The 57671-nt window shown below is 70.5% G+C and carries 49 protein-coding genes and 2 pseudogenes (2 of these 51 running past the window's edge); 15 read left to right on the forward strand and 36 right to left on the reverse strand.

Annotation, left to right across the window (positions count from 1 at the left end):
- The 8 genes in view from hisF to hisD are tightly spaced (at most 4 nt apart) and all read right to left on the reverse strand, a layout consistent with a single transcriptional unit that may run on beyond the window.
- Positions 1 to 70 carry the 5' end (the start) of an imidazole glycerol phosphate synthase subunit HisF gene (gene hisF / locus StrepF001_RS07100; protein ID WP_129797380.1) on the reverse strand. Its footprint begins 686 nt before the window's first position, so only the first 70 of its 756 coding nucleotides appear in the window; it begins with the start codon at positions 68 to 70; its stop codon lies off the left edge, out of view.
- Complete coding sequence (locus tag StrepF001_RS07105; protein ID WP_129797381.1) at positions 67 to 471, reverse strand: RidA family protein; 405 nt, start codon at positions 469 to 471, stop codon at positions 67 to 69. The genes hisF and StrepF001_RS07105 overlap by 4 nt, the downstream gene beginning before the upstream one ends.
- Complete coding sequence (gene priA, locus StrepF001_RS07110; protein ID WP_129797382.1) at positions 468 to 1193, reverse strand: bifunctional 1-(5-phosphoribosyl)-5-((5-phosphoribosylamino)methylideneamino)imidazole-4-carboxamide isomerase/phosphoribosylanthranilate isomerase PriA; 726 nt, start codon at positions 1191 to 1193, stop codon at positions 468 to 470. Before priA ends, StrepF001_RS07105 begins: the two co-directional genes overlap by 4 nt.
- Before the next feature lie 4 nt (positions 1194 to 1197).
- Positions 1198 to 1845 carry an imidazole glycerol phosphate synthase subunit HisH gene (gene hisH / locus StrepF001_RS07115; RefSeq protein WP_206306775.1) on the reverse strand — a complete coding sequence of 216 codons (648 nt, stop codon included), beginning with the start codon at positions 1843 to 1845 and terminating at the stop codon, positions 1198 to 1200.
- Positions 1842 to 2006: a hypothetical protein gene (locus StrepF001_RS45445; RefSeq protein ID WP_165396167.1), complete on the reverse strand. Its 165-nt coding sequence runs from the start codon at positions 2004 to 2006 to the stop codon at positions 1842 to 1844. The genes hisH and StrepF001_RS45445 overlap by 4 nt, the downstream gene beginning before the upstream one ends.
- The gene (gene hisB / locus StrepF001_RS07120; protein ID WP_030932889.1) at positions 2003 to 2596 is read right to left on the reverse strand and encodes an imidazoleglycerol-phosphate dehydratase HisB; all 594 of its coding nucleotides are present in this window, start codon (positions 2594 to 2596) and stop codon (positions 2003 to 2005) included. Before hisB ends, StrepF001_RS45445 begins: the two co-directional genes overlap by 4 nt.
- A complete protein-coding gene (locus StrepF001_RS07125) occupies positions 2593 to 3729 on the reverse strand; it encodes a histidinol-phosphate transaminase (protein ID WP_129797384.1) in 1137 nt (378 codons plus the stop codon). Before StrepF001_RS07125 ends, hisB begins: the two co-directional genes overlap by 4 nt.
- Positions 3726 to 5051, reverse strand: coding sequence for a histidinol dehydrogenase (gene hisD, locus StrepF001_RS07130; RefSeq protein ID WP_129797385.1), 1326 nt, complete (start codon positions 5049 to 5051; stop codon positions 3726 to 3728). The genes StrepF001_RS07125 and hisD overlap by 4 nt, the downstream gene beginning before the upstream one ends.
- Positions 5052 to 5208: 157 nt before the next feature.
- On the opposite strand from hisD, the gene StrepF001_RS07135 reads away from it, so the two are divergent.
- The 3 genes from StrepF001_RS07135 (at position 5209) to ybaK (ending at position 8199) form a co-directional block, all read left to right on the forward strand.
- The gene (locus StrepF001_RS07135) at positions 5209 to 6789 is read left to right on the forward strand and encodes an oxidoreductase (RefSeq protein ID WP_129797386.1); all 1581 of its coding nucleotides are present in this window, start codon (positions 5209 to 5211) and stop codon (positions 6787 to 6789) included.
- Positions 6790 to 6859: 70 nt separating this feature from the next.
- Positions 6860 to 7600, forward strand: a complete 741-nt coding sequence (locus StrepF001_RS07140) for an LON peptidase substrate-binding domain-containing protein (RefSeq protein ID WP_129797387.1) — start codon at positions 6860 to 6862, stop codon at positions 7598 to 7600.
- Positions 7601 to 7686: 86 nt separating this feature from the next.
- Complete coding sequence (gene ybaK / locus StrepF001_RS07145) at positions 7687 to 8199, forward strand: Cys-tRNA(Pro) deacylase (protein ID WP_240797318.1); 513 nt, start codon at positions 7687 to 7689, stop codon at positions 8197 to 8199.
- Positions 8200 to 8460: 261 nt separating this feature from the next.
- On the opposite strand, the pseudogene StrepF001_RS07150 reads toward ybaK, so the two are convergent.
- From StrepF001_RS07150 to StrepF001_RS07165, 4 genes and pseudogenes are all read right to left on the reverse strand, one after another.
- Positions 8461 to 9139 (reverse strand): annotated as a pseudogene (locus StrepF001_RS07150) (AAA family ATPase).
- A gap of 34 nt (positions 9140 to 9173) precedes the next feature.
- Positions 9174 to 9995 carry an ABC transporter permease gene (locus StrepF001_RS07155; RefSeq protein WP_129797389.1) on the reverse strand — a complete coding sequence of 274 codons (822 nt, stop codon included), beginning with the start codon at positions 9993 to 9995 and terminating at the stop codon, positions 9174 to 9176.
- Positions 9996 to 10098: 103 nt separating this feature from the next.
- Positions 10099 to 11073: an ABC transporter ATP-binding protein gene (locus StrepF001_RS07160; protein ID WP_129797540.1), complete on the reverse strand. Its 975-nt coding sequence runs from the start codon at positions 11071 to 11073 to the stop codon at positions 10099 to 10101.
- A gap of 176 nt (positions 11074 to 11249) precedes the next feature.
- Positions 11250 to 12467, reverse strand: a complete 1218-nt coding sequence (locus tag StrepF001_RS07165; RefSeq protein ID WP_129797390.1) for an NYN domain-containing protein — start codon at positions 12465 to 12467, stop codon at positions 11250 to 11252.
- 221 nt (positions 12468 to 12688) lie between these two features.
- Here StrepF001_RS07165 and StrepF001_RS45450 point away from each other — a divergent pair, with 221 nt between their 5' ends.
- Positions 12689 to 12853 (forward strand): hypothetical protein, encoded by a 165-nt coding sequence (locus tag StrepF001_RS45450; protein WP_165396168.1) that lies wholly within the window; start codon positions 12689 to 12691, stop codon positions 12851 to 12853.
- Positions 12854 to 12952: 99 nt separating this feature from the next.
- Here StrepF001_RS45450 and dnaE read toward each other — a convergent pair whose 3' ends face one another.
- Entirely contained in the window at positions 12953 to 16492 is a 3540-nt protein-coding gene (gene dnaE, locus StrepF001_RS07170) for a DNA polymerase III subunit alpha (RefSeq protein WP_129797391.1), read from the reverse strand.
- Between the two features lie 216 nt (positions 16493 to 16708).
- On the opposite strand from dnaE, the gene StrepF001_RS07175 reads away from it, so the two are divergent.
- The 4 genes and pseudogenes from StrepF001_RS07175 to StrepF001_RS07190 all read left to right on the forward strand — a co-directional run bounded on the left by StrepF001_RS07175 (position 16709) and on the right by StrepF001_RS07190 (position 21472).
- Positions 16709 to 18037 carry a DUF2252 domain-containing protein gene (locus tag StrepF001_RS07175; protein ID WP_129797392.1) on the forward strand — a complete coding sequence of 443 codons (1329 nt, stop codon included), beginning with the start codon at positions 16709 to 16711 and terminating at the stop codon, positions 18035 to 18037.
- 79 nt (positions 18038 to 18116) lie between these two features.
- Positions 18117 to 18804 (forward strand): annotated as a pseudogene (locus tag StrepF001_RS07180) (hypothetical protein).
- Positions 18805 to 18883: 79 nt separating this feature from the next.
- On the forward strand, positions 18884 to 19684 hold the full coding sequence (locus StrepF001_RS07185; protein ID WP_129797393.1) for a DsbA family protein: 801 nt from the start codon (positions 18884 to 18886) through the stop codon (positions 19682 to 19684).
- Between the two features lie 126 nt (positions 19685 to 19810).
- Positions 19811 to 21472: an alkaline phosphatase D family protein gene (locus StrepF001_RS07190; RefSeq protein WP_129797394.1), complete on the forward strand. Its 1662-nt coding sequence runs from the start codon at positions 19811 to 19813 to the stop codon at positions 21470 to 21472.
- 7 nt (positions 21473 to 21479) lie between these two features.
- Here the strand turns inward: StrepF001_RS07190 and StrepF001_RS07195 are convergent, their stop codons facing one another.
- A complete protein-coding gene (locus tag StrepF001_RS07195) occupies positions 21480 to 22049 on the reverse strand; it encodes a dienelactone hydrolase family protein (protein WP_129797395.1) in 570 nt (189 codons plus the stop codon).
- A gap of 106 nt (positions 22050 to 22155) precedes the next feature.
- Between StrepF001_RS07195 and StrepF001_RS07200 the strand changes: the two genes are divergently transcribed.
- A complete protein-coding gene (locus tag StrepF001_RS07200) occupies positions 22156 to 23277 on the forward strand; it encodes a mechanosensitive ion channel domain-containing protein (RefSeq protein ID WP_129797396.1) in 1122 nt (373 codons plus the stop codon).
- Positions 23278 to 23331: 54 nt separating this feature from the next.
- On the opposite strand, the gene StrepF001_RS07205 is transcribed toward StrepF001_RS07200, so the two are convergent.
- The 3 genes from StrepF001_RS07205 to StrepF001_RS07215 form a co-directional block, all read right to left on the reverse strand.
- Positions 23332 to 24276 (reverse strand): RluA family pseudouridine synthase, encoded by a 945-nt coding sequence (locus StrepF001_RS07205; RefSeq protein WP_129797397.1) that lies wholly within the window; start codon positions 24274 to 24276, stop codon positions 23332 to 23334.
- A 64-nt stretch (positions 24277 to 24340) separates the two neighbouring features.
- Complete coding sequence (lspA, locus tag StrepF001_RS07210; RefSeq protein WP_129797398.1) at positions 24341 to 25003, reverse strand: signal peptidase II; 663 nt, start codon at positions 25001 to 25003, stop codon at positions 24341 to 24343.
- Between the two features lie 100 nt (positions 25004 to 25103).
- Entirely contained in the window at positions 25104 to 26321 is a 1218-nt protein-coding gene (locus StrepF001_RS07215) for a TraR/DksA C4-type zinc finger protein (protein WP_129797399.1), read from the reverse strand.
- Positions 26322 to 27666: 1345 nt separating this feature from the next.
- Here StrepF001_RS07215 and ileS point away from each other — a divergent pair.
- Positions 27667 to 30810 carry an isoleucine--tRNA ligase gene (ileS, locus tag StrepF001_RS07225; RefSeq protein WP_129797400.1) on the forward strand — a complete coding sequence of 1048 codons (3144 nt, stop codon included), beginning with the start codon at positions 27667 to 27669 and terminating at the stop codon, positions 30808 to 30810.
- 325 nt (positions 30811 to 31135) lie between these two features.
- On the opposite strand, the gene StrepF001_RS07230 is transcribed toward ileS, so the two are convergent.
- From StrepF001_RS07230 to rsmH, 16 genes are all read right to left on the reverse strand, one after another.
- Positions 31136 to 32314, reverse strand: a complete 1179-nt coding sequence (locus StrepF001_RS07230; RefSeq protein WP_129797401.1) for a DivIVA domain-containing protein — start codon at positions 32312 to 32314, stop codon at positions 31136 to 31138.
- Positions 32315 to 32369: 55 nt separating this feature from the next.
- Entirely contained in the window at positions 32370 to 32657 is a 288-nt protein-coding gene (locus StrepF001_RS07235; protein ID WP_129797402.1) for a YggT family protein, read from the reverse strand.
- Positions 32658 to 32708: 51 nt separating this feature from the next.
- Positions 32709 to 33350 carry a cell division protein SepF gene (sepF, locus tag StrepF001_RS07240; RefSeq protein WP_129797403.1) on the reverse strand — a complete coding sequence of 214 codons (642 nt, stop codon included), beginning with the start codon at positions 33348 to 33350 and terminating at the stop codon, positions 32709 to 32711.
- 128 nt (positions 33351 to 33478) lie between these two features.
- Positions 33479 to 34198: a YggS family pyridoxal phosphate-dependent enzyme gene (locus StrepF001_RS07245; protein ID WP_129797404.1), complete on the reverse strand. Its 720-nt coding sequence runs from the start codon at positions 34196 to 34198 to the stop codon at positions 33479 to 33481.
- Between the two features lie 6 nt (positions 34199 to 34204).
- Positions 34205 to 34936: a peptidoglycan editing factor PgeF gene (gene pgeF, locus StrepF001_RS07250; protein WP_129797405.1), complete on the reverse strand. Its 732-nt coding sequence runs from the start codon at positions 34934 to 34936 to the stop codon at positions 34205 to 34207.
- Positions 34933 to 36123, reverse strand: a complete 1191-nt coding sequence (gene ftsZ / locus StrepF001_RS07255) for a cell division protein FtsZ (RefSeq protein WP_129797406.1) — start codon at positions 36121 to 36123, stop codon at positions 34933 to 34935. The genes pgeF and ftsZ overlap by 4 nt, the downstream gene beginning before the upstream one ends.
- Positions 36124 to 36402: 279 nt before the next feature.
- On the reverse strand, positions 36403 to 37197 hold the full coding sequence (locus tag StrepF001_RS07260; protein WP_129797407.1) for an FtsQ-type POTRA domain-containing protein: 795 nt from the start codon (positions 37195 to 37197) through the stop codon (positions 36403 to 36405).
- 143 nt (positions 37198 to 37340) lie between these two features.
- Positions 37341 to 38438, reverse strand: coding sequence for an undecaprenyldiphospho-muramoylpentapeptide beta-N-acetylglucosaminyltransferase (gene murG, locus StrepF001_RS07270; RefSeq protein ID WP_129797408.1), 1098 nt, complete (start codon positions 38436 to 38438; stop codon positions 37341 to 37343).
- A 6-nt stretch (positions 38439 to 38444) separates the two neighbouring features.
- Entirely contained in the window at positions 38445 to 39797 is a 1353-nt protein-coding gene (ftsW, locus tag StrepF001_RS07275) for a putative lipid II flippase FtsW (RefSeq protein ID WP_129797409.1), read from the reverse strand.
- Between the two features lie 104 nt (positions 39798 to 39901).
- Positions 39902 to 41326, reverse strand: coding sequence for a UDP-N-acetylmuramoyl-L-alanine--D-glutamate ligase (gene murD, locus StrepF001_RS07280; protein ID WP_129797410.1), 1425 nt, complete (start codon positions 41324 to 41326; stop codon positions 39902 to 39904).
- Complete coding sequence (gene mraY, locus StrepF001_RS07285; RefSeq protein ID WP_129797541.1) at positions 41308 to 42399, reverse strand: phospho-N-acetylmuramoyl-pentapeptide-transferase; 1092 nt, start codon at positions 42397 to 42399, stop codon at positions 41308 to 41310. Before mraY ends, murD begins: the two co-directional genes overlap by 19 nt.
- Positions 42399 to 43805: a UDP-N-acetylmuramoyl-tripeptide--D-alanyl-D-alanine ligase gene (gene murF, locus StrepF001_RS07290; protein WP_129797411.1), complete on the reverse strand. Its 1407-nt coding sequence runs from the start codon at positions 43803 to 43805 to the stop codon at positions 42399 to 42401. The genes mraY and murF overlap by 1 nt, the downstream gene beginning before the upstream one ends.
- Positions 43806 to 43809: 4 nt before the next feature.
- Positions 43810 to 45468: a UDP-N-acetylmuramoyl-L-alanyl-D-glutamate--2,6-diaminopimelate ligase gene (locus StrepF001_RS07295; RefSeq protein WP_206306776.1), complete on the reverse strand. Its 1659-nt coding sequence runs from the start codon at positions 45466 to 45468 to the stop codon at positions 43810 to 43812.
- A 55-nt stretch (positions 45469 to 45523) separates the two neighbouring features.
- Complete coding sequence (locus tag StrepF001_RS07300; protein WP_240797296.1) at positions 45524 to 47311, reverse strand: penicillin-binding protein 2; 1788 nt, start codon at positions 47309 to 47311, stop codon at positions 45524 to 45526.
- Positions 47293 to 48033 (reverse strand): hypothetical protein, encoded by a 741-nt coding sequence (locus tag StrepF001_RS47320; protein WP_240797319.1) that lies wholly within the window; start codon positions 48031 to 48033, stop codon positions 47293 to 47295. The genes StrepF001_RS07300 and StrepF001_RS47320 overlap by 19 nt, the downstream gene beginning before the upstream one ends.
- An 84-nt stretch (positions 48034 to 48117) precedes the next feature.
- Positions 48118 to 49074: a 16S rRNA (cytosine(1402)-N(4))-methyltransferase RsmH gene (gene rsmH / locus StrepF001_RS07310; protein WP_129797414.1), complete on the reverse strand. Its 957-nt coding sequence runs from the start codon at positions 49072 to 49074 to the stop codon at positions 48118 to 48120.
- Between the two features lie 358 nt (positions 49075 to 49432).
- On the opposite strand from rsmH, the gene StrepF001_RS07315 reads away from it, so the two are divergent.
- The 4 genes from StrepF001_RS07315 (at position 49433) to StrepF001_RS07330 (ending at position 55188) form a co-directional block, all read left to right on the forward strand.
- Positions 49433 to 50044, forward strand: coding sequence for a carbonic anhydrase (locus tag StrepF001_RS07315; protein ID WP_129797542.1), 612 nt, complete (start codon positions 49433 to 49435; stop codon positions 50042 to 50044).
- A gap of 241 nt (positions 50045 to 50285) precedes the next feature.
- Complete coding sequence (locus tag StrepF001_RS07320) at positions 50286 to 51320, forward strand: MoxR family ATPase (RefSeq protein WP_129797415.1); 1035 nt, start codon at positions 50286 to 50288, stop codon at positions 51318 to 51320.
- On the forward strand, positions 51320 to 52693 hold the full coding sequence (locus tag StrepF001_RS07325; RefSeq protein ID WP_129797416.1) for a DUF58 domain-containing protein: 1374 nt from the start codon (positions 51320 to 51322) through the stop codon (positions 52691 to 52693). The genes StrepF001_RS07320 and StrepF001_RS07325 overlap by 1 nt, the downstream gene beginning before the upstream one ends.
- Positions 52693 to 55188: a DUF3488 and transglutaminase-like domain-containing protein gene (locus StrepF001_RS07330; RefSeq protein ID WP_165396169.1), complete on the forward strand. Its 2496-nt coding sequence runs from the start codon at positions 52693 to 52695 to the stop codon at positions 55186 to 55188. Before StrepF001_RS07325 ends, StrepF001_RS07330 begins: the two co-directional genes overlap by 1 nt.
- A gap of 108 nt (positions 55189 to 55296) precedes the next feature.
- Here StrepF001_RS07330 and StrepF001_RS07335 read toward each other — a convergent pair whose 3' ends face one another.
- The 3 genes from StrepF001_RS07335 to StrepF001_RS07345 form a co-directional block, all read right to left on the reverse strand.
- A complete protein-coding gene (locus tag StrepF001_RS07335; protein WP_129797418.1) occupies positions 55297 to 55689 on the reverse strand; it encodes a DUF3040 domain-containing protein in 393 nt (130 codons plus the stop codon).
- Between the two features lie 276 nt (positions 55690 to 55965).
- A complete protein-coding gene (locus StrepF001_RS07340; protein ID WP_165396170.1) occupies positions 55966 to 56793 on the reverse strand; it encodes a methyltransferase in 828 nt (275 codons plus the stop codon).
- 85 nt (positions 56794 to 56878) lie between these two features.
- Entirely contained in the window at positions 56879 to 57493 is a 615-nt protein-coding gene (locus StrepF001_RS07345) for an SAV_6107 family HEPN domain-containing protein (protein WP_240797297.1), read from the reverse strand.
- 169 nt (positions 57494 to 57662) lie between these two features.
- On the opposite strand from StrepF001_RS07345, the gene StrepF001_RS07350 reads away from it, so the two are divergent.
- Positions 57663 to 57671 carry the start of an ATP-binding cassette domain-containing protein gene (locus StrepF001_RS07350; protein WP_129797419.1) on the forward strand. 804 nt of this gene lie beyond the right edge of the window, so 9 of the gene's 813 nt are visible here — the first part of the coding sequence; its start codon is at positions 57663 to 57665; its stop codon lies beyond the right edge, outside the window.

Here is a 57671-nt window from a genome sequence, read left to right on the forward strand (position 1 = left end):
AATTGACACCCTTGACGACCCGGCCGTTGTCTACGTCCAGGCAGGGGATGACTCGGACCGCCAGGGTCATGAGTTCACGGCTCCTCTGAATGCTTCCAGTTCCACTGAGACCAGGACTCGCGGGTCGACGAAGCCCTCCACGACCAGCAGGGTCGTGACGGGCCGTACGGAGTCGAAGAGCTCCTTGTGGGCCCGTCCCGCCTCGTCGATGTCGCGCAGATGCGCCAGATGCATCCGCGTCCTGATCACGGACTCGACGCCGAGCCCGAACTCGCCGATCGCCTCGATCGCGCTGGTGAACGCCACCTTCGCCTGCTCGTACGGGTCTCCCTCCCCGTACAGCACGCTGCCCTTGAAGGACGTCGTGCCCGCCACCAGGACGCGGTCGCCCGCCGCGACGGCACGCGCGAAACCGAAGGACTCCTCCCAGGGGCTTCCGCTCTGTATGCGCCGCACGGCATCCGACGTCATGGCGACACAGCCTCCAGGGCCTCTTCCAGGGTGAACGCCTTCGCGTACAGGGCCTTCCCGACGATGGCGCCCTCGACACCGAGGGGGACGAGGTCCGCGAGGGCGCGCAGGTCGTCCAGCGAGGACACACCGCCGGAGGCCACGACGGGCCGGTCGGTCGCCGCGCAGACGTTCTTCAGGAGCTGAAGGTTCGGGCCCTGGAGCGTGCCGTCCTTGGCGATGTCGGTGACGACGTAGCGGGCGCAGCCCTCCTTGTCGAGGCGCTCCAGCGTCTCGTAGAGGTCACCGCCGTCGCGGGTCCAGCCGCGGCCGCGCAGAGTCGTGCCGCGTACGTCGAGACCGACCGCGATCTTGTCACCGTGCTCGGCGATGACCCTGGCGACCCACTCGGGGGTCTCCAGGGCGGCCGTACCGAGGTTCACGCGCGTGCAGCCGGTCGCGAGGGCGGCCGCGAGGGAGGCGTCGTCGCGGATGCCGCCGGACAGCTCCACCTTGATGTCCATCGCCTTCGCGACCTCGGCGATCAGCTCCCGGTTGTCGCCGGTGCCGAAGGCGGCGTCCAGGTCGACCAGGTGCAGCCACTCGGCGCCCGCCCGCTGCCAGGCGAGGGCGGCCTCCAGGGGGGAGCCGTACGAGGTCTCCGTGCCGGACTCGCCGTGCACCAGGCGGACGGCCTGACCGTCACGGACGTCGACGGCGGGGAGGAGTTCGAGCTTGGCCATGTCTCTACAGGGTTCCGATCCAGTTGGTGAGCAGCTGCGCTCCGGCGTCGCCGGACTTCTCGGGGTGGAACTGCGTGGCCCACAGGGCGCCGTTCTCGACGGCGGCCACGAACGGCTTGCCGTGCGTCGACCAGGTCACCTTGGGGGCGGTCAGCGTCGGGTTGTACGTCTCCAGGGTCCAGTCGTGGACGGCGTAGGAGTGCACGAAGTAGAAGCGCGCGTCCGCGTCCAGGCCGGCGAACAGCTCGGAGTCGGCCGGCGCCTCGACGGTGTTCCAGCCCATGTGCGGCACGATGTCGGCCTGGAGCGGCTCGACCGCGCCGGGCCACTCGTCGAGGCCCTCGGTCTCCACGCCGTGCTCGATGCCGCGCGCGAAGAGGATCTGCATACCGACGCAGATGCCCATCACGGGGCGCCCGCCGGCCAGCCGCCGGTCGACGATCCAGTCGCCGCGTGCCTCCTTCAGGCCCGTCATGCAGGCGGCGAAGGCACCGACGCCGGGCACCAGGAGGCCGTCCGCGTTCATGGCCCTGTCGAAGTCGCGGGTTATCTCGACATCGGCTCCCACGCGCGCGAGGGCGCGTTCGGCGGACCTCACATTGCCGAAGCCGTAGTCGAACACAACGACGTTCTTGGCGTTCTTGGTGCTCAATTCCACACCTCCAGCCGCAGGACGCCCGCGACCAGACACATCGCGGCGCCGATGGAGAGCAGCACGATCAGCCCCTTCGGCATCTGCTGCTTCACGAAGGAGACGATGCCGCCGACGAGGAAGAGGCCGACGACGATCAGGACGGTCGAGGTGCCGTTCACAGCGCGCCCTTCGTGGAAGGCAGGATGCCGGCCGCGCGCGGGTCACGCTCGCTGGCGTACCGCAGCGCCCGCGCCAGCGCCTTGAACTGGCACTCCACGATGTGGTGTGCGTTGCGCCCGTACGGCACGTGCACGTGCAGCGCGATCTGCGCCTGCGCGACGAAGGACTCCAGGATGTGCCGGGTCATCGTGGTGTCGTACTCGCCGATCATCGGCGCCATGTTCTCGGGCTCGGTGTGCACGAGGTACGGGCGGCCGGAGAGGTCGACGGTGACCTGGGCGAGGGACTCGTCCAGCGGGACCGTGCAGTTGCCGAAGCGGTAGATCCCCACCTTGTCGCCGAGCGCCTGCTTGAAGGCGGCGCCCAGCGCGAGGGCGGTGTCCTCGATGGTGTGGTGCGAGTCGATGTGCAGGTCGCCCTCGGTCTTCACGGTCAGGTCGAACAGACCGTGCCGGCCGAGCTGGTCGAGCATGTGGTCGTAGAAGCCGACTCCTGTCGACACATCGACCTTCCCGGACCCGTCGAGGTCGATCTCGACGAGGACCGAGGTCTCCTTCGTGACTCGTTCCACGCGTCCTACGCGGCTCATGCGTTCTGCTCCTTCGGGGGTGTGGGGGTGTCCCCCACAAAGCTCACCAGTTCACGGACCGCGTCGAGGAACGCGTCGTTCTCTTCGGGGGTTCCGGCGGTGACCCGCAGCCACCCCGGTACGCCGTTGTCCCGGACCAGGACGCCCCGGTCGAGGATCTTCCGCCAGGCCTCCTGGGCGTCCGGGAACCGCCCGAACTGCACGAAGTTGGCGTCGGACTCCGTCACCTCGTAGCCGATCGCGCGCAGTTCTGCGACCAGCCGGTCCCGCTCGGACTTGAGCTGCTCGACATAGCCGAGCAGGGTGTCGGTGTGCTCCAGCGCGGCCAGCGCGGTCGCCTGGGTGACGGCCGACAGGTGGTACGGCAGCCGTACGAGCTGCACCGCGTCCACGACGGCCGGGTGCGCGGCGAGATAGCCGAGGCGCAGACCGGCCGCCCCGAACGCCTTCGACATGGTCCGCGAGATGACGAGGTGCGGACGGCCCTGAAGCAGCGGCAGCAGCGAGGCGCCGTGGCTGAACTCGATGTACGCCTCGTCGACCACCACCATCGACGGCTTCGCCGCCTGCGCGGCCTCGTACAGCGCGAGGACCGTCTCGGGCGGAACCGCGTTGCCCGTGGGGTTGTTGGGGGTGGTGATGAAGACGACGTCGGGCTGGTTCTCGACGATGGCCTTCTCGGCCGCCGCGAGGTCGATGGTGAAGTCGTCGTTCCGGGGGCCGGAGATCCAGCCGGTGCCCGTGCCGCGCGCGATCAGGCCGTGCATCGAGTACGACGGTTCGAAGCCGATCGCCGTGCGGCCCGGCCCGCCGAAGGTCTGCAGCAGCTGCTGGATGACCTCGTTGGAGCCGTTGGCGGCCCAGACGTTCGCCGGGCCGATCTCGTAGCCGGACGTGTTCGTCAGGTACTCGGCGAGCTTCGTGCGCAGCTCGACCGCGTCCCGGTCCGGGTAGCGGTTGAGATTCCGGGCCGCCTCGCGCACCCGCTCGGCGATCCGTTCGACCAGCGGCTCGGGCAGCGGGTAGGGGTTCTCGTTGGTGTTGAGCCGTACGGGGACGTCCAACTGGGGCGCGCCGTAGGGGGACTTGCCGCGCAGCTCGTCCCGTACGGGGAGATCGTCGATGCCTGTCACTTGCCTTCGGGTACCTTCCAACCGAACCTCGCCTTGATCGCCGCGCCGTGCGCCGGCAGGTCCTCCGCCTCCGCCAGCGTCACCACGTGGTGCGCGACCTCGGCCAGTGCGTCCCGCGTGTAGTCGACGATGTGGATGCCACGCAGGAAGGACTGCACCGACAGGCCCGAGGAGTGGCAGGCACAGCCGCCGGTGGGCAGGACGTGGTTGGAGCCGGCCGCGTAGTCGCCGAGCGATACGGGCGCCCAGGGGCCGATGAAGACCGCACCCGCGTTGCGAACCCGGTCGGCGACTTCGGAGGCCTGGCGGGTCTGGATCTCCAGGTGCTCGGCGCCGTACGCGTCGACGACGCGCAGCCCCTCCTCGATCCCGTCCACCAGCACTACCGCGGACTGCTTGCCGCTGAGCGCCGGGCGGATCCGGTCCTCGATGTGCTTGGTGGCCGCGACCTGCGGCTCCAGCTCCTTCTCCACCGCGTCCGCCAGCTCGACGGAGTCGGTGACGAGGACGGCGGCGGCGAGCGGGTCGTGCTCGGCCTGGCTGATCAGGTCGGAGGCGACGTGCACCGGATCGGCCGTCTCGTCCGCGAGGATCGCGATCTCGGTCGGGCCGGCCTCGGCGTCGATGCCGATCTTGCCGGTGAAGTAGCGCTTGGCGGCGGCGACCCAGATGTTGCCGGGGCCGGTCACCATGTCGGCGGGCGGGCAGGACTCGGTCCCGTACGCGAACATCGCGACGGCCGTGGCACCGCCGGCGGCGTACACCTCGTCGACGCCCAGCAGCGCGCACGCGGCGAGGATCGTCGGGTGCGGCAGACCGTTGAACTCGGCCTGGGCGGGCGAGGCGAGCGCGATCGACTCGACGCCGGCCTCCTGCGCGGGCACGACGTTCATGACCACGGAGGACGGGTAGACGGACCGGCCGCCGGGGGCGTACAGCCCCACGCGGTCCACCGGCACCCACTTCTCGGTCACCGAGCCGCCGGGCACGACCTGGGTGGTGTGGGACGTGCGGCGCTGCTCGCGGTGGACGAGGCGGGCGCGGCGGACGGACTCCTCCAGGGCCGCGCGCACGGCCGGGTCGAGTTCCTCCAGGGCACGGGTCAGCGCCGCGGCCGGCACCCGCACCTGGTCGAGCTTCACACCGTCGAACTTCTCGGCGAAGTCGATCAGCGCCGCGTCGCCCCGATGATGCACGGCCTCGCAGATCGGACGCACCTTCTCCAGGGCGGCCGAGACGTCGAAGTCGGCTCGGGGCAGCAGGTCGCGCAAGGCGGGGCCCTCCGGGAGGGCGTCGCCGCGCAGATCGATTCGGGAGATCACGTGCTCAATTCTCGCAGACCCGGATGGGACGCCGTTCGCGCGTATCAATGGCTGATACACGCCCCGGAAGATCCCCTTCACGTTTCGCGTTCGAGCTGTCACTCAGCGGGCATGAACGATTGTACGAAACCCATGAGTAACAGGAGGAAGAAGCACCGTGAGCGAGGGGGCCGGCACCCGGGACGGGGACCTGCCGGACGATCTGACCGCCGCCGAGGCCGGCATGTGGCAGGCCTTCCGCAACGGCACCGCATACGACCTGAGCAGCGGGGACACCGTCGTCGACGATCCGCACGGCGGGCATCCGTGGGGCCCCGAGCGGACCGTGCGAGCCCGCATGGTGTGCTGGCTGCTCCTCGACGGACCGCCCGCCCTCGCCGGCCGCGTCTCCTCGCTGAAGCTGACCGGCGTGCGGATCAGCGGCAGCCTGGACCTCGCGGGCGGCTCGGTGACGCCCTACGTCGAGCTGCGGGACTGCCGCTTCGAGCAGGAGGTCCTGCTCCCGGAGGCCCGGTTCAAGACCGTACGGCTGGTGAACTGCTCGGTGCCGCGGCTGGAGGCGGCCCGGGTGCACACCGAGGGCGACCTGCACCTTCCGCGCTGCCGCTTCCTGGGCGGGGTCCGGCTGACCGACGCGCAGATCGGCACCGACCTGCTGCTCAACCAGGCCGTCGTCCACCGGGACCGCACCGGCCGCTCGATCGTCGCGGACGGCATGACCGTCGGCCAGGACCTGCAGGCCGAGATGCTGGAGTCGTACGGCGAGCTGAGTCTGCGCGGCGCGCAGGTCGGCGTCTCGCTCAGCCTGCGCGGGGCCCGGCTGCGCAACCCGTACACCCGCCTCGCCCTGAACGCGCCCCAGCTGACCGTCGAGCGCACCCTGTACCTCAGCCCGGCGGCCGTCGGCAGCATCCAGCTGAGCGGCACGACGCCCGCGCGCGGGACCCGGATCCAGCGGTTCGAGTGCCAGGGCGGGGTGCGGCTGGACGACGGCCGGTTCGGCGACGCGGTCGACCTCGAACGCGCCCGCTTCACCTTCACCGACGAGCAGGAGCTGTCGCTGCGCCGCGTCCAGGTGCCCGAGCTGCGCTTCCTCGGGGAGCAGCCGCAGCACGGCAAGGTCGTGCTGTCCGGAGCGCGGATCGTCAACCTCGTCGACCGGGCGGGCAGCTGGCCGGGCCCGGGCAATCTGCACATGCCGGGTTTCGCGTACGAGAACCTGGTGCCGCAGGGCCCGTTCCCGCTGTCCGAGCGCCTCGACTGGGTGGCCGCCGCCACCGCCGAGTACCACCCGGAGCCGTACGAGCGCCTGGCCGCCGTACTGCGCAACGGAGGTGAGGACGAGGACGCCCGCGAGGTGCTGCTCGCCAAACAGCGCCGCCGCCGCGAGACCCTGCCGCCGGCCGCCAAGCTCTGGGGGTACGCGCAGGACCTGACGGTGGCCTACGGATACCGGCCGGGGCGGGCCGCGGTGTGGATGGCGGTGCTGTGGGCGGCGGGCTCGCTCGCCTTCTGGTACGCCGGGCGGCCCCGGACCGGCGCCAATGCCGGGGACCCGCCCTGGAACCCGGCCCTCTTCGCGCTCGACCTGCTGCTTCCGGTCATCGAGCTGGGCCAGGTGGGCTACTGGCAGCTGCACGGCGGCTGGCAGTGGCTGGCGGCCGCACTGATCCTGCTGGGCTGGGTCCTCGCGACGACGGTGGCGGCGGGGGCGACCCGGCTGCTGCGGCGCAACTGAGCGGGCTCACCGGCCCACGGAACGTGCGCGGCGGACGCGCGCCCTCCGGCGACCATTAGGCTCTTGCGTCGTGACCACCGTCCGACTGCCGCTCTTCCCCCTGAACTCGGTGTTGTTCCCGGGGCTCGTGCTCCCTCTGAACATCTTCGAGGAGCGCTATCGCGCCATGATGCGCGCGCTCCTGAAGACCCCCGAGGACGAACCGCGCCGCTTCGCCGTCGTGGCGATCCGCGACGGCCATGAGGTGGCACCGAGCGCGCCCGGCATGCCCGACCCGACGGCCCTGCCCGAGCGGGGACCCGCGGCCGGCTTCGGCAGCGACCCGGCCAAGGCCTTCCACGGCGTGGGCTGCGTGGCCGACGCCGCGACGATCCGGGAGCGTCCCGACGGCACGTTCGAGGTGCTGGCGACCGGGACGACCCGGGTGCGGCTGCGGTCGGTGGACGCGTCGGGGCCGTATCTGACGGCCGAGCTGGAGGAACTGCCGGAGGAGCCGGGCGACGAGGCGGGGGCGCTGGCCGAGGGCGTGCTGCGCGCCTTCCGCCAGTACCAGAAGCGGCTGGCGGGAGCGCGGGAGCGGTCGCTGACCACCGGCGGGGACCTGCCGGACGAACCGTCCGTGGTGTCGTACCTGGTGGCGGCGGCGATGATGCACGACATCCCGACCAAGCAACGGCTTCTGCAGGCGCCGGACACCGCGTCCCGTCTGCGCGACGAACTGAAACTCCTTCGCTCCGAGACGGCCGTCATCCGTAGCCTGCCGTCACTGCCCGCGTCGGACCTGACGCGCGGTCCGACGAGTCTGAACTGAACAGGGAAACACCCCGGATGGCGAAGAAGGCGAAGAAACAGCAGCACGAAAAAGGGGCGCGCGATGGGGGCACCCCCGGACGGAGTCTGGGGGAGCATTCGAACAGGGGTGGTGGCGGGCGACGGGCGGGCGGCACGCCTGCGACGGTGGCGCTGACAGCCGCGGGCGTGGACCACACGATCCACTCCTACGACCACGACCCCGCCCACCCGTCCTACGGCGAGGAGGCGGCCGAGGCGATGGGCGTCTCACCGGACCGGGTCTTCAAGACGCTGGTCGCGGACGTCGACGGCACCCTGACCGTGGCCGTGGTCCCGGTGGCCGGCTCCCTGGACCTGAAGGCCCTGGCCTCGGCGGTGGGCGGTAAACGGGCCACGATGGCCGACCCGACCCTCGCGGAACGCACGACGGGCTACGTCCGGGGTGGCATCTCCCCCCTGGGCCAGCGCAAGAAACTCCCCACGGTCCTGGACGCCTCGGCCACCACCCACCCCACGATCTGCATCTCGGCCGGCCGCCGCGGCCTGGAAGCCGAACTCTCCCCCCACGACCTGGCCAGCCTCACCAACGCCACCCTGGCCCGGATCGGCCGCGCGTGACCTCTCGACGACATGCCCTTCCTCGGTTAAGGAAAAAGGACATGTCGAAGAAAACGAGGAAACGCAAGTGGCGCATCAAAAAGCGCCGCTCGAACCACGGCCGCCGCCCCGCCTGACGTCAGTCCGCGGGCATTCGTGCCTCCCCAGAGGGGGGGACCCCCAGGGCGGCACGGGTGGGCGCTGGGGGTCCCCCTCTGGGGAGCACCCCATCAGCGCCGGGCTGCGCGACACCCCCGCCCCCAGCACCAACGCCGGGCGCCCTCAAAACCTACGGGCGCTCATACCCCGTCGCCCATACCCCACCGGCTCCGGATCCCGAGGCCCGAACAACCCGTCAACCCCAAATGCACCAGCAACCCGGCCAGGGACCACGCCAGCAACGCCCCCTTCGCCCCCAACCTCAACGGCGCCGAGAACGTCACCCCTTACCCACACTCTTGGCCTGCGCCACCACATCCTGCGCAGGCCCGAGCCACACCCCCACCCGCCAGGCGAGCAACGACCGAGCAACCCCCGACCCCAGCGCCACCACCACCGCACCCCCACGCCGCCGCAGCACGAACACCACGACCGCACTGACGAACCCGAACGCCAACGCCAGCAGAGTGAACGTTCCGTCGACCCCGATCGACTGCTCCCCCTCGGTGTCCTTGAGGTACACGACCCAGGAGTCGTCCGCCACCTCGCCGACCAGCGGCACCCGCGGCGCCAGCCAGCACCACAGCACCCCGAGCAGTGCCCCACCGAGCGCCACCGCCACCGTGATCACGGCGGCCTCCCGCACTTCGGTCTTCATCCCGGGCCCGTCCTGATCCTTGGTTCCGTGAGCGGCGTGATCAGGCGCGCCGACCACGTGTCCGGACCCGCCGGGGGCAGGCGGCCACGCACTGTGCGAGGACTGTTCATGCGGCGGCGGAGGCGGTGTCAACGGAGCTGTCACCCTGACATCGTGCCAGGCCTGCCCGGGCGGCGCGTCATCGGACGGCAGCCCGGCGGTACGCCCAGGTGGCGGCGGCCAGCGAGATCACCCCGACCCCCGCACAGACCGCGAGGTCACCAGCGACCATGGCCCACTCGGGGCTGGCCGAGAAGGTCCGCGCGTACGCCTCCACCCCGTACGTCGACGGCAGCAGATCCCGTGCGAACCGCACGATCTCCGGCATCCGCTCCGGCGGCAGCACGCCGAGGAGCAGCGCCGCCGACATCCCCAGCTGCCCCAGCAGCGTGGCCAGCTCCGGCCGCGGCGCCAGCAGCCCGAAGGCCGCGCCGAGCCCGGAGAGCGCCGCGCCGGCCAGCGGGATCACCGCGAGCAGGATCCACAGGTTGGTCAGCGGCAGCCCGAACAGCACGCACCCGAAGACGGCCGTCACCAGCGTCCCCGGCACGGTGAAGGACGCGTACGCCCCCGCCGCCCCCAGCACCACCGCCGCGGGCGGCACCGGCAGCGTGGCGTAGTGGTCGAGCCCGCCGGTGGCACGGAGCTGTCCGAAGTACTGCGCGAGGAGGTTCAGCGCGACGAAGGCGACGACCACGACCGACGAGCCGGCCACCACCGCCTGGGCCTCGCCCTCTCCGTCCACGACCCCGCGCATCATGATCATGATGCCGACGGACTGGAAGGTCGCCACGAACAGCAGCGGAATCCGGGCCACCCGCGCCCGGGACAGCTGTGCCCGGTACACGGCCGCGAGGGACGGCCACAGCCGCGCCGGCGGCGCGAGTTCGGCCGGGCCCACGACCGGACCGTCCAGGGCCCGGGCGCTGCCCGGCAGAACCTCTGTGGGTACGGCACTCACGTCGCGCTGCTCCCCTTTCTGGGGTTCACTTCGGCGGTCGCCCTGTTCCGTACGGATACGACGGCCCCTCCATTCAAGACCGACGCGCTCACGGCCCGCTCGCTCACGCCTTCACCAGTCCCTGCTCGGCGGCGCCGCCCAGCGCCATGTACACGTCCTCCAGGCTCGGCGTGGCCAGCGTGAAGTCGTCGAGGGCGGCGAAGGCGGCCCCGCCGGTGACCGTGGACACGACCGCGCGGGCCTCGTCGGGGGCCAGCCGCAGTGTCCAGCGGCGCCCGGACTCCACGGCCCGGTCCCGCAGCGCGGCCACCTCGGGCACGTCGAGCGGCGCCCGCTCCCGCCACACCAGCTCGACCCGCACCTCGCCGGCGACCCGCTCCTTCAGCCCGGAGGGCGAGTCGCAGGCGATCACGCGTCCCCTGTCCAGGACGGCGACCCGGTCGAGCACGGTTTCGGCCTCGATGACGTTGTGGGTGACCAGCACCACGGTCGTCCCGCGTTCGCCGCGCCGCCGGTCGACGGCGGACCACACCGCCCGGCGGGCCACCGGGTCCATGGCGGCGGTCGGCTCGTCGAGGACGAGCAGCGGCCGCTCCCCCACCAGCGCCGCCGCGACACAGGCCAGCCGCCGCTGCCCGCCGGACAGCTTCTTCAGCGGCCGCCCGGCGATCTCGGTCAGCCCCAGTTCGTCGAGTACGGCGTCCCTCTCGGCCCGCGCCCGCCGCACGTCCAGGCCGCGCAGCCGCCCGGTGGTCTCGGCGGCGAGGGACACCGTGAGTTCGTCGAGGGCGGTGGACTCCTGCCCGAGGTAGGCGAGAAGGCGCGAGGCACGCTCCGGATGGCGCACGATGTCGTGCCCGAGGATCTCGACACTGCCGCGGTCGGGCCGCATCAGCCCGGTGAGCTGTCGTACGAGGGTGGACTTGCCGGCTCCGTTCGGCCCGAGCAGCCCGAAGATCTCACCCCGCCGCACTTCCAGCCGTACGTCGTCGGTGGCCCGCACCTCGGGCGTCCCCGGTGCCCCGCGCCGCGCGCGGACCGCGGGGTAGGTCTTGGTCAGTCCGCGTACCGCGCACACGACCTCGCCACTGTCCCGGAAGGCCTGTGCCGCACGCGTACTCACAAGGGACGAGACTACGGGGTCCGCGCCCTGTACCCGCGTCCGGGGCGGCCTCTTGACCCAGAACGTCCGGAATCCGTCATTCCGGCCAGACCGGAATCAGCCACGCCGACCAGATCCCCGCTCGCAGGCCGCTACTCCCCCGCAGGGGCGTGCTCCGCGGCCGTGCGCACATCCACCTCGCGCCAGAAACCCGCCCGGATCGCATACCGGTCGTGCTCGTCGATCTGGTCGTCCTTGTGCGCCAGCAGCCCGAACCGGGCGGCGTACCGCAGCAGCTCCCCGTCGATCCGATGCGGGATCCGCGGATACATCCCGGACAGCTTCTGCAGATGCCCCTGGTCACCGAGCCGGGACATCCACCGCCGGGCGAACACCTGCCCCACCTCGTAGGGGTCCCCGCCGACCGTCGTGATGTCCTCCTCACGGTCGGCCCAGCGCTGCTCCGCAGTGGTGAGCTGCGCGAGCGTCGGCATCGTCGCGACCTCGGGCGGTTCGGCGGCCGCGCCGGACCGGTCCACCCACCCCTTGTCGGAGGACCAGCGCAGGGTCGCGGTGGCGGGATGCTGGGCGGCCTGGGCGCCAGGAGCCCGCAGCGCGGCCAGGTCCTTCGGCGTCGGCACGCCCTTGGATGCCGGCACCCGCTCCTCGCCGCCGTTCTGCGCCGCGGCCGGCGCGGGGTGCGGCGCCTCCTGGGCGGTCCGCTCGGCGGCCGGGGCGAGCGAGGCGTCGGGCAGCGGAGCGGAGAGGATCGCGGCGATCTCGGGCCGCGGCGCGGGCGGCGGTGCGCACACCCCGCCCAGGTCCTTGGCCCGTACGGCCTTGGTGATCCACGCCCGGTCGAGCACCCGCCGCTCGTCGGCCTCGGCGACCAGGTCCTCGGACTGGTTGTAGTCACCGTCGGCGGCCTGCACGGCCCACAGGTGTACGGCGACCCCGTGCTCCTTGGCCGCCATCATGCCCGGCAGCAGATCGCCGTCGCCGGTGACCAGGACGACGTCGGAGCAGGCGCGGTTGCGGGCCAGCTCGGTGAGCTCGGCGTGCATGGCGGCGTCGACGCCCTTCTGGTTCCAGCGGCCGTCACTGCGGGTCAGCGCGCCGAGCCGGACCGTGACCCGGGGCATCACGCGCAGCCTGCGGTGTTCGGGCTGGGGGACGCGGTCGGGGGCGCCGTCGAACCAGTAGATGCGCAGCAGCGGCCGTTCCGTGTCGGACTCGGCGCGTTCACGCAGGCCGTGGATGAGGGCGGTGTGGTCGACGGTGATGCGGGACCGCGAGGGTTCTCCGGCAAGGAGACTTGCGGCGGCCCCCAGCAGATACCCGGCGTCCACCAGGACGATGCAGCGGTCCACACGACTCACCCTCTTCCCGGGAGGTTTGCTTCGGGCTTGCTTCGAGTCTGCCCGACCACGCGTGGGTTAACGGCCCGAACTCGATCTTCGGCGTGGCGTTTCCGGGATTCGCTCGACGACAATGCCTGTTACATACGGTAATTATCCGAAATGCATTCGTTGTCAGCCTATGTGAATCTGGTCCCGGCCCTGGCCCCTAGATCCCCACAGGAGGCATCACCATGGCCAAGAACAAGAACCGTGACCGAAAGCAGCCCCGGTCCGAGCGCGGCCAGCACGAGGGCCGGCAGTCCTCGCTGGAGCCGGATGCCGAGGAGCGCGCCGCGCAGGTGACGCCCGGCGACATGGCCCGCAAGGGGCGGCACAAGCGCTTCGGCCACAACTGACAGCTGCGTGACGGGCTGTTGCAGCCCAGGCGCATGACAAGGGGCGCATCCGGCATCGGATGCGCCCCTCGCGTACGCCGATTGCTCAGCCTGCGACTCTCAGCCTGCGAGGCAGGACGGACCCAGCAGCACCTTCAGATCGCCGAACAGTGCCGGATCCGGCTTCACCCGGTGCCGGTCCAGCCGCAGCACGGTCGTCCTGGTCGGCCCCTGGAGCTTGATGCGCACCTCGCTGTCGCCCTTGTGGTGACTGAGGATCTCGCCGAGCCGGCTGACCATGGGCGGGGTGACCCTCGTCGCCGGGATGGTGAGCACCACGGGCGCGTTGGTGCCCGCGTTCGACAGGTCGGGAATCATCAGCTCCATCGCGACCAGGCGCGGCACGTCCTCCCGCTTGTCGAGGCGGCCCTTGACGAACACCACGGCGTCCTCGACGAGTTGGGTCGACACCAGCTGGTAGGTCGCCGGGAAGAACATGCACTCGATGGAGCCCGCGAGGTCCTCGACGGTGGCGATCGCCCAGGCGTTGCCCTGCTTGGTCATCTTGCGCTGGAGGCCCGAGATGATGCCGCCGATGGTGACGACCGCGCCGTCCGCGTGCTCACCGCCGGTGAGCTGGGCGATGCCCGCGTCGGCCTTGTCCGACAGCACGTGCTCCAGACCGAAGAGCGGGTGGTCGGAGACGTACAGGCCGAGCATCTCCCGCTCCTGGGCGAGGAGATAGGTCTTGTCCCACTCCTCGGTGGAGAACTCCACGTCGAGCCCGAACCCGGGCTCGCTGGTGTCGTCCTCGCCCATGCCGCCGAAGAGGTCGAACTGGCCCTCGGCCTCCTTGCGCTTGACCGCGACCACGTTGTCGATCATCGGCTCGTACTGCGCCGTCAGTCCCTTGCGGGTGTGGCCCATCGAGTCGAAGGCGCCGGCCTTGATCAGCGATTCCGTGGTGCGCTTGTTGCAGACGACCGCCTCGACCTTGTCGAGGTAGTCGGGGAAGGAGGCGTACTTCCCCTTGGCCTTGCGGCACTTGATGATCGACTCGACGACGTTGGTGCCGACGTTGCGCACGGCGGACAGGCCGAAGAGGATCACGTCGTCGCCCTGCGCGGCGAAGTTGGACTCGGACTCGTTGACGTTCGGCGGGAGCACCTTGATGCCCATGCGGCGGCACTCGTTGAGGTAGACCGCCGACTTGTCCTTGTCGTCCTTGACCGAGGTGAGCAGGGCGGCCATGTACTCGGCGGGATGGTTCGCCTTCAGGTACGCGGTCCAGTACGAGACCAGTCCGTACGCCGCGGAGTGCGCCTTGTTGAACGCGTAGCCGGCGAACGGGACCAGCACGTCCCACAGCGCCTGGATCGCTTCGTCGCTGTAGCCGTTCTTGCGGGCGCCGCCCTGGAAGATGACGAAGTTCTTCTCCAGTTCCTCGGGCTTCTTCTTGCCCATCACACGGCGGAGGATGTCGGCCTCGCCGAGCGAGTAGCCCGCGATGATCTGGGCGGCCTTCTGCACCTGCTCCTGGTAGACGATCAGGCCGTAGGTGACGTCCAGGACCTCCTTGAGCGGCTCCTCCAGCTCGGGGTGGATCGGCGTGATCTCCTGCTGGCCGTTCTTGCGCAGCGCGTAGTTCGTGTGGGAGTTCATGCCCATCGGGCCCGGGCGGTACAGGGCCGACACGGCGGAGATGTCCTCGAAGTTGTCCGGCTTCATCAGCCGCAGCAGCGAGCGCATCGGACCGCCGTCGAACTGGAAGACGCCGAGGGTGTCGCCGCGCTGGAGCAGGTCGAAGGTCGTGGGGTCGTCCAGCGGCAGCGACAGCAGGTCGATGTCGATGCCCTTGTTGGCCTTCACCATCTTGACGGCGTCGTCCATGATGGTCAGGTTGCGCAGGCCCAGGAAGTCCATCTTCAGCAGGCCGAGCGACTCACAGCTCGGGTAGTCCCACTGCGTGATGGTCACGCCGTCGGTGTGCCTGACCCAGACGGGGACGTGATCGGTGATGGTCTCGCTGGACATGATCACGCCGGCCGCGTGCACACCCATCTGCCGGACCAGGCCCTCGACGCCCTTGGCGGTGTCGATGACCTTCTTGACGTCGGGCTCGTTCTCGTACATCGCCCGGATCTCGCCCGCCTCCGAGTAGCGCGGGTGCTGCGGGTCGGTGATGCCGGACAGCGGGATGCCCTTGCCGAGGACGTCGGCGGGCATGGCCTTGGTGAGGCGGTCGCCCATCGCGTACGGGTAGCCCAGCACGCGCGCGGAGTCCTTGATCGCGTTCTTGGCCTTGATGGTGCCGTAGGTGCCGATCATGGCGACCTTGTCCGCGCCGTACTTCTCGGTCACGTACCTGATCACCTCGACGCGCCGACGCTCGTCGAAGTCGATGTCGACATCGGGCATCGAGATGCGCTCGGGGTTGAGGAACCGCTCGAAGATCAGGCCGTGCGGGATCGGGTCGAGGTCGGTGATGCCCATGGCGTAGGCGACGATCGAGCCGGCCGCGGAGCCTCGGCCGGGGCCGACCGCGATGCCCTGCTTCTTGGCCCACATGATGAAGTCGGCGACCACGAGGAAGTAGCCCGGGAAGCCCATCGAGATGATGACGTCCATCTCGTACTCGGCCTGCTTCTGGCGGTCCTCGGGGACGCCGCCCGGGAAGCGGCGCTCCATGCCGCGGCGGACTTCCTCCTGGAACCAGGTGACCTCGGTGTAGCCCTCGGGGATGTCGAACTTGGGCATGAGGTCGCGCTTCTCGAACATGCCGGTGGTGTCGACCATCTCGGCGACGAGGAGCGTGTTGGCGCAGCCCTCCTGCCAGGCGTCCGAGGAGTCGATGGCGTACATCTCGTCCGTGGACTTCAGGTAGTAGCCGGTGCCGTCGAACTTGAAGCGGTCGGGGTCGGAGAGGTTCTTGCCGGTCTGGATGCACAGCAGGGCGTCGTGCGCCCCCGCCTCGTGCGCATACGTGTAGTGCGAGTCGTTGGTGACCAGCGGCGGGATGCCGAGCTTCCTGCCGATCTCCAGCAGGCCGTCGCGGACCCGGCGCTCGATCTCGATGCCGTGGTCCATCAGCTCCAGGAAGTAGCGGTCCTTGCCGAAGATGTCCTGGTAGTCGGCGGCCGCCTTCAGGGCCTCGTCGAAGTGACCGAGGCGCAGCCTGGTCTGGACCTCGCCGGAGGGGCAGCCGGTGGAGGCGACGATCCCCTCGGACCACTGGGAGATGGTCTCCTTGTCCATCCGGGGCCACTTCTGCAGCCAGCCCTCGGCGTACGCGTCGGAGGAGAGCCGGAAGAGGTTGTGCAGGCCCGTCTTGTTCACGGCCCACATCGTCTTGTGGGTGTACCCACCCGAACCGGAGACGTCGTCCCGCTTCTGGTGCGGCTGGCCCCACTGGATCTTGCGCTTGTTGCGCCGGGACTCGGGGGCGACATAGGCCTCGATCCCGATGATCGGGGTGATTCCGGCCTTCTTTGCGGAATGGAAGAAGTCGTACGCCCCGTGGAGGTTGCCGTGGTCGGACATGGCGATGTGCGTCATGCCCATTTCGGTGCAGGCGTTGAACATGTCCTTCAGCCGCGCGGCACCGTCCAGCAGCGAGTACTGGGTGTGGACGTGCAGGTGCGTGAACGGCGGCTTTGACACGGCTGCGGCCTCCAAGGAAAACATACGTCGACGGGGGTCCGACAGGCTGCGGACAGTCTGGGGGACAGCGTCGAAGTCTATGCCTCGGCACTGACATTCCGCGGGCACTCCCGCGTACCTTCGAACGTTGGAAGATGGCGGGTGATCCGTGCCCCGGGCATGGACCATCCGTCTCACAGGTCACGTACCACCCCCCGCACCAGGAGGCACCCAGCGATGTCGTTTCCGCAGCTCAATGACGAGCAACGCGGTGAGGAGATCCTCGCCGTCTTCGACACCGCGTTCGGCGAGCTGCTCGCCGCCGACCCGGCCGCGTTCCGCGTGAAGTTCCGGAAGATGGCGGCCTCGGCCTTCGCCTTCTACCGGGGCACGGCGTGCCTCTTCTACCACGACCTCGACGCGGAGAAGCGCGGCGGTCCGTACCTGGACGAGCGCACCTCGCGCGTGTGGATCCACGGCGACCTGCACGCGGAGAACTTCGGCACGTACATGGACTCGACCGGCCGTCTGATCTTCAACGTCAACGACTTCGACGAGGCGTACGTCGGCCCCTTCACCTGGGACCTGAAGCGCTTCGCCGCCTCCATCGCACTCGTCGGGTACGCGAAGGCACTCGGCGACGAGCAGATCACCGAGCTGGTGAAGATCTACGCGGCCGCCTACCGCGAGCGCATCCACGCCCTGGCCACGGGCGCCAAGAGCGACGAGGTGCCGCCCTTCACCCTGGACACCGCCGAGGGCCCGCTGCTCGACGCCCTGCGCGACGCCCGCTCGCTGACCCGGTTCGGGCTGCTGGAGTCGATGACCGAGATCCGCGACTTCGAACGCCGGTTCGCTCCCGGCGGCGGCTCCATCGAGCTGGACGCGGCCACCCGCTACAAGGTGCTGGCGGCCTTCGACGGCTATCTGGAGACGCTGCCCGAGGCCTCGCTGGCCCGCCCGGACTCCTACCGCGTGAAGGACGTCGTCGGCCGCCGCGGCATCGGCATCGGCTCGGCCGGTCTGCCGTCGTACAACATCCTCCTGGAGGGCCACACCGACGCCCTCGAGAACGACGTCGTGATCTACGTCAAGCAGGCCCAGACCCCGGCCGTCTCCCGGCACATCACCGACCCGGCGATCCGGGAGTACTTCCAGCACGAGGGCCACCGCACGGTCATCTCCCAGCGCGCCCTCCAGGCGCACGCCGACCCGTGGCTGGGCTGGACCGAGCTGGACGGCGCGGGCCAGCTGGTCGCCGAGGTGTCGCCGTACGCCGTCGATCTCGACTGGGACGACATCGACGACCCGGAGGAGATCGCCGCGGTCGTCGCCGACCTGGGCCGGGCGACGGCCACGATGCACTCCGCGGCGGACGACGAAAGCGGCCACTCGGACCTGGTGCCGTTCTCCACGGAGCGGGCCATCGACGCGGCCATCGCCTCCGACGAGGAGGGCCTCGCGCCGCTTCTGGTCGACTTCGCGCACAGCTACGGCGCACGCGCGCGTGCCGACCACCAGATCTTCGTCGACCTGTTCCGCAACGGCCGGATCCCCGGCCTGTGACCGAACACCGACCTCCCGCCCCTTTCACAGGGACCCTTTAGGAGTCCCTTACAGGAGTCCGTGACACACTCTCCCCGCTATGGACATATCCGGGACGCACCTCAGAGCCGTACGCGCGGCGCTGTTCACGGCCGTGGTCGTGACCCTCAGCACCGCGTCGCACGTGCTGCTGTCCCGGGCCCCGCTGCCGACGGGCACGGTGGCGGCGATCGCCGCCACCGTGTTCCTGATCGCGTACGCACTGGCCGGCCGTGAACGCGGTTTCGGGCGGATCGCCGTCCTGCTGATCCCGCTGGAACTGGCCGCCGACACGGTGTTCACCGCCGGCCAGCACGCCTGCTACGGCCGGGCGGGCGGCCCCGTCGCGGGCCCGCTGCGCTCGGTCGGCCTGGACGTGCTGTGCGGCGGCGAGGTGGGCGCCCCGCTGGCCCGCATGGCCGGCACCACCGGCACGGACCGGGTCGCCGCCCTGCTCGCGGACGCCCACCCGGAGACGGCCTGGCTGCTGCTCGGCGCGCACGTCGGCGTGGGGCTGCTGGCGGCGGCCTGGCTGAGCCGCGGCGAGCGTGCGCTGGCCCAACTGCTGTGCGCCACGGCCGCGACCACCTTCCGCCCGCTGCTGCTGGCGGTCGCCGCGGTGACGGTACGGCGCGCCCCGGCGGCGCCCCGGCTGCCCCGCCCCCCGCCGTACGGCCACCGCCCGCGACCTGCTTCTCGCCCACTCCCTGGGACGGCGTGGACCGCCGTGCTCGGCCGCCCTCGCCTGAGCGGCACCCCCGAGCACGACCACCCCCTCACACGTATCCCGCGTACGACATGTGCGCGTCCCACACGGAGATCACCACCATGAGCAAGCGGAACAGCCAGGCGGCGAAGACGGCGGCCCGGGAGCGGCTGCGTATCGAGCGTGAGCGCGAGGCCAAGCGGGCCAAGGTCAGGCGGCAGATCATCGTCGCCTGCTCGGTCGTCGGCGTCCTCGCGGTGGCCGGCGGCATCGGCTACGCCGTCGTCCAGACCAACCAGCCCACCAAGTGGGAGGAGGCCGCCGACGCGAAGGTGGTCGCCCCCGCCAACAGCTCCGGCAAGGACGGCACCACGGTCCTCATCGGCGACTCCAAGACGGACAACGTCGTCCACCTCTACGAGGACCCGCGCTGCCCGGCCTGCGCCTCCTTCGAGCAGACGGTCGGCGAGACCGTCAACAAGGGCATGGAGGACGGCGACTACAAGCTCTCCTTCACTCTCGGCACCTTCCTGGACGGCAACCTCAGCGGGGAGGGTTCGAAGAACGCGCTGAGCGCCCTCGGCGCCGCGCTGAACGTCAGCCCCGAGGCGTTCCTGGACTACAAGGCGGCGCTGTACTCGGCGGAGTACCACCCCGAGGAGTCCAGCGACGAGTTCGCCGAGGACGACTACCTGATCAAGGTGGCCGACACCGTCGACGCGCTGAAGAACAACAAGAAGTTCCAGGACGCCGTCGAGAAGGGCACCTACGACGCCTGGGCGATGAAGATGAGCAAGACCTTCCAGGACACCGAGGACGTCAAGTCGACCCCGGCCATCAAGATCAACGACAAGTTGATCGAGAACCCGAGCACCGTCGCCGAGTGGGAGACAGCGCTCAAGGACGCGGGCGTCACGAAGTAACACTCCGTCAGGCGGTAACGCCGTACGGAAGCATGACGAAAGAGCGGGCGAACTCTTCCGGGTTCGCCCGCTCTTCGCGTCCCCGTCCCTTACCGAAGTCACTACCGATCAGTAATCTGATCGCCCGTGACCAGTCGCCACAGATCTCTCACAAGCCCCAATGTCCCCGCTCCGCGCCGCCGTACGGTCGTCAAGGCCGCCGCGACCGGAGCCGTCCTCGCCGCTCCGCTGGCCGGTGCCCTGCCCGCCCGCGCGGCCACCGAGGCCCCAGCCTTCCTGCACGGCGTCGCCTCCGGCGACCCCCTCCCCGACGGCATCCTGCTGTGGACCCGCGTGACCCCCACCGCGGAGGCGATACCCGGCTCCGGACTCGGCCCGGACGTCCGGGTGAGCTGGATCGTGGCCAGGGACAAGTCGTTCACCAACGTCGTCGCCAAGGGCTCCACCACCGCAACCGCCGCCACCGACCACACCGTCAAGGCGGACATCCGCGGCCTCGCCCCCGCCACCGACTACTGGTTCCGCTTCTCGGCGGGCGGCACCGACTCCCCGGCCGGCCGCGCCCGCACCGCGCCCGCCAACGATGCGGCCGTCGCCAACCTCCGCTTCGGTGTGGTCTCCTGCGCCAACTGGGAGGCCGGCTACTTCGCCGCGTACCGCCACCTCGCGGTCCGCGGCGACCTGGACGCCTGGCTGCACCTCGGCGACTACATCTACGAGTACGGCACCGGCGAGTACGGCACGCGCGGCACCGTCGTACGACCGCACGCCCCCGCCCACGAGATCCTCACCCTCGCCGACTACCGCACCCGGCACGGCCGTTACAAGACCGACCCCGACCTCCAGGCGCTGCACGCCGCGGCCCCGGTCGTCGCGATCTGGGACGACCACGAGATCGCCAACGACACCTGGTCGGGCGGCGCCGAGAACCACACCGAGGGCGCCGAGGGCGCCTGGGCCGCACGCCAGGCGGCCGCCAAGCAGGCCTACTTCGAGTGGATGCCGGTGCGCCCGGCCATCGCCGGCACGACCTACCGCCGGCTGCGCTTCGGCAAGCTCGCCGACCTCTCCCTGCTCGATCTGCGCTCCTTCCGCTCGCAGCAGGCCTCCGTCGGCAACGGCGACGTGGACGACCCGGACCGTACGCTCACCGGGCGAGCCCAACTCGACTGGCTGAAGACGGGATTGTCGTCCTCCGACACCACCTGGCGGCTGGTCGGCAACTCGGTGATGATCTCACCGTTCGCCATCGGCTCGCTCTCCGCGGAGCTGCTGAAGCCGCTCGCCAAGCTGCTCGGTCTGCCCCAGGAGGGCCTCGCCCTCAACACCGACCAGTGGGACGGCTACACCGACGACCGCCGTGAACTCCTCGCGCACCTGCGCGCGAACGCCATCCGCAACACCGTCTTCCTCACCGGCGACATCCACATGGCGTGGGCCAACGACGTGCCGGTGAACGCGGGTACGTACCCACTGTCGGCGTCCGCCGCCACGGAGTTCGTGGTCACCTCGGTCACGTCCGACAACCTCGACGACCTCGTGAAGGTCCCCCAGGGCACCGTCTCCGCCGTCGCCTCGCCGGTCATCCGCGCGGCCAACCGGCATGTCCACTGGGTCGACACCGACCGCCACGGCTACGGCGTCCTGGACATCACCGCGGACCGCGCGCAGATGGACTACTACGTCCTGTCCGACCGGACGAAGGCCGACGCGACCTCGTCCTGGAGCCGCTCGTACCGCACGCTCAGCGGCACACAGAAGGTCGAGCGGACGTACGACCCGGTGTAACCGCCGGTCAGAGACTGTCGAGGAAGCCGAGCGCCACCCGCCAGGTGGCCTCGGCGGCCTCCTCGTCGTAGTCGGGCAGTTCAGGGTCGGTGTACAGGTGCCCGGCCCCGGCGTATCTGTAGACCTCCACATCGGCCCCCGCCCTGCCCATCTGCAGATACCAGGCGCTCAACCAGTCGTCCGTCTCGAACGGATCCGGCTCGGCGACATGCAACTGGACCGGGAGGCCGTCCACGGACGTGTTCGGCGCGAGGTCCGACGTGCCGTGCAGGAGCAGCAGGCCACGCGCCTTCTCGTCGCCCAGCGCAAGCGTCTGCGCGATGGAGGCGCCCAGCGAGAACCCGGCGTACACCAGCCCCCGTTCGGAATAGGGCGCGGCGGCCAGCACGGCACGTCTGAGCAGTTCGTCCTTGCCGATCTCTTCCTTGAACGCCATGCCGTCCTCGACCGTCTCGAACGTCCGCCCGTCGAAGAGGTCCGGCGTCCACACCTCGTGACCGGCCGAGCGCAGCCGGTCCGCCGCGGCGCGCACCGCGGGTCTGAGGCCGTAGGTCGAGTGAAACAGCATGATGTTCATGAGGCCATGGTGCCAGCCGGGTACGACAACGCAGGTCCGGGCGGTACCCGGAACGGAGTTGAAATCACATGTTCAGTACCCGCCCCGGCCGGTTACGTTCGTGGGCATGGAGAACATACTCCGCCCGCTGATCGTGGTCGGCGGCTCGGTTCTGCTCACCCTGCTGATCGGCTGGGCCACCGACCGGCTGCTGCGCAAGGCCGACGAACGGCACCCCGAGACCCAGCTGTGGGGCTTGCTGCGGCGCGGCCGCATCCCGTACCAGCTCGTGCTGTGTGCGGCGCTGCTGAGAGCGTCGTACGACTCGGCGCAGCTGCTCCAGGACCACCGGGTCGGCATCGGCCGCGCCCTGACGCTGGTCCTGATCGGGTCGGCGGCGTGGCTGGTGATCCGGATCGCGGCGGCGGTCGTCGAGACGTCGTACACGCGCTACGCCAGCTCCCGCGCCCAGCGCGACCCGGCCCGGGTCCGCCGGGTGCGCACCCAGGTGACGCTGATCATGCGGGTGGTCGCGGCGATCGTGGGCGTGGTGGCCATCGCCGCGATGCTGCTGACGTTCCCCGCGTTCCGCGCGGCGGGCGCCTCGCTGCTGGCCTCGGCGGGCATCCTCGGCATCGTCGCCGGTGTGGCGGCGCAGTCCACGCTGAGCAACCTGTTCGCGGGGCTGCAGATCGCGTTCGGCGACATGGTGCGCCTCGGCGACACGGTCGTGGTGGACGGCGAGTGGGGCACGGTCGAGGAGATCACCCTGACGTACCTCACGGTCCGTACCTGGGACGAACGCCGCATCACCATGCCGGTCTCCTACTTCACGTCGAAGCCCTTCGAGAACTGGTCCCGCGGCACCCCCCAGATGACCGGCATCGTCTACTGGCACCTCGACCACACGGCTCCGGTCGACGCGATGCGCGAGAAGCTCCGCGACATCCTGCGCGAGTGCCCGGCCTGGGACGGCCGCCACTACGGACTGGACGTCACGGACACCACTCCCAACACCATGGAGGTACGGGCCCTGGTGACCGCGAAGGACGCGGACGACGTCTGGACGGTACGGGTCACGGTCCGCGAACAGATGATCGGCTGGCTGGTCCGCCACCACCCGTACGCCCTGCCCCGCGTCAACACGGCGGACGCGATCCTGCCCCCCGGCTCGAACGGCAACCGCCGCTCCCCCGACGGCGCGGTGCCACGCCGAGCGGTGGACACCCCGAGGCCGGAACGAGGCTGACGAAGGGCTGCAACCGAAGGAAAGCCGCCGACGGCGAGCCCCACCCACGCGGGGTCATCCGTACGTCTCCTCGCGGACCTGGTCCAGAGCCTTCTGCAGGTCGGCGGGGTAGTCGCAGGCGAACTCGACCCACTGGCCGTCCCCGGGGTGCTCGAAACCGAGGCGTACGGCGTGCAGCCACTGGCGGGTCAGGTGGAGCCGCTTGGCGAGCGTCGGGTCGGCGCCGTACGTCAGGTCGCCGACGCAAGGGTGGCGGTGCGCGGCCATGTGGACGCGGATCTGGTGCGTGCGGCCGGTCTCCAGCTTCACGTCGAGCAGGGAGGCTGCGCGGAACGCCTCGATCAGGTCGTAGTGCGTGACGGACGGCTTGCCGTCGGCCGTGACCGCCCACTTGTAGTCGTGATTCGGATGGCGGCCGATGGGCGCGTCGATGGTGCCGCTGGTCGGGTCGGGGTGGCCCTGCACCAGGGTGTGGTAGCGCTTGTCGACCGTGCGCTCCTTGAACTGGCGCTTGAGCGAGGTGTACGCGCGCTCGGACTTGGCGACCACCATCAGTCCCGACGTACCGACGTCGAGCCGGTGCACGATGCCCTGCCGCTCCGCGGCGCCCGACGTGGAGATCCGGTAGCCGGCCGCCGCCAGCCCGCCGATGACCGTCGGCCCGGACCAGCCCGGACTCGGATGCGCCGCCACGCCCACCGGCTTCACGATCACGACCACGTCATCGTCGTCGTGCACGATCTCCATGCCCTCGACCGGCTCGGCCACCACCTGCACCGGCGCGGGCGCCTGCGGCATCTCGACCTCGAGCCAGGCACCGCCTCGCACCCGCTCAGACTTGCCCACCACCGAGCCGTCGACCGTGACCTTCCCCGCCGCTGCCAGCTCGGCGGCCTTGGTACGGGAGAAGCCGAACATGCGGGAGATGGCGGCGTCGACGCGCTCGCCCTCCAGGCCGTCCGGCACGGGCAGGGTACGGATCTCGGGAATCGTGCTCACCCGTCGAGTATGCCGGACGGGTCCGACACCGCCGGACGCCAGCCTGTCGGCCGGCCCTCGGCCCTCAGTCCTTGTGGACGGTCCCGTCCGGGTCCAGGCCCTTGAAGGACAGCAGCACGATCAGGATGCCGCCGCACACGATCGCCGAGTCGGCGAGGTTGAAGACGGCGAAGTGCTTGGGCGCGATGAAGTCGACGACCGCGCCCTGAAAGACTCCCGGCGAGCGGAAGATCCGGTCGGTGAGGTTGCCGAGCGCACCGCCGAGCAGCAGGCCGAGTGCGATCGCCCAGGGCAGGCTGTACAGCTTGCGGGCGAGCCGGACGATCACGACGATCACGGCTGCCGCGATCACCGTGAAGATGATCGTGAACGCCTGGCCGACGCCGAACGCCGCGCCCGGGTTGCGGATGGCGTCCAGCCTCAGCCAGTCCCCGAAGATCTCGATCGCGTCGTGGTGCTCCAGCTCGGCCACCACGATGATCTTGCTGATCAGGTCGAGGGCGTACGCGAACACGGCGACCCCGAACAGCACGGCGATCCGCCGCTTGCCGCGGGGCCGTTCGGCCGGAGCCGACTGCTCATCCGCCCCGGAACCGCCGGCCGGGGTCTGTGCCGGCTCGGAGCCCGACCGCTCACCCTGCGCCGCGTCGTCGCCGGGCCGGTCCTGCTCGGCCCGCGCCGCGTCCGGGGTGTCCGGCGTACCGATGATGCGCTCCGCCTCTGCCACGTGAGTCCTTCAACCTAGGTGCCTGACTGAGCACGAGGGTACGGCACGCCTCCCGTGCCGCATGTGCCCAGGAGGCGTACAACGGTTCGGCCGGTGCCGGTCAGTACCGGCGCTCCTGCTTCTGCTTGCACTCGACGCAGAGCGTGGCCCGTGGGAAGGCCTGCATCCTGGCCTTGCCGATGGGGTTGCCGCAGTTCTCGCACAGGCCGTACGTGCCGGTGTCGAGGCGCTGCAGGGCGCGCTCGGTCTGGGTGAGCATCTCGCGCGCATTGGCTGCGAGCGCCAGTTCGTGCTCGCGCGTGATGTTCTTGGTGCCGGTGTCCGCCTGGTCGTCGCCGGCGCCGTCACCGGAGTCCCGCATCAGACCGGCGAGGGACACCTCGGAGGAGGAGATCTCGGCGCGCAGCCGCTCCGCCTCGGACATCAGCTCCGCGCGGGCCTCCGCGACCTCTTCCGGGGTCCAGGGGTCCTCACCGGGGCGCACCGCCAGATCGCCCGGCTCCGCCGCGGCGATCCGTGCCTTGGGGACGGCGGTCTTCGCCGCCGTGGCCTGGCCAGGAGTCTTCTTCGCAACCACCGTCGTGGCTCCCGTCTGCTTCGCGGCCTGCGCCGCGCCCACCTTTTTGGCCGTGCTCTTCCTGCCCGCACGCTCAGCCCCCGCGGCCCCTCCCCACCACCGCCTCCTTCTCGCCCCCACGACCTCGCCGGTCCCCTTCTCGGCGACCGCTTTCTCGGCGGCAGCCCCCTCGGCGGCCTCCTTCTGCCCGGCCGCCTTGTGGACGGTCCCCCTCTGGACGGTCTCCTTCCTCGCGGCCACCTCCCTGGCGTCCTTCTTCTCGCCAGCCACCTTCCGGGCGGTGGCCCTCTGGGCCGTCTCCTTTGGGGCGGTCTCCTTCTTCGCGGTGGCCTTCTTCGCGGGCGCCTTCTTCGCAGCCACCTCCCCGGCAGGTTCCCTCTTCACAGCCGTCTTCCTGGCAGTCGCCTCCACCTCGGCCGACTTCTGCCCGGCGGCCTTCTCCGCCGACATCCTCCTCGCGGCCACCTCCCCAGCGGGCTTCCTCTCCGCAGCCGCTCTCTGGACCGTCTTTTTCTCCGCGGCCCGCTTCTCAGCGACCCCCTCCTTGGCCACGGCCTCGCTCTTGGCAGCAGCCGTCTTCTTCGCCGGGGCCCTGTTGGCGGCTGCCTTCTTGGCGGCCGTCTTCGTCGCGGCGCCCGTCTGCTTGGCCGCAGGGCTCTCGCCGACCCTCCCCTTAACGGGGGCCTCCTTGACCCCCGCCTCCTTGGCCGCCCTCTTCTTGCCGACCCGCTTACCAGCCACCGCCTCCTTGGCCGCCGCATTCCCAGCCTTCGTTTCCTTCGCCCCCGACTTCGCGCCCGGCCGCTTCCCAGCCCCCGTTTCCTTCGCCCCCGACTTCGCGCCCGGCCGCTTCCCAGCCCCCGATCCCTTCGCCGCCGCCTCCCTGACCGGCCGCTTCCCAGCCCTGCCCTCCCAGCCGCCGCCTCCCCAGTCACCGTTTCAGTCGTCGCCGTCTCAGCCCCCCCGGTCGCGTCTGCTTCGTCTCCCCCTTCTCGGGCGGCCGCTTCGCAACTGTCGGCTTCTTGGCAGGGTTTCCCCGCCGGCCCTCTTGGAGCACGGGCCGACGTATCAGCCGCCCCGCTTTCGGCCGCCTTCTTCCCACCCGCCCCCGTACCGGCCCCCCTCTTCGACGCCATCCCCGACTCCGCGGCCGTCTTCTTCCCGGCCGCGCCCGTCGCACCCCGCCCTGCCCTTCCCCCGCCGCCCCCTTTCCTTCACACCGCCCCTCTCCGCAACCGTCTTCCCGTCGGCCACGGTCCCCGGCCCGGCTCCGCCCCCCGCAGCACCCGTCGCCCCGCCCCCGTGCCCCCTGCCTACAGCCCCCCGCACCGTCTTCACTGCCTTGGCCACCGTCCGCCTCACGGTCGCCGCCCTTTGCGTGCTCTTCTTCCCGTCCACGTCCTTGGCCACGCCGCCGGAGGCACCCGTGGCGCGCGCGGTCCTCTCGGACCCCGACTGCTGTACGGCCGTCTTTTTCGCCACCATGGCCGCGGCCCCTTCACATATTGTGATTTTGCACGCGAATCGTGTTGGGACGATAAATCGACTTGAGTCCCGCGGCAACGGGGCATGCCACCCGATTCGCCCGCCCCGCGACCGCCACGCGGCCGGCATGCATGCGTTGTGCCCAGCTCCCCGCCGGGTAATCCGCCGAGTCGGACATCCCCGGATCGAAAGCCGCACACCTCACCATTCGGGTCATCTCACACATGTCCCCGCCCACCCCCCGGCGCCGGAAATCCGGTCGGCCGCTGTCCCCCCGGAGCCGTACACTGGGCGGAGCGAAAGCGTGGATGGGGACGAGTAGCGGCGTACGCAGCCCAGAGCGACCCGGGGACGGTGGAAGCCCGGGGGCGAGCGCGACGTGAAGATCACCCCGGAGCCGCCGGAAGAAAGCCGCAGGAAACCCACCGCGGCGAGTAGAACCGGCATCGCGACCCCAATGAGGGGGCTCACCGAGGCACACCATGCGTCGGCGGGCCAAGGAGGGTGGTACCGCGGGAGCGCGCCGAAAGCGGCGCAAGGAAAGACATGGCTCTCGTCCCTCCGGACGGAAGGCAGCAAGTCCGCCGGAGGAAGCTCGCAGATGACAACGCCGACGTACCGCCAGGTGCCCGCCCAGGTCGACCTGCCCGCCCTTGAGCACACCGTGCTCGACTTCTGGCGTGAGCAGAAGATCTTTGCCAAGAGCCTGGAGCAGTCCGAGGGCCGCCCCGAATGGGTGTTCTACGAAGGCCCGCCCACCGCCAACGGCATGCCGGGCGCCCACCACATCGAGGCGCGCGTCTTCAAGGACGTTTTCCCCCGCTTCCGCACCATGCGCGGCTACCACGTGGCCCGCAAGGCCGGCTGGGACTGCCACGGCCTCCCGGTGGAGCTGGCGGTGGAGAAGGAGCTCGGCTTCAGCGGCAAGCAGGACATCGAGGCGTACGGCATCGCCGAGTTCAACGCCAAGTGCCGCGAGTCGGTGACCCGCCACACCGACGCCTTCGAAGCGCTCACGACCCGCATGGGTTACTGGACCGACCTCAACGACCCGTACCGCACGATGGACCCCGAGTACATCGAGTCGGTCTGGTGGTCGCTCAAGGAGATCTTCAACAAGGGCCTGCTCGTCCAGGACCACCGCGTCGCCCCCTGGTGCCCCCGCTGCGGCACCGGCCTGTCCGACCACGAGCTGGCGCAGGGCTACGAGACGGTCGTCGACCCGTCGGTCTACGTCCGCTTCCCGCTCACCTCCGGCCCGCTGGCCGGCGAGGCCGCGCTCCTGGTGTGGACGACGACCCCCTGGACCCTGGTCTCCAACACGGCCGTCGCCGCCCACCCCGAGGTCACCTACGTCGTCGCGACGAACGGCGAGGAGAAGCTCGTCGTCGCCGAACCGCTCGTCGCCAAGGCGCTCGGCGAGGGCTGGGAGGCCACCGGCCAGACCTTCACCGGCGCCGAGATGGAGCGCTGGTCGTATCAGCGCCCGTTCGAGCTGGTCGAGTTCCCGGCGGACGTGGACACCCACTTCGTGGTCAACGCCGACTACGTCACCACCGAGGACGGCACCGGCCTGGTCCACCAGTCCCCCGCCTTCGGTGAGGACGACCTCCGGGTCTGCCGCTCCTACGGCCTGCCCGTCGTGAACCCCGTCCGCCCGGACGGCACCTTCGAGGAGGACGTCCCTCTGGTCGGCGGCGTCTTCTTCAAGAAGGCCGACGAAAAGCTCACCGAGGACCTCGGCAACCGCGGCCTGCTCTTCAAGCACCTGCCGTACGAGCACAGCTACCCGCACTGCTGGCGCTGTCACACCGCGCTCCTCTACTACGCACAGCCGTCCTGGTACATCCGCACCACGGCGATCAAGGACCGCCTCCTGGCGGAGAACGAGCGGACCAACTGGTACCCGGACACGGTCAAGCACGGCCGCTACGGCGACTGGCTGAACAACAACATCGACTGGGCCCTGTCCCGCAACCGCTACTGGGGCACCCCGCTGCCGATCTGGCGCTGCGAGGACGACCACCTCACGGTCGTCGGCTCCCGCGCCGAGCTCACCGAGCTCACCGGCACCGACCAGTCCGGCCTCGAACCGCACCGCCCGTACATCGACGACGTCACCTTCGCCTGCCCGCAGTGCCAGAAGACGGCCACGCGCGTGCCGGAGGTCATCGACGCCTGGTACGACTCGGGTTCCATGCCGTTCGCGCAGTGGGGCTACCCGTACAAGAACAAGGACCTCTTCGAGTCCCGCTACCCGGCGCAGTTCATCTCCGAGGCCATCGACCAGACCCGCGGCTGGTTCTACACGCTGATGGCGGTCGGCACGCTGGTCTTCGACAAGTCGTCGTACGAAAACGTCGTCTGCCTCGGCCACATCCTCGCCGAGGACGGCCGGAAGATGTCCAAGCACCTGGGCAACACCCTGGACCCGATCCCGCTGATGGACCGGCACGGCGCCGACGCGGTCCGCTGGTTCATGGCGGCCGGCGGCTCCCCGTGGGCGGCCCGCCGGGTCGGCCACGGCACCATCCAGGAGGTCGTCCGCAAGACGCTCCTGACGTACTGGAACACGGTCGCCTTCCAGGCCCTGTACGCCCGTACGTCCGGCTGGGCCCCGTCCGAGGCCGACCCGGCCCCGGCCGACCGCCCGCTCCTGGACCGCTGGCTGCTGTCCGAACTGCACGCGCTGACCGACCAGGTGACCCAGTCCCTGGAGGCGTACGACACCCAGCGCGCCGGCAAGCTGCTGTCGGCGTTCGTCGACGATCTGTCGAACTGGTACGTACGCCGCTCCCGGCGCCGCTTCTGGCAGGGCGACAAGGCGGCGCTGCGCACCCTGCACGAGGTCGTCGAGACGGTCACCAAGCTGATGGCACCGCTGACCCCGTTCATCACCGAGCGGGTCTGGCAGGACCTGGTCGTGCCGGTCACGCCGGGCGCCCCGGAGTCGGTGCACCTGGCGGCATGGCCGGAGGCGGACCTCACCGCCATCGACCCGGAGCTGTCGAAGCAGATGGTGCTGGTGCGCCGCCTGGTGGAGCTGGGCCGTGCCACGCGCGCGGAGTCGGGCGTCAAGACCCGCCAGCCGCTGAAGCGCGCGCTGATCGCGGCAACCGGCTTCGAGTCCCTGGACCGCGAACTGCACACGCAGATCACGGAGGAGCTGAACGTCGAGTCGCTCGCGTCGCTGAGCGAGGTCGGCGGCAGCCTGGTCGACACGACCGCGAAGGCCAACTTCCGCGCCCTGGGCAAGCGGTTCGGCAAGCGTGTCCAGGACGTGGCGAAGACCATCGCGAACGCGGACGCGGCCGCGCTGTCCCTCGCCCTGCGCGAGGGCACGGCCTCGGTGGAGGTCGACGGCGAGACGATCCCCCTGGCTCCCGACGAGGTGATCATCACGGAGACCCCGCGCGAGGGTTGGTCGGTGGCGTCCGACTCGGGCGCGACGGTCGCCCTGGACCTGGAGATCACGGAGGAACTCCGCCGCGCGGGCCTGGCCCGTGACGCGATCCGCCTGATCCAGGAGGCCCGCAAGAACAGCGGCCTCGACGTCGCCGACCGGATCACCCTGCGCTGGACGGCGACGGATCCGGCGGTCGTCGCGGCCCTGACCGAGCACGCGGAGCTGATCGCCGACGAGGTCCTCGCCCCGGACTTCGTCCAGGGCGAGGCGGACGACAGCTACGGCGACCCGTTCACGGACGAGTCCCTGACCCTGACGTTCCGCCTGCGCAAGGCGTAGCCACACGCAAGCCCGCAGCCTGCGGGCAGTCGGCGGGCATTCGTGCCTCCCCCAGTGCCTCAAGGGCCTGGGGGAGGCATCCCGCCGGCGCCGGGCAGTGCGACCCACCCCACCTCAGCCCCAGCCCCACGCACATCGAAGGCCCGGGCCGCCAAGAAATCTTGGTCGGCCCGGGCCTTCGGTGTTGCGTACGTAGGACACCACACCCACGCCCGAACAAACACAGCAAACCCCGTGAACTCGCGTAGCAAAAGGGCGGGGCCCCGGATCAAAATCCGGGGCCCCGCCCTGAACGCTGCCGACGCCTACGCCGTACTACGAACCGTCAGTTGTCGTCCTCGTCAATGAGGAACCCACGCATCGGCGACGGGGCCTGGCCCATGGGCGACGGCCCCTGCGGCCGGACCGGAGCCATCGGCTGGGTCATCGCCGGGGACATCTGCTGCTGACCGCCACCGTAGGAGGGCGCAGACGGAGCGGGCGCGCCGCCCATCGTCTGGTTGCCGCCGTACGACGGGGCGCTCGCACCGGCCGGGGCCATGGAAGGCGCCGGGGACGGCGGGAGCGACGCGGTCGCCGGGGTCCGCGGCGGGGCGAGCGAGTCGTCCGCCTGGGTCTCCAGCTGACGCAGCTGCGACTCCAGGTAGGACTTCAGTCGCGTGCGGTACTCGCGCTCGAAGCCGCGCAGGTCCTCGACCTTGCGCTCCAGCGTCGCGCGAGCGGACTCCAGGGAGCCCATCGCGACACGGTGCTTCTCCTGCGCGTCCCGCTCCAGCGCGTCGGCCTTGGCGCGCGCGTCGCGCTCCAGACCCTCGGCACGCGAACGTGCCTCACCGACGATCTTGTTGGCCTCGGAGCGGGCCTCGGCGATCGCCTGGTCGGCGGTCTGCTGGGCCAACGAGAGGACACGGGCGGCGCTGTCGCCGCCGGGGCCGCCCTGACCGGGCATGCCGGGGCCGCCCATCGGACCGCCCATGGGGCCCGGGCCCATCTGGCCCTGCATCGGACCCTGGCCCATCTGGCCCTGCATCGGACCCTGGCCCATCGGACCGGGACCCTGCGGACCCTGACCGCCGGGACCGGCGGGCAGCTGCGGTGCACCGCTCGGCAGCTGGGGCGGGCCACCCATGGGGCCACCCATCTGCTGCTGCGGCGGGCCCGATATGCCGGCGGGTACCGGAGCGCCCGGACCGCGCATGCCCTGCTGCGGCATACCGCCCTGCTGCGGCATACCGCCCTGCTGGGGCATACCGCCCTGCTGGGGCATGCCACCCTGCTGCTGGTCCTGCGGCTCCGGGGGCTTGCGCATGTTCTGCTGGTTCTGGGCAGCAGCACGCGTGGCCGCGGCCAGCTTGGCGCGCAGGTCCTCGTTCTCGCGGAGCAGGCGGGTCAGTTCGGCTTCGACCTCGTCGAGGAAGGCATCGACCTCGTCCTCGTCATAGCCTTCTCGGAGGCGGACGGTCGTGAACTGCTTGTTCCGCACGTCCTCGGGGGTCAACGGCATCTCTTCACCTCAACGTTGTCGTCGGCAGTCGGCAAGACCGTATCTGTCACATCGCTCACATCGCGCCCTGCACGAGCCTGATCAGGATGTAGACGATGATCATCAGTACGAAGAAGGACAGGTCGAGCGCCACGCCCCCGAGACGCAGCGGCGGAATGACCCGCCGCAGAAGCTTGAGCGGTGGATCAGTGACAGTGTAGGTGGCCTCCAGAACGACCACCATCGCCTTGCCGGGTTGCCATGAGCGGGCGAACTGGAAGACGTAGTCCATGACCAACCGGAAGATGAGCACGATGAGGAAGACCATCAGCGCGATGTAGAGAACCTGCAAGACCACGCTCATGACTGGTGCTTCCCTCTCCCCTGTTCCGTGCGTTCATTCCGGTGGTGCGTCTCAGCTCTGGTTGAAGAACCCGCCCTCTGCGATGCGAGCCTTGTCCTCCGCCGTGACATCGACGTTAGCAGGCGACAACAGGAACACCTTCTGCGTCACCCGCTCAATGCTGCCGTGAAGACCAAACACCAAACCGGCCGCAAAGTCGACAAGTCGCTTGGCGTCTGTGTCATCCATCTCAGTCAAGTTCATGATCACCGGGGTGCCTTCACGGAAGTGTTCCCCGATGGTACGGGCCTCGTTGTAGGTCCGCGGGTGAAGCGTGGTGATCCGGTAAGGCTCTCGTTCCGACACGACCTTGGGCATGATCACCGGTGCGTTCTTCTCCAGGCTTGCGCGTTCTTGTGTGATGGATGCCACGGGCGCGATGCGCGCCGGACGTCCCGATTCCGCGGGTAGCGAAGCGGAATGTGCGACCGGCTCGCGAGGCGCCGGAGGCTGCACCACCCGTACCGATTCTTCCCTTTGGGACTGATGTGCACCATGAGGCTGGTGCGACGGCTCGTGCCGCCGGTGGTCCCGCTCGGGCTCCGGATCCAGTTCGGGTTCGAAGTCGTCGTCGGGGTCGAAACCCCGGCCGTCGTACCCATCGTCCTCCACGAGGCCGAGGTAGACCGCCATCTTGCGCATCGCGCCGGCCATGCTCTGAGTCCTCCGCTCTGTGGTGGATCGGCTGACGACTGCCAAGTGCCCGCGATCCACGAGGTCGTTACGCCCGCCCTTCGACGGTAATGACCATATTTTCTGCTGTGGTCCGACTCTTGGCGACGTTACCGGAGCCTGGGGCGGACTCCGAGTACCGCAGTGCCGACGCGCACATGTGTCGCTCCGGCAGCCACGGCCTGTTCGAGGTCCGCACTCATGCCTGCCGAGACCATGGTGGCAGCCGGATGGGCCCTGCGCAGGTCAGTCGACAAATCCATCATCCGCTCGAATGCCGCCAGTTCGCGTCCGGCGTACTCTCCGGTGAGCGGTGCGACGGTCATCAGTCCGTCGAGCCTCAGCCCCTCGGCGGCCGCCACGCGGTCCGCCAACTCCCCGATTCCACCGGGCGCTACGCCACCCCGCTCACCTCTCCCGCCCTCGCCCGCGTCGAGCGCGACCTGGATCAGACAGCCCACCTCACGCCCGGCACGCACGGCCTCCTTGGACAGGGCTGTGACGAGCTTGGAACGATCGACGGACTGCACGAGATCCGCGTAACCGACCACGGAACGAACCTTGTTGGTCTGCAACTGACCCACAAAGTGCCAAATAAGAGGCAAATCCGAGCATTCGACTGCTTTGGGTGCCGCGTCCTGGTCGCGGTTCTCGGCGACATGACGCACACCGAGTTCCGACAGAACCCGCACATCGCTCGCGGGATAGGTCTTGGTGACCACGATCAGGGTCACCTCCTCGCGCGCTCGCCCGGCGGCCGCACAGGCCGCGGCGATACGCTCCTCCACTTTCGCCAGATTTGCGGCGAGTTCGTCCTTACGATCCGTCATGCCCCATCAGTCCAGCCAGACATAGCCCGCGAGCCGACCCGTGGTCCGGCCGCGGCGGTACGAGAAGTGGTCGTCCGACTCCAGCGTGCACACCGGTGACTGCGCCCGGTCGCCCACTCCGAAGCGTTCGAGCTGGGCGTGCACACCGGCGGCCACGTCGACCGCGGGCGTGCCCCAGCTCGTCTCGGCGTATGCCGCCGGCTCCACGGCGGCCACCTCGGCGCGCATCGGCTCGGGCACCTCGTAGCACCGGCCGCAGACGGCGGGTCCGGTGCGGGCGACGATGCGGTGCGGCTCGGCACCCAGTTCCATCATCGCGCGTAGCGCGGCGGGGACGACTCCGGCGATCATGCCGGGCCGGCCCGCGTGGGCCGCGGCGGCGATCCCGGCGACGGGGTCGGCGAGCAGTACGGGCACGCAGTCGGCGGTCAGGACCGCGAGGGCGCGGCCGCGGCGCACGGTGACGATCGCGTCGACCGGCGGAATCCCGGCCGTGGAGTCCCAGGGCCCGTCGACGACGGCCACGTCGTTGCCGTGCACCTGGTTCATCCAGACGACCTCACCGGGATCCAGTCCCAGCGACTTGGCCGCGAGCTCGCGGTTGGTGCGGACGGCCTGGGGGTCGTCGCCGACAGCCCCGCCGAGGTTGAGCTCCTCGTACGGAACGGCGCTCACCCCGCCCCACCTGTCGGTGAAAGCGAAGTGCGCGCCGTTCACGGTGTCGCGCTGCCCTATCACTTCAGGAAGTCCGGTACGTCCAGCTCCTCGGCCGCACTGTCCGCGTAGTTCCGCGACGTCGGGACCGGCGGGGGGGCCTGGAGGTCGCTCACCGGCTCCGGTGCGGGCTCCGGCTCCTCCTTCGGCTTCACGCTGCCGAGCGAGCCGAAGGACGGGCGGCTCTCGGGCTGCCGTACCGGAGTGGGCTCCTCGCGCTTGGGGGAGGAGGCGCCGAGCACGTTGTCCCGGCGGGCCGGCGGCTGGCCCCCGTCGAAGCCGGCCGCGATCACGGTGACCCGGACCTCGTCGCCGAGGGCGTCGTCGATGACCGCACCGAAGATGATGTTGGCCTCGGGGTGGGCGGCCTCGCTGACCAGCTGGGCGGCCTCGTTGATCTCGAACAGGCCGAGGTCGGAGCCGCCGGAGATGGAGAGCAGCACCCCCCGGGCGCCGTCGATGGATGCCTCGAGCAACGGCGAGGAGATCGCCATCTCGGCCGCGGCCACCGCGCGGTCGTCGCCGCGGGCCGAGCCGATGCCCATGAGGGCCGAACCGGCCTCGGACATGACCGACTTGACGTCGGCGAAGTCGAGGTTGATGAGGCCAGGGGTGGTGATGAGGTCGGTGATGCCCTGGACACCGGAGAGCAGGACCTGGTCCGCCGACTTGAAGGCGTCCAGGACCGAGACCTGGCGGTCCGAGATGGACAGCAGGCGGTCGTTCGGGATGACGATGAGGGTGTCGACCTCTTCGCGGAGCTCGGCGATGCCGTCCTCGGCCTGGTTGGCGCGGCGCCGTCCCTCGAAGGTGAACGGGCGGGTGACCACGCCGATGGTGAGGGCGCCCAGTGAGCGTGCGATGTTGGCCACGACGGGCGCGCCGCCGGTGCCGGTGCCGCCGCCTTCACCGGCCGTCACGAAGACCATGTCGGCCCCCTTGAGGACCTCCTCGATCTCCTCGCGGTGGTCCTCGGCGGCCTTGCGGCCGACGGCCGGGTTGGCTCCGGCGCCGAGTCCGCGGGTGAGTTCGCGGCCGACGTCGAGCTTGACGTCGGCGTCGCTCATCAACAGCGCCTGTGCGTCGGTGTTGATGGCGATGAACTCGACGCCCTTGAGACCGACCTCGATCATCCGGTTGATGGCATTGACACCACCGCCGCCGACACCGATGACTTTGATGACTGCGAGGTAGTTCTGCGGTGCTGCCACGTCGAAGGCCTCTCGCCTCGAGTTACGTGTCGCCGCCTCGCGGCCTTGCCGCGATCCGACGACTGATGCCGATGGGGACGGTCCATATCGCCGACCCGAACCCTAACGTTGAAGTTTAGGGTTACCAGTGTGTCTGTTCCCTGGAGTCTTCTGAACAGGACACTAAGTCGACAAGTGGCGCACGTTCAACGAACACGCCGAACCTCCCGTTTTTCTTTTCACCCTATGTGATCAGGCGTAGCGCTGCCCAACCAGGGTGCTGGCCTGCGCCGATGCCCGTCAACTCCCTGATGACGCAGGGGCGGTGGGAACGCTGACGTCGAAGTGCCGGGCGGCGGGGGCGGCTTTCATGAGAGCGGCGAGCGTACGGGCCTTCGCGCGCCCCTTCCCGCTGCTTCCCCACGCGACGGTCCGATCGCCGCTCAACTCCAGCGAGATGTCGTCGTAGGAACGGACCTTGACGATCCGGGTGTCGCGTGCGATCGCGGCCGGAAGGGCACCGGCGACGCGCACCGCCTCCCGCACCAGCCGGTGCTCGCCGAAGCGCCGGTGGCTGGCCGCGGCCGAACCCGACCGGGACATCGTCAATTCAAGAAGCGGGACGCCTTTCGGGGCCTCAGGAACCATGGCGAACCGGACACCCTCGTCGTCCACTTCCACGAACTCCGCGCCCTTTTCGACGAGCAGAACCGGAGTCCGCTCGGTCACTTTCAGACCGATTCCATGGGGCCAGGAACGGACCACATCAACTGCGTCAATTCGGGGCAATTTCTGACGAAGTCGCGCCTCAATCCCATCGGTGTCGACGGAAATCAGCGGCGATCCGAGCGGAACATCGGCGGCTTCGCGCACCTGCGCCGACGTCAGGACCCGGGTTCCGGAGACGGTCACGCGCTCCACGCGCAGCATCTGCGAGCCGTACAACAGCCAACCCCCGCCCGCGCCGAGGAGGACCAGCGCGATCGCGAGGATGATGATCGTACGAAGCCGGGGCGGTTTCAGCCGCCGGGCAGGGAGCGGACCGGACGACTCCTGCCGGCGCGCACCGCGTTCGGCGGTGGTGGATCCGACCACGCGCACTCCCTTTCCTGGCTCGGTTCGCCTCCAGGGCGCCTCAGCCGGTGTCGAGAGCCCGACCGTGCTCGACCCTTCGGGCCTCCGCGCGCTCGATCTCTCGACACCGGCGCGCCCCTTCGGCTCACTCGCCGATGCGTCTCCTAGCGATGTGCACGATTCGCGGCGATCGCCTCGTACACCATGCGGACGAGGAGTTCGTCGGCGTCCCGGCGGCCGAACTCGGCGGCGGCGCGGGACATCTCGTACAGCCGGTGCGGGTCGGCGAGCACGGGCAGGACGTTCTGCTGCACCCACTGAGGGGTGAGTTCCGCGTCGTCGACCAGCAGTCCGCCGCCGGCCTTGACCACCGGCTGGGCGTTCAGCCGCTGTTCGCCGTTGCCGATGGGCAGCGGGACGTAGGCGGCCGGGAGTCCGACGGCGGAGAGTTCGGCGACGGTCATCGCGCCGGCGCGGCAGAGCATCATGTCGGCCGCGGCGTACGCGAGGTCCATCCGATCCAGGTAACTTACCGGGATGTAGGGGGGCATTCCCGGCATCTGGTGCACCTGCGGCAGTTCGTTCTTCGGGCCGACCGCATGCAGGATCTGGATCCCGGCCTGCTGGAGCCACGGAGCGACCTGCTGGACCACCTCGTTGAGGCGGCGGGCGCCCTGCGAACCGCCGGAGACGAGCAGGGTCGGCAGGTTCGGGTCGAGGCCGAACATCGCGCGGGCTTCGGGGCGCACGGCGGCCCGGTCGAGGGTGGCGATGGAGCGGCGCAGCGGGATGCCGATGTAGCGGGCGTCACGCAGCTTGCTGTCCGGCGTGGAGACGGCAACCTTGGCGGCGTACCGCGAGCCGATCTTGTTGGCGAGGCCGGGGCGGGCGTTGGCCTCGTGGATGACGATCGGCACACCGAGGCGCTTGGCGGCCAGGTAGCCGGGCAGGGCGACATAGCCGCCGAAACCGACCACCGCGTCCGCCTTGGTGCGCTCCAGGATCTGCTCGGCCGCCTTGATCGTGCCACGCAGCCGGCCCGGGACGGTGATCAGCTCTGGGGTGGGCTTGCGCGGCAGGGGTACGGCAGGGATCAGCGCGAGTTCGTACCCGCGCTCGGGTACGAGTCGGGTCTCCAGGCCGCGCTCCGTGCCCAGGGCCGTGATTCCCACGGTCGGGTCCTGCCTGCGCAGGGCGTCCGCGAGGGCGAGCGCGGGCTCGATGTGGCCGGCGGTCCCTCCGCCGGCGAGTACGACATGCACCGAAATTCACCGCTCTCCGGACGTACGCGCCGCCGAGGCGCGCCGTCGCATCGTGTTCCATCTCCGAGGCCCCTGAGAGCCCCCAGCCCCCCGTTTTCTACCAAAGCGGGGTTGCCGCATCGCAAGCGCCGCCCGCGCAGCGGGCTCGTCGCGCGCGAAGGCGATCAGCAGCCCGATGGCGAACATGGTCGGCAGCAGGGCGGATCCCCCGTAGGAAAACAGCGGGAGGGGGACGCCGGCGATCGGCAGCAGACCGAGCACCGCACCGATGTTGATCACGGCCTGGGCCGTGATCCAGGTGGTCACGCCTCCCGCGGCATACCTCACGAAGGGGTCCTCCGTGCGTCCGGCCACGCGGATGCCTGCATAGCCTAGAGCGGCGAAGAGGGCGAGCACCGACAGCGTCCCCGCCAGGCCCAGTTCCTCACCGGTGACGGCGAAGATGAAGTCGGTGTGCGCTTCGGGGAGTTGACCCCATTTTTCCACACTTGCGCCAAGTCCGGAACCGAAGAATCCGCCGGAGGCGAGGGCGTAGATCCCGTGCACGGCCTGCCAGCAGGAGCCGTCGGGGCCCATCTCGGTGGCACCGATGCAGCGGAACCGGTCCAGCCGGTTGGAACTGCTCTGGATGAGGACCGTGCCGATCACCGCGGCCACCGCCAGCACCCCGACGAACAGCCGGGTCGGTGCTCCCGCCAGCCACAACAACCCGAACAGGATCGCCGTGACGATGATCCCCGTGCCCATGTCGCCGCCGAGCATGATCAGCCCGAGCAGCATGAAGGCGGCCGGCACGAGCGGCACCAGCATGTGCTTCCACTGCGCCAGCAGCTTCTTGTCCTGTTTGCGGGCGAGCAGGTCGGCGCCCCACAGCACCAGCGCGAGCTTGCCGAACTCACTGGGCTGGATCTGGAAGGAACCGCCCAGGGCGATCCAGTTCTGGTTGCCGTTGACCGCAATCCCTATCCCCGGCACCTGCACCAGGGCCATCAGGAAGACGGCGCCCGCCAGGATCGGGTAGGCCAGCGCCCGGTGCAGCTTCACCGGCATCCGCGACGCGGCGAACAGCAGCCCGGCGCCGATGAGGGCGGCCAGCATCTGCTTGCGGAAGAAGTACGACCCCGGCAGGGACATCTGCAGGGCGGTGATCTGGGAGGCCGAGTAGACCATCACCAGGCCCAGCACGGTGATCAGCAGACTGCCGCCGAGGATCAGGTAGTACGCGGTCAGCGGCCGGTCCCACGCTCTGCGCGCACGCGTGGAGATGCGTACGAAGGGGTTCTCGCGCGGCGGCCGGGGTGCGGCGGGCCTGCGGACGGGCCGCCGGACCGGAGGACGCCCCGTACGGCTGCCGGACATCACCGGCTGCCACCGGCGGGTACCCGCCGACCAAACCCGAGCCACATCCGAGTCACCCGTCCCTCCAAGGGTCCCGAAGCACCCGCCGTGGCCGAGACCCGCCGTCAGGCGCCCGCGCCGAGTTCGCGAACCGCCTCCGCGAACGCCTCTCCGCGCTTGTTGTAGTTGGCGAACATGTCCATGGAGGCACAGGCCGGTGCCAAGAGCACCGTGTCTCCGGCAACGGCGAGTCGCCGGGCCTCCCGGACCGCCGCGAGCATCGCCCCAGTGTCGGTCCGGTCGAGGTCGACGACGGGTACTTCCGGGGCGTGTCGCGCGAGGGCGTCACGGATCAGGGCACGATCGGCACCGATGAGGACGGCTCCGCGAAGTCGCTTGGCCGACTTGGCGACGAGTTCGTCGAAGGTGGCGCCCTTCGCCAGTCCGCCGGCGATCCACACGATCGACTCGTAGGCCGCCAACGAGGCTTCTGTCGCATGGGTGTTGGTGGCCTTGGAGTCGTCGACGTATGCAACCCCGTCCACGTCGGCGACGTGCGCGATGCGGTGGGCGTCCGGCGTGAAGGCCCGCAGCCCGTCCCGTACGGCCTCGGGCGGCACACCGTAGGCGCGCGCGAGGGCCGCTGCGGCAAGGGCGTTGGCGATGTTGTGCGGGACGGGCGGGTTGACGTCGGAGACCTCGGCGAGCTCCTGGGCGTTCTTCTGCCGGTCCTCGACGAAGGCACGGTCCACCAGGATGCCTTCCACGACGCCGAGTTGGGACGGCGCGGGCGTGCCCAGCGTGAAGCCGACGGCCCGGCAGCCTTCTTCGACGTCGGCCTCGCGCACCAGGTCCTCGGTGGCCTTGTCGGCCGCGTTGTAGACGCAGGCGACGCGATTCCCTTCGTAGATACGGCCCTTGTCGGCGGCGTACGCCTCCATGGAGCCGTGCCAGTCGAGGTGGTCGGGGGCGAGGTTGAGGACGGCGGCGGAGTGGGCACGCAGCGAAGGCGCCCAGTGGAGCTGGTAGCTGGAGAGTTCGACCGCCAGGACGTCGTACTGCTCGTCGCCGAGCACCGCGTCCAGCAGCGAGACGCCGATGTTGCCGACGGCGGCCGTGCGCAGGCCGGCCGTCTTCAGGATCGAGGCGAGCATCTGGACGGTGGTGGTCTTGCCGTTGGTGCCGGTGACGGCGAGCCAGGGGGCGGCGTCGGGGCCACGCAGGCGCCAGGCCAGTTCGACGTCGCCCCAGATCTCGATGCCGGCTTCGTGCGCCGCCGCGAACAGCGGCTTGTCCGGCTTCCAGCCGGGCGCGGTGACGATCAGCTCGGTGCCCTCCGGCAGGGTGGCGCCGTCGCCGAGGCGGACCTTGACGCCCAGGGCCTGGAGCTCGGCCGCCTGCGCCCGCGCCCGGTCGTCGTCGCCGTCGTTGACGACGGTGACGAGCGCGCCCAGGCCGTGCAGGACCTTGGCCGCCGGGACGCCGGAGACGCCGAGCCCGGCGACGGTGACGTGCTTGCCCTGCCAGTTGGTCACTTTTCCGCTGCCCATCCCGCATAGAAGAGGCCCAGTCCGACGATCACACAGATGCCCTGAATGATCCAGAAGCGGACCACGACGAGCACTTCGGACCAGCCCTTGAGTTCGAAGTGGTGCTGGAGTGGCGCCATCCGGAAGACCCGCTTCCCGGTGAGGCGGAAGGAACCGACCTGGATGACCACCGACATGGTGATGAGGACGAACAGGCCACCGAGGATGGCGAGCAGCAGCTCGGTGCGGGAGCAGATGGCCAGACCGGCGAGCACACCGCCGAGCGCCAGCGAACCGGTGTCGCCCATGAAGATCTTGGCGGGCGAGGTGTTCCACCACAGGAAGCCGAGGCAGGCTCCCATGAGGGCGGCGGAGACGACCGCGAGGTCGAGGGGGTCGCGCACCTCGTAACAGGCGTTGGGGTTGGTCAGGTCCAGCGCGTTGGCGCAGGACTCCTGGAACTGCCAGACGCCGATGAAGGTGTAGGCGCCGAAGACGAGGACGGAGGCGCCGGTGGCCAGACCGTCGAGCCCGTCGGTGAGGTTCACGCCGTTCGACATCGCGAGGATCATGAACAGCGCCCAGACCACGAACAGCACCGGGCCGATGGTCCAGCCGAAGTCCGTGATGAAGGACAGTTTCGTGGACGCCGGGGTGTTGCCGCGGGCATCCGCGAACTGCAGCGAGAGCACGGCGAAGGCAATACCGACGATCAGCTGGCCGGCCATCTTCGCCTTGGCCCGCAGACCCAGCGAACGCCGCTTGACGATCTTGATGTAGTCGTCCAGGAAGCCGACCAGACCCATCCCGACCATCAGGCCGAGTACCAGCAGACCCGAGAAGGTCGGCGCCGCGTCGGCCTCGGGGTCCAGATAGCTCGTGACCACCTTGGCCAGGAAGTACGCGGCGACCGTCGCCAGGATGAAGGCGATACCGCCCATGGTCGGCGTACCGCGCTTGCTGGCGTGCTCGCGGGGGCCGTCGTCGCGGATGTACTGACCGTAGCCCTTGCGGGCGAGCAGCTTGATCAGCAGCGGGGTGCCGACCAGGGTCAGGAAGAGGCCAATGACTCCTGCGAACAGGATCTGCTTCATCATCGGGCGGCAACCTCACCCTCGGCACCGTTCTCGATGAGCGCCTGCGCCACGCTCTCGAGCCCGACCGACCGGGACGCCTTCACGAGTACGACGTCTCCCGGGCGCAACTCGCTGCGCAACAGGTCGACCGCCGCCTGTGCGTCGGACACGTGCACCGACTCCTCACCCCACGAACCCTCGTTATATGCGCCCAGTTGCAGCCAGGACGCTTCCCTGCCCCCGACCGCGACGAGCTTGCTGACGTTGAGCCGGACGGCGAGCCGTCCGACCGCGTCGTGCTCGGCGAGCGCCTCGTCCCCGAGCTCGGCCATCTTGCCGAGCACCGCCCACGTACGGCGCCCCTTGCCCATGGCCACAAGGGCGCGCAGGGCAGCCCGCATGGACTCGGGGTTCGCGTTGTAGGCGTCGTTGACGACCGTCACGCCGTCCGGGCGCTCGGTGACCTCCATACGCCAGCGGGAGAGGGAGCCTGCCTCGGAGAGCGCGGTGGCGATCTCTTCCGCGGACATGCCCAGCTCATGGGCGACGGCGGCCGCGGCGAGCGCGTTCGACACGTGGTGCTCACCGTACAGGCGCATGGTCACATCACTGCACCCGGAGGGTGTGCGAAGGGTGAAAGAGGGCTGGCCGGTGTCCGTCAGGTGCACGTTCTCGGCGCGTACGTCCGCTTCGTCGGCCTCTCCGAAGAGGATCACCTTCGCCTTCGTACGGGATGCCATGGCGCGTACGAGGGGGTCGTCGGCGTTGAGGATCGCGGCTCCCTCTTCGGGAAGCGCCTCGACCAACTCGCCCTTCGCCTGGGCGATCTGCTCGCGGCCGCCGAACTCGCCGATGTGCGCGGTGCCCACGTTCAGCACCAGGCCGATGTGCGGGGGCGTCAAGCCGGTGAGGTAGCGGATGTGGCCGATGCCGCGGGCACCCATCTCCAGGACGAGGAACCTCGTCTCCTCGGTGGCACTCAGTGCGGTCAGCGGCAGCCCGATCTCGTTGTTGAACGATCCCGGCGTCCAGACCGTCGGTGCCTTGCGCTGGAGCACCTGGGCGATGAGGTCCTTGGTGCTGGTCTTGCCCGCGGAGCCGGTGAGCGCCACCAGGGTGGTGCCGAGCTTGCGCACGACGTGCCGGGCGAGGGCGCCGAGGGCCGTCTGGACGTCGTCGACGACGATCGCGGGCACACCGACGGGGCGGGAGCCCAGAATCGCGGCTGCACCCGCCTCGATCACGGCCCCGGCGTAGTCGTGGCCGTCCACGCGCTCGCCGACGAAGGCGGCGAAGAGGCTGCCGGGCTCCACCTCGCGGGAGTCCCGGACGACCGGCCCGGTCACCTGCACCGACGGATCCGGTATGTCGTACGTCTGCCCGCCGACGACTTCTGCGATCTCGGCGAGAGAGAGGGCGATCACAAGTTCATCCCTGGGTCTTCTGGATAGCTTCGCGAAGCACCTGGCGGTCGTCGAAGGGACGGACCACCCCGGCGATGTCCTGGCCCTGCTCGTGGCCCTTGCCCGCGACCAGCACGGTGTCCCCGGGCTGTGCGCGGTCGACGGCGGCGGCGATCGCGGCGGCCCGGTCCTCGAAGAGGAGCACTTCGCCGCGTTCGTGCGCGGGCACCGAGGCCGCGCCCTCGAGCATGGTCGCGAGGATCGCGAGGGGGTCCTCGGAGCGAGGGTTGTCGGAGGTCAGTACGGCGATGTCGGCGAGCCGGGCCGCGGCGGCGCCCATGGGGCCCCGCTTGTTCCTGTCCCGGTCGCCGCCGCAGCCGAGGACGACGTGCAGCCGGCCCTTGGTGACCTTGCGCAGCGCCTTGAGCACGGATTCGACGGCGTCGGTCTTGTGGGCGTAGTCGACGACGGCGAGGTACGGCTGTCCGGCGTCCACGCGCTCCAGGCGGCCGGGCACGCCCGGCACGGCGGCGATGCCGTCGGCGGCGGTCTGCGGGTCGAGACCGGCGGCGGCGAGGGCGACGATCGCGGCGAGGGTGTTGGCCACGTTGAAGGGGCCCGGCAGCGGCGACCTGGCGCCGATCCGCTCGCCGTTCGGGCCGATCACGGTGAACGGCGAGTCCAGCGGGCCGACCGTGACGTCCTCGGCGCGCCAGTCGGCGTCGGGGTGGCCCTCGGCGGAGTAGGTGACAACCGGGACGGTGGCCTCGCGGGCGAGCCTGCGGCCGTACTCGTCGTCGATGTTGACGACGCCGAGACGGCTGCGTTTCGGCGTGAACAGCTGCGCCTTGGCCCGGAAGTAGTCCTCCATGTCGGAGTGGAACTCCATGTGTTCCGGGCTGAGGTTGGTGAAGACGGCCACATCGAAGACGCAGCCGTCGACCCGGCCGAGGACCAGCGCGTGGCTGGAGACCTCCATGGCGACCGCCCGGACGCCGCGTTCGCGCATGACGGCGAACAGGGCCTGGAGGTCGGTGGCTTCGGGGGTGGTGCGCTCGGACTTGATGCGCTCGTCACCGATGCGCGTCTCGACGGTGCCGATCAGTCCGGCCGAACGGCCGCCCGTCCGCAGACCGCCCTCGACGAGGTAGGCGGTCGTGGTCTTGCCGGACGTGCCGGTGATGCCGATCTGCAGCAGATCGTGGCCGGGCCGGCCGTAGATCGTGGCCGCCAGTTCGCCCATCCGCGCGCGCGGATGCTCGACGGTGAGGACCGGCAGGCCCGTGGCGGCGGCGCGTTCGGCGCCGGCCGGGTCGGTGAGCACGGCGACCGCGCCGAGGCCGACGGCCTGGGTGACGAAGTCGGCTCCGTGCGCGCGGGCGCCTGGCAGGGCGGCGTACAGGTCGCCGGGGTGGACGGCCCGCGAGTCGTGGGTGATGCCGGTGACCTCGACGGTGCCGGCCGGTGCGGCGACACCCAGCTGGTCGGCGAGCTCCGCGAGGGGTGTGGCGGAGACCCGTTCCGGCCGTGGCGGGCCCGGATATGTCACGGGAACGCCCTTCTGGGTGGTTTGGGACTGATCAGCGTGTGGCACGGCGGTGAGCGTACCGGGCGCACCCGCTCCGGAGCGAAGTGAGGGGCGAGGGACGCTCTGGTCCTCGGGATCGGGGGTGATCGTTGTCACGGGTGGTTCCTGGGTGCTCGGTGCTGAACGGATGGTTCCGGCTGCTCGCCGCTGATCAGGGTTTGAAGGTGACCGGGAGTTTCGCCGGTGGCGTCCCGGTCGGCGGAACCTGGAGGGTCTTCAGGGCGAACTCCATCACCTTCTTGTAGACGGGGCCGCAGATCTGGCCGCCGAAGTAGCTGCCCTCGGTGGCGTTCTGGATGGCGCAGTACACGGTGACACGGGGCTTGTCCGCGGGTGCGAATCCGGCGAAGGAGGAGGTGTAGCCGCGGTACTTGCCGGTGGCCGGATCCACGCGGTTGGCCGTGCCGGTCTTGCCCGCGACCCGGTAGCCGGGGATGCGGGCCTTGGTGCCGGTGCCCTCCCTGTCGTCGACGACCGACTCCAGCATCCGGGCGAGCGTCCTGGCCGTCTTCTCGCTGACGACCCGCGTCTTCTCCGGCTTCGGGGCGGGCGTGAAGACGCCGTCGGGTCCCTGCGTGCCGCGCACCAGCGTGGGTTCCACGCGTACGCCGCCGTTGGCGACCGTCGAGTAGACGGACGCCGCCTGCATCGCGTTGATGGAGACGCCCTGGCCGAAAGGAATCGTGTACTGCTGCGACGTCGACCAGGTGTCCGGGGAGGCGAGGATGCCCTTGGTCTCACCGGGGAAGCCGAGCCCGGTGTAGCTGCCGATGCCGAACTTGCGCAGGTACTTGTACAGCACCCGGTTGGCCTCCGCCTGGTTCTTGCCGAGCTGGCCGGTCGCCAGGATGGTGCCGATGTTGCTGGATTTGGCGAGCACGCCGTTGAGCGTGAGGTACCAGGTCGGGTGCTCGACGTCGTCCTTGAAGAGCCGGTCGCCGCGGTGCAGCCGGTTGGGTACGACGACATGCGTGGCGGGCGTGGCGACGTTCTCCTCCAGTACGGCGGCCATCGACATCACCTTGGCGGTGGAACCGGGCTCGTAGGCGTCCTGGACGGCCGCGTTGCCCATGGCGGTCGCGTCGGCCGTGGTGAGGTCGTTGGGGTCAAAACCGGGCGAGTTGGCCATGGCGAGGATCTCGCCGGTGGCGGTGTCCTGCACGATGACATAGCCGCGGTCCGCCTTGGACTCCTTCACCTGTTCGGCGATGGCGTTCTGCGCGGCCCACTGGATGTCCCGGTCGATGGTCAGCTCGATGTCGGAGCCGGGCACCGCGGGGGTCTCGGTGGAGCCGACGGTGGGCACCTGGTGGCCGCCGGACTGGGCGTAGCGGATCTTGCCGTCCTCGCCGGCCAGCTGTCCGTTCAGCTGCTGCTCGATGCCGCCGCCGCCCTTGCCCTCGGCGTTGACCCAGCCCAGTATTCCGGCGGCCAGGTCGCCGTTCGGGTACACGCGCTTGCTGCTGGGTTCGGCGAGGATACCGGCGAGGACGTTGACCGTGCTCTTGTCGGTCTCCGCCTTGTCGGCGAGCGCGGTCCTCAGGTCCTTGATCTGCTTCCAGACCTGCGGGGTCTGCCGGCCGGCGAGCTTGACGTAGCGGAGCTTCTTGTCCTCGGGCCGGAGCTTGCGGGCGAGCTCGGCCTGGTCCTGGCCGAGGATCGGGGCGAGGAGGGCGGCCGCCTGCTCGGGCCCGTCGCCGATCTCCAGCTGCTCGGGGGTGAACAGCGTGGGGTCGGCCGTGATGTCGTACGCGTCCACGCTGGTCGCCAGGGCCACGCCGGTGCGGTCGGTGATCTCGCCGCGCTGGGCGGCGAGGGTGTGCACCACGTACCGGTTCCGCTCGGCCTTCGCGGCGTATGCGCTCGCATCGACGGCCTGCACCTGGAGCAGCCGTACGACGAACACGAGCAGTACGAGGGTCAGCGCCAGGCCGACCATGCGCAGGCGGGGCCGGGGGCTGCCGAGCCGGATGACGCGCGGTGCCGGAGAACGGGGCGGGGCCGGACGACGGGCCGGGCGGGCGCCGGGGCCGGGCGCCGTGCGCTGCCGGAGCGGTCGGGCCGTGCGGGTCCGGGCACGCGGCGGTGCGGCGCTTCCCTGTCGGTCACTTCCGTCACCTGCCGGGGGTCGTGGTCGGGGTGGAGGTGGAGCGGGGTGGGGGTGGATGCCGGGCGGGGTGCGGCGGGGGCCGTGCGGGCGGCCGGGGTGGGGCTCGGGGCCGGGGAGCCGAACGGCGTCGGGCTGGCCGCGCCCGGCGGGAGCTCATCGGTCATCGCCTCGGGGGCCAGGACGAACGGCGTGCGCACGGAGGCCTGCCCGGCGGCGGAGGGGGCGCCCTTGACGGTGCCGTCGGGATCGAGGAAGGCGGGGTCCCCGCCGGGCACCATGCCGAGTTCGCGGGCGCGGCGCTGGAGGGCGTCGGGGGCGGAGTAGGCGTCGATGTCCCGCTGGAGGGCCTGTTCCTCATCGGTGAGGTTCTTGGTCTCCTTCTGCAGGTCGTCGAGTCGGAACGACCCTTCGCTGAGTGCCGAGTTCAGCACCAGCAGTCCGATGAGACCGCCGCCCAGCAGAAGGACGACCAGCAGGACGAACGGAGTCCGGGCGGCCTGCCCCCGACCGGTGGGAAGAAGCCGCGCGAGGCGGGCGGCCCTCCCCTTCAGCTCGGGTTTCCTGCTCGGTTCGGGTTTCCTACTCACTCGCCCTCCCCCGGGCTCGGTACCCGGACGCCCGCCCTTGCCGCCGCCTCACTCGACGTCCTCCCTGATGCGCTGGGCCGCGCGCAGTCGCGCAGGGGCTGCCCTGCGGTTCTCGGCGATCTCTTCCTCGCTGGGAAGTTCGGCACCGCGCGTGAGCAGCTTGAGCCGGGGCTGGTACTGCTCGGGCACCACCGGCAGCCCGGGCGGCGCGGTGCTTGCGGCGCCGGCCGCGAACACCTGCTTGACCAGCCGGTCCTCCAGCGAGTGGTACGACAGCACGGCGATCCGCCCGCCCACGCCGAGGGCCTGCACAGCGGCCGGGATCGCCCGCTCCAGCACGGCGAGTTCGCCGTTGACCTCGATACGCAGGGCCTGGAAGGTGCGCTTGGCCGGGTTGCCGCCGGTCCGCTTGGCGGCCTGCGGCAGCGCGTCCCGGATCACCTCGACGAGCCGCCCGCTGTTCGTGAACGGCTCCTTCTCCCGTTCGCGTACGACGGCGGCGACGATCCGCTTGGCCTGCTTCTCCTCGCCGTACGCGCGCAGGATCCGCACCAGCTCACCCGCCGGGTAGGTGTTGAGGACCTCGGCGGCGCTGATGCCGGTCGTCTGGTCCATGCGCATGTCGAGCGGGGCGTCCTGCGCGTAGGCGAAGCCGCGGTCGGCCTCGTCGAGCTGCATGGAGGAGACCCCGAGGTCGAACAGAACGCCCTGTACGCGCCCGGTGCCGAGCCGGTCGAGGACGTCGGGCAGCTCGTCGTAGACGGCGTGCACGAGCGTGGCGCGGTCGCCGTACGGGGCGAGCCGCTCGCCGGACAGGCGCAACGCCTCCTTGTCGCGGTCGAGGGCGACGAGCCGGGCCTCGGGGAAGCGGGCGAGCAGTGCCTCGCTGTGGCCGCCGAGGCCGAGCGTGCAGTCGACGACGACCGCTCCGGGGGCCTGGAGGGCGGGGGCCAACAGGTCCAGGCACCGCTGGAGCATCACCGGGACGTGTCGACTCTTGCTCAAGGGGCCCTCTCAGGTCCGGCGGGCCGTACGCACCGCCGGGTCCCCGCCCGCTCGTGAAGGGGAGGCCTGCCGGCGCCGGAAGCGTCAGCCGGCCGGGAGCGGGTGGAGGCCGAGCCGTACGTACGCGCCGCGCACGTGGGGAGATCTCCGGCAGCAGTGCCGGGGTCTTCGGGAAGTTCAGTCCAGCGGGGAGAGCCTCGCCTCCCGCTTTCGCGTCACTTTAGTCCACCCTGTCTCGCGGTCAATCAACCGGCCTGCGCGTCGCGGCGGCCGACGGCGAGGAAGCGGCAAACCGGAAGGAACCACTCGAACGGACGCACCCTTCTCACGCCTGTGGGTTAGCTCACAACACGGCATGATGACGCTCTTTGTCCTCCCTCACAGCAGGACCGGATCGCCCGTGACCAGTACCGTCGTCACCATGACGACTTCCGCATCGGTTCCCGCCGGCTCCGAGGACGCCATAACCCGCGTCGGCACCGTCACCGACCGTCTCGTCGAGGCGAACGAGCGGTACGCCACCGCCTTCACCGACCCGGGTATGGACGCCCGCCCCGTCCTCCGCGTGGCCGTCGTGGCCTGCATGGACGCCCGACTCGACCTGCACGCCGCGCTCGGCCTGGAGCTCGGCGACTGTCACACCATCCGCAACGCGGGCGGTGTCGTCACCGACGACGTGATCCGCTCGCTCACCATCAGCCAGCGCAAGCTCGGCACGCGCAGCATCGTCCTCATCCACCACACCGGATGCGGTCTGGAGAGCCTCACCGAGGAGTTCCGCACCGAGCTGGAGCTGGAGGTGGGCCAGCGCCCGGCCTGGGCGGTGGAGTCCTTCCGGGACGTCGACCAGGACGTACGGCAGTCGATGCAGCGCGTGCGCACCTCGCCGTTCCTGCTGCACACCGACGACGTGCGCGGCTTTGTCTTCGACGTGCGGACGGGTCTGCTGCGCGAGATCGACCCGGCGTGACCGTCACCCGGCGTTCCCGGTTTCCGGGAATTCCGGGCTTCGGATGGAACAAACTGCCGTAAGGCCTGACATATCGCGGCCAGTTGTCCACAGGCGAGTGACACGAATCGGTAACGGCAGCAAGAATGCGGGTTGTGGCGTCGCGCGGAACTTTTCACGCGTGGTGTCCGTGTTTCGGGGTGGGCCGGTTACGCGTCACAGAGCGTCGGCCCGTAAGAAAGAACGGGCCGAGGAGGGCCGGGTGACGACCTATGACGATCGAGCGAGCCTTACTGATCTGACTGCCACCGTGGATCGGGTCCGCAGTTCGGTGGAAGAAGTGATCGAGGGCAAGCCCGAGGTCGTACGGCTTTCGCTGACCGTACTGCTCGCCGAGGGGCACCTCCTGATCGAGGACGTCCCAGGGGTGGGCAAGACGATGCTGGCCAAGACGCTGGCGCGATCCATCGACTGTTCGGTGCGGCGTATCCAGTTCACACCCGACCTGCTGCCCTCGGACATCACCGGTGTGTCGATCTGGGACCAGCAGCGCCGGGACTTCGAGTTCAAGCCGGGCGCGATCTTCGCGCAGATCGTGATCGGCGACGAGATCAACCGCGCTTCGCCCAAGACGCAGTCCGCGCTGCTGGAGTCGATGGAGGAGCGCCAGGTCACCATCGACGGGCAGACCTACGAGCTGCCCAGCCCCTTCATGGTGGTGGCCACGCAGAACCCGGTCGAGATGGAGGGCACCTACCCGCTGCCGGAGGCACAGCGCGACCGCTTCATGGCCCGTGTCTCCATCGGCTATCCCAGCGCGGAGGCCGAGCTGCAGATGCTGGACGTGCATGGCGGGGTGAACCCGCTGGACGACCTCCAGCCGGTGGCGCACGCGCACGACGTCGTGAAGCTGATCGAGGCGGTACGTGGCGTACACGTCGCCGACACGGTCCGGCGGTACGCCGTGGACCTGGTCGCCGCCACGCGCAACCACCCCGATCTCAGACTCGGCGCCTCCCCGCGCGCGACGCTGCACCTGCTGCGCGCGGCGAAGGCGTCCGCCGCCCTCAGTGGCCGGGAGTACGCCCTGCCGGACGACGTGCAGGCCCTCGCCGTCGCCGTGCTGGCCCACCGTCTGCTGCCCACCGCCCAGGCCCAGCTCAACCGCCGCACCGCGGAGCAGGTGGTCCAGGAGATCCTGCAGCACACCCCTGTGCCGGCGGCGCCCCAGCAGAACGGTTTCGGGCTGGGGCACGGCTCGTCGGCCTACGGCCAGCAGCCGCCCCGGAGGCTGTGATGTCCACCGCGGCGGGCCCGGGCCATGCCGAGACCGACCGGGGCGACAAGGGCGGCGTGCGCACAGCCCTGGCCGGTCTGACCACCCGCGGCCGCTCGTTCCTGGCCGCCGGGGTCGCCGCCGCCGTCTGCGCCTACGTGCTGGGCCAGAGCGACCTGCTCCGGGTGGGGCTGCTGCTGGCGGTCCTGCCGCTGGTGTGCGCGACGGTGCTGTACCGCACCCGCTACCGGGTCGCCGGCAGCCGCAGGCTCTCCCCCGCGCGCGTGTCCGCCGGTGCCGAGGCCCGCGTCCATCTGCGGATGGACAACGTCTCGCGGCTGCCCACGGGTCTGCTGATGCTCCAGGACCGGGTGCCGTACGTGCTCGGCCCGCGGCCCCGCTTCGTACTCGACCGGGTGGAGGCCGGCGGCCGCCGCGAGGTGTCGTACCGGGTCCGTTCCGATCTGCGCGGCCGCTATCCGCTGGGCCCGCTGCAGTTGCGCCTGACCGACCCGTTCGGGATGTGCGAGCTGACCCGGTCCTTCTCGACGTACGACACGCTGACGGTGATCCCGCGCGTGGAACCGCTTCCGCCGGTGCGGCTCAGCGGGGAGGCGAAGGGGTACGGCGACGGGCGGCAGCGCTCCCTCGCCCTGGCCGGCGAGGACGACGTGATCCCGCGCGGCTACCGCTACGGCGACGACCTGCGCCGGGTGCACTGGCGCTCCACCGCCCGGTACGGCGAGTTGATGGTGCGCCGCGAGGAACAGCCGCAGCGCTCCCGCTGCACGGTGCTGCTCGACACCCGGGGCACAGCCTTCCGCGGGGCGGGCCCGGACTCGGCCTTCGAGTGGGCGGTGGGCGGAGCCGCGTCGGTGCTGGTGCACATGCTCGAACGAGGCTTCTCCGTACGGCTGTTGACGGACACCGGCAGCTCGGTGCCCGGTGAGGGTGCCGACGGGTTCGCGGGCGCGAGCCAGGAGTCGGCGGACGCGGCGGGGCTGATGATGGACACCCTCGCGGTGATCGACCACTCCGACGGCACCGGCCTGTCCCGTGCCTACGACGTGCTGCGCGGCGGGAACGAAGGGCTGTTGGTGGCTTTCTTCGGCGACCTCGACGAGGAGCAGGCCACGGTGGCCGCGAAGATGCGCCAGCGCAGCGGCGGCGCGCTCGCCTTCGTCCTGGACAGCGAGACATGGGGGCGGGAACCGACCGATGTGCCCGGGCCGTTGGACGGGAGCGAGGAGCGGCTGAGGATGCTGCGCGAGGCCGGCTGGACGGTCGTGAGCGTTCCGCGGGGCGCTTCGCTGCACGACCTGTGGCGCCAGGCCGACCGGGAGCGTACGGGCATCGTGGCGGCGGGCGGGACCAGCGGCGGGGAGGGGCGTTGATGAGCGGGCAGGCACGTATGGCGCTGTGCGCGACGGCGGCGACGCTGATGGCCGCGTGTGCCCTGCTGCCGTTGGTCGACGAACCCATGTGGTTCCTCCAGGCGGCCGTGCTGCTGGCGATCCAGGCCGGCGTGGGCGCGGCGGCCCGGCGGGTGCCGCTGGCCCGCCCCCTGACGGTGGCCGTGCAGGCTCTGGTCACGCTGATGATGCTGACCCTGGTCTTCGCCCGGGAGTACGCGCTCGCGGGGCTGTTCCCCGGGCCGGACGCCTTCGTGCACTTCGCCGACCTGCTCCAGCAGGGCACGGAGGACGTCGGGCGGTACGCCATCCCCGCGCCGCTGTCCGACGGCATCAAGCTGATGCTCATCGGCGGTGTTCTGGTGATCGGCCTGGCCGTGGACGTCCTCGCGGTGACCTTCCGCAGCGCGGCTCCGGCCGGGCTGCCGCTGCTCGCGCTGTACTCGGTGGCCGCGGGGCTGTCCGACGGCGCCGGCGGCTGGGTGTGGTTCCTGATCGCGGCGGCCGGCTATCTGATGCTGCTGCTCGCCGAGGGGCGGGAGCGGCTCTCGCAGTGGGGCCGGGTCTTCGGCGGGGCACCGCGCACTCCGGGCGGGGAGCCCGGTTCTCCGGTGGCGCCGGTGCGCACCGGGCGGCGGATCGGCGTGGTCGCGCTGGGCGTCGCCCTGGTGGTGCCGCTGGCCCTGCCCGCCATGAACGGCGGACTGCTGGACAGCGCCGGGACGGGCGTGGGCTCGGGCAGCGGGGGCGGCGGCACGATCTCCGCGGTGAACCCGCTGGTGTCGCTGCGCGACAGTCTGAACGTCGACGAGGACCGCACGGTCATGACCGTGCGCACCAGCACCAACGACATCTCCAACCTGTACCTGCGGATCGTCTCGCTGGACGACTTCGACGGCACGACCTGGAAGCCGTCCCGCCGGAACATCGTCGCGGTGCCGGACGAGTTCCCCACGCCCACCGGCCTGGGACCCGACGTCCGGCGCTCGGAGGTCCGTACGCGCGTCGCTGCCGCCGACTGGTACGCGCAGGACTGGCTGCCGATGCCGTACCCGCCGAGCGATGTGCGGGTCGACGGCAGCTGGCGGTACGAGCCGGTGGGGATGACACTGGTCGGCGACCACGGTCAGAACACCAGAGGCGCGAACTACGAGGTGACCAGCCTCGATGTGCGTCCGACCGCCGAGCAGCTCGCCTCGGCGCCGGCGCCGCCCGGCGCCTTGGAGCGCGAGTTCACCGAGGTTCCCGATTCCCTGCCGTCCATGGTGTCGAGGACGGCCCGCCAGATCACGGACGGCGCGGCCAACCCTTATGAGCAGGCGGTCAAGCTCCAGGAGCACTTCGCCCTGACCGGCGGGTTCCAGTACGACACCGAGGTGGAGGTCGGCGGTGGCTCCGACGCGATCGCCCGCTTCCTGCGGGACAAGCGGGGCTTCTGCGTCCACTTCTCCTTCGCGATGGCATCGATGGCCCGCACGCTCGGGATACCGGCCCGCGTCGCGGTGGGCTTCGCGCCCGGTACGCCGCAGGCGGACGGCACGGTGACGGTGGGGCTGCGCGACGCGCACGCATGGCCCGAGCTGTACTTCGAGGGCGTGGGCTGGACCCGCTTCGAGCCGACGCCGAACCGGGGCACGACGCCCACCTACACGCAGCCGGAGATACCGGGCAGCAGCGTCCCGGACCTGCCGGAGGCCTCCAGCTCGGCGGACGCGGCTCCTTCGGCGGCGCCGTCGGCGAGCGAGAGCTGCTCGGCCGACGACAAGCGGCTCGAGGTGTGCGGTGAAGCGCTGCCGCTGGACCCGGGAACCTCGGACGACGGGGGCCGGCCCTGGTATCAGACCGCGGGCTGGATACTCCTGGGGCTGGCGGTGGTCGTGATACCGCTGCTGCCGATGTTGTGGCGGCTGAGAAGACGGTCGGTGCGGCTGGCGTCGGCCCGGCACACAGCGGCGGCAGCGCAGGGTGTGCTCACCAGGGAGCGGGGCGGCGCGGGCCGTGGCGACGGGGTGGAGGCGTCGGCTCTGCAGGTGGAGTCTTCCGAGCAGCATGTCGCCGAGGTGACCGCCGGGCATGTGCTGGCGGTGTGGCGCGAACTCACGGACACGGCCTGGGACTACGGCATCCTGCCGGACGACGCGCTGACTCCGCGGAAGGCGGCCGCCCGGATCGTGCGGCTCGGACATCTGGACGAACAGACGGCCGAGTCGGTGCACCGGGTGGCGAGCGCCGTGGAGCAGGTGCTGTTCGCACCACGGCCGCGGGCCGAGGCCGGGCTGGCGGACGAGGTACGCAGGCTGCGCGTGGCGCTACGGTCCAGGGCGGGCTGGCGGACCCGGGGGCGGGCGGTCGTCGCGCCCCGTTCGGCCATTCGCGCCGTCTGGGACCTCACCGACCGCTGGACGGCCGTCAAGGCTCGTCTGGCCACCCGCTGGGCGGCGCTGGTACGGCGCCCGTCCGGTCAGCAGAGCGGCTGAGGCGACAAGGACGACAGACAGCCGTGGCCCCGTCAGGGCATGCGTGAGGGGTTGCCGCCCGTCGGGTGGCAACCCCTCACCTATGTCATCGGGAGCTGATCGTGGAAATCAATGGCCCTGTTCGTCGCGGCGTCGCTGCCAGCGCTGTTCGATGCGATCCATCATCGAGCGTCGCTGGCGTCCCTGACGGCCGGCCTGCTGACCACCGCCGGCGGGCTGTTCCCCCGGCTTGGGGGCCTTGCGCCAGCCGGTCACGGCGAGTACCGCGCAGCCCAGCATGACCAGGAAGCCCACCACGCTGAGCCAGACCTGCTTGGCGACCATTCCGGCCATGAGGAGCGCGATACCTACGAGGAAGCCCGCGACCGCCTGGTAGACCCGTCGCCGGGTGTACGTACGCAGCCCGCTTCCCTCAAGCGCTGTCGCGAACTTGGGATCTTCGGCGTACAGCGCTCGCTCCATCTGCTCGAGCATGCGCTGCTCGTGCTCTGAGAGCGGCACGGAGTCCTCCTCATCGTGCAGTCGCCGGGGCGACCCGGGGGTCCCTTCAGGATAGGCAGGGAATCGCCCCCGTGAAACCCGCCCCTCTGCGCCATTTGGCCAACCGGAACCCGCCATGGTCGGACCGGCCCGCTGAGGCTTCCATTCCCCGGCGGCCGACCCGTCATGCCGGTCGGTCTCCCTCGATCATACGGCGGGAAGGCCCCGATCGGGGGGCCTGTGGCGTACTCCATCTGCAACCAACGCGCTGATCAGCGGCGCGCCCCGGCAGGCTGCTCAGGCGTCGGCAGCCCCTGGCGTCTCGCCGAGCACATGAAGCTGCGTGGCCACCGCGTGGAACGCCGGTACCTCGGCCGCCGCCGCCTCCAGCTTCAGCAGGGCGTCCATGGCTCCGGGCTCGGTGTCCACCAGCACACCGGGCACGAGGTCGGCGAAGACCCGTACGCCGTGCACGGCGCCGACCCGGAGGCCGGCGGCCTCGACCAGTTCGGTCAGCTGGTCGGCGGTGAAGCGGCGGGGCATCGGGTCACCCGCGCCCCAGCGGCCGTGCGGATCGCCGAGGGCCTGCTTGGCCTCCTTGAAATGGCCCGCGAGGGCGCGCGCGAGGACGGCACCGCCCAGACCGGCGGCGAGCAGGCTGAGGACGCCTTCGGGGCGCAGCGCGGCCACCGCGTTGCGGACGCCCTCGGCCGGGTCGTCGACGTACTCCAGGACGCCGTGGCACAGCACCGCGTCGTAGCCGCCGCGCTCGACCACGTCGAACAGGCCGTGGGCGTCGCCCTGCACACCCCGCACCCGGTCGGCGACGCCGGCCTCGGCGGCGCGGCGCTCCAGGGCGAACAGCGCGTTCGGGCTGGGGTCCACGACCGTGACCCGGTGTCCGAGGCGGGCGACGGGCACCGCGAAGTTGCCACTGCCGCCTCCGGTGTCGAGGACGTCCAGCGACTCCCGGCCCGTGGCCTTGACCCGGCGGTCCAGGGCGTCCTGGAGGACCTCCCAGACCACGGCGGTACGGAGAGAAGCGCGGGATCGAGAGGGTTCGGAGCGCAGCGACGCCGATTGAGGGTGGTGGTGGGAGACGGGCGGGCGCATCGGATCCGACACGGCAGTTGACTCCTCGGCGCGGCACCGCCTCGGGGCGGAGCGAACGGGCTGCCTCCCCGGACCCGGGGTGCGGGAGGGGATGGCTTCAGGCGCTCTCCACCCTATTGCCTCCACGGCCCTGACCGGTCACTCCTGTGGTCCCGCCTCGGTGGGGATCCGAGCCGGGGTCGCGGTCCGCTGCCTCGTCCGCGTCCGGACGTGGCTGGGGCAGGACCGGCTGGAGTACCAGCATCCGCTCGACGAGGCGGATGAACATCGCCACGTCGCGTATCAGGTCGTCGGCGTCCCGGCGGCTGGCCGCGCCCTTGATGCCCGCTTCGGCCCGGGCGCGACGCCGGGCCCCCGAGGCGAACAGGGCGCTCCACTCGGTGAGTTCGGGCGCGATTTCGGGGAGCACTTCCCACGCACTCCGGATCCGGGCCCGGCGTCGGGGGTTGGTCTCCGGGCGTCCCCGCGCGGCGAGGACGGCGGCGGCGGTGCGCAGGGCGGCGAGGTGGGCCGTCGCGTAGCGTTCGTTCGGCGTTTCGAGGACGGTTGCCTCGTCGAGTCCGGCACGGGCCTGGGCGAGCAGATCGAGGGCGGCGGGCGGGGCCGTGGCCCGGCGGAGCACGGGGTGCACATCGCTCGCCGGGCCGGTCAGTGAGGGGGCAGGGCCGGTGGCGCGGCGCCGGCGTGCGGCGGCTGCGGACGAGTTGGCCATGACGAACCTCCTGTCGTCTGTGTGACGGCACGCCCTGATACGGGGTGCCGTATGTGCCCATCGTGAGGTATGGCACTGACAATCCGTTCTGACCTGGGCTTTTGCTTCGATCGAAGGTTCGGGTTAGATTTTGCACTGACCAGTCAGTTCAAAAATTTCTGGGGGAACTGTGGGGGGA

Origin of the sequence: Streptomyces sp. F001 (assembly GCF_004187715.1) — a bacterium.
GTDB lineage: Bacteria > Actinomycetota > Actinomycetes > Streptomycetales > Streptomycetaceae > Streptomyces > Streptomyces flavusporus.

What these genes read in the sequence shown, in the direction of transcription:
- StrepF001_RS07245 (WP_129797404.1), bottom strand. Translation starts at nt 34,198, where the DNA reads ATGACGGATCGTAAGGACGAACTCGCCGCAAATCTGGCGAAAGTGGAG.
- murD (WP_129797410.1), bottom strand. Translation starts at nt 41,326, where the DNA reads ATGGGCAGCGGAAAAGTGACCAACTGGCAGGGCAAGCACGTCACCGTC.
- StrepF001_RS07300 (WP_240797296.1), bottom strand. Translation starts at nt 47,311, where the DNA reads ATGGTCGGCCTGGCGCTGACCCTCGTACTGCTCGTGTTCGTCGTACGG.
- StrepF001_RS07325 (WP_129797416.1), top strand. Translation starts at nt 51,320, where the DNA reads ATGTCCACCGCGGCGGGCCCGGGCCATGCCGAGACCGACCGGGGCGAC.
- StrepF001_RS07230 (WP_129797401.1), bottom strand. Translation starts at nt 32,314, where the DNA reads ATGCCGTTGACCCCCGAGGACGTGCGGAACAAGCAGTTCACGACCGTC.
- StrepF001_RS07195 (WP_129797395.1), bottom strand. Translation starts at nt 22,049, where the DNA reads ATGAACATCATGCTGTTTCACTCGACCTACGGCCTCAGACCCGCGGTG.
- hisB (WP_030932889.1), bottom strand. Translation starts at nt 2,596, where the DNA reads ATGAGCCGCGTAGGACGCGTGGAACGAGTCACGAAGGAGACCTCGGTC.
- StrepF001_RS07200 (WP_129797396.1), top strand. Translation starts at nt 22,156, where the DNA reads ATGGAGAACATACTCCGCCCGCTGATCGTGGTCGGCGGCTCGGTTCTG.
- mraY (WP_129797541.1), bottom strand. Translation starts at nt 42,399, where the DNA reads ATGAAGCAGATCCTGTTCGCAGGAGTCATTGGCCTCTTCCTGACCCTG.
- StrepF001_RS07345 (WP_240797297.1), bottom strand. Translation starts at nt 57,493, where the DNA reads ATGGCCAACTCGTCCGCAGCCGCCGCACGCCGGCGCCGCGCCACCGGC.
- StrepF001_RS07235 (WP_129797402.1), bottom strand. Translation starts at nt 32,657, where the DNA reads ATGAGCGTGGTCTTGCAGGTTCTCTACATCGCGCTGATGGTCTTCCTC.
- StrepF001_RS45450 (WP_165396168.1), top strand. Translation starts at nt 12,689, where the DNA reads ATGGCCAAGAACAAGAACCGTGACCGAAAGCAGCCCCGGTCCGAGCGC.
- sepF (WP_129797403.1), bottom strand. Translation starts at nt 33,350, where the DNA reads ATGGCCGGCGCGATGCGCAAGATGGCGGTCTACCTCGGCCTCGTGGAG.
- StrepF001_RS07105 (WP_129797381.1), bottom strand. Translation starts at nt 471, where the DNA reads ATGACGTCGGATGCCGTGCGGCGCATACAGAGCGGAAGCCCCTGGGAG.
- priA (WP_129797382.1), bottom strand. Translation starts at nt 1,193, where the DNA reads ATGGCCAAGCTCGAACTCCTCCCCGCCGTCGACGTCCGTGACGGTCAG.
- StrepF001_RS07315 (WP_129797542.1), top strand. Translation starts at nt 49,433, where the DNA reads ATGACGCTCTTTGTCCTCCCTCACAGCAGGACCGGATCGCCCGTGACC.
- ftsW (WP_129797409.1), bottom strand. Translation starts at nt 39,797, where the DNA reads ATGTCCGGCAGCCGTACGGGGCGTCCTCCGGTCCGGCGGCCCGTCCGC.
- StrepF001_RS07185 (WP_129797393.1), top strand. Translation starts at nt 18,884, where the DNA reads ATGAGCAAGCGGAACAGCCAGGCGGCGAAGACGGCGGCCCGGGAGCGG.
- ileS (WP_129797400.1), top strand. Translation starts at nt 27,667, where the DNA reads ATGACAACGCCGACGTACCGCCAGGTGCCCGCCCAGGTCGACCTGCCC.
- StrepF001_RS07175 (WP_129797392.1), top strand. Translation starts at nt 16,709, where the DNA reads ATGTCGTTTCCGCAGCTCAATGACGAGCAACGCGGTGAGGAGATCCTC.
- StrepF001_RS07330 (WP_165396169.1), top strand. Translation starts at nt 52,693, where the DNA reads ATGAGCGGGCAGGCACGTATGGCGCTGTGCGCGACGGCGGCGACGCTG.